We start from the raw sequence: 57671 nt of genomic DNA on the forward strand, positions 1-57671 counted from the left end.
CCACCATACAAACGGATATTTTGAAGGAGGCGTCTCACTCTCCCACGGGAACCTGATTGTAATCGTTGAAATCAGCTTCCCATCCCGCTCCAGCACAATCGCTGAATGATGTTCAATATTTTCTGATACCATTTGGATATCAGCTCTCGTGGATGGCCAATCAATATCCAGCTGCCGAATGGGCTGAAATGCGCTGTTAACCAGTTTCAACAGCTCCGATGCATCTTCAACAGTTGCCAGTCGAAAAATGTCCTCACTCATTTTTGTCACTCCTCTTCATAAAATATATAATTCCTATTTGTTTACTAAGCTTTTATTGTTTATACTATAAAGCATACTCTGATCTTTGACTAATCAAAAAAAGTAAACCTTCACTTCAGTAATTTTAATGATGAAAAACAGGAGGGAGCACATTGGAGTTACGCTCAATCAAAACGTTTCATACGATTGTAAAATTTGGAAGCTTCTATAAAGCTGCAGAAATACTCAACTACTCGCAGCCGACGATATCGATGCGTATGAAGCAATTGGAGCAGGATTTAGGCGTACTGCTGTTTGAAAGAGGAAAAAGCCTGCAGTTGACAAAAGCAGGGAAGCTTTTTTATGAACGAACAGGAGATCTTTTGATGCAATACGAGGCGCTTAAACACAACCTCTCCGACTTAAAGGAAGAAGAGGCAGGCATTATCAACATAGGGGTTTCAGAGCCAACCGCCAGTCTGATATTCCCCGAGATTTTAAAGGATTTCTTAAAGGATTACCCAAAGATAACAGTTAATATCAAGGTTGATGACGCCAATACCTGCAGTCAAAAGCTCTTAGACGGGACGATTGATTTTGCAGTCTGCGGCGAGCCGGAGCTGATTCTTGAAAATTACTACCATCCATTTTTTTATGACACATTAAATGTGATTGTATCTGATCAACATCCGCTCGCTGAGAAGAAGGCTGTCCATTTGTCTGATTTAGCAGAAGAGCGCTTCATATTTACGCCCGCCAATTGCCCCATTCGCTTACAAATTGAACAGCATTTACATAGAGAACTCGGGAATCGCTACAAAAAAATGGAGCTCACAAGCAGCATGTCACATGAATATTACGTACGTGAAAACATCGGAATTTCAATCTTTACCAGCACCGCACATTCTAAACCGTTCAACGGCACTAAAGTCATTCCAATTCTGAACCTGGATATCACCCCGCCCATAGGGCTGTTGACAAATCAAAAAGAAGTTCATTTTGACCGCGCCACGAAGGACTTGATCGCCCGGATAACCAAACGTTTTCAGCAGCGCAGCAAAGAATTGGAAGGAACCTCTGATAAGACCATTACAGGATAACTGAAAAAATAAAAACCACCTCCTGATTCATCAGGAGATGGTTTCACGGTTTAAAGCTCGATCGTCTCACCGACCGACATGACTTTGCCGACTCCGCCCGGCAGGCTGTCAGCGAATGCTTCTGGGTCTTGTTCGATGACCGGGAATGTATTGTAATGCACCGGCACGACCTGTTTTGCGCGCAGCCATTCAGCGGCAAGCTTGGCGTCTTCAGGCCCCATCGTAAAGTTATCGCCAATCGGCAGGAAAGCAAGGTCGATATGATTCAATTCGCCAATGAGTTTCATATCAGAGAAAAGAGCCGTATCGCCCGCGTGGAAAATCGTTTTATCTTCTACAGTCAGCAAAATACCGGCAGGCATGCCTGTGTAAGTGATCGTTTTGTTTTCTTCATCTGTGATGGCTGATCCATGAAAGGCCTGTGTGAGCTTCACTTTTCCAAAATCGAACTTGCGGGAGCCGCCAATATGCATTGGATGAACATTCAAGCCTTTCCAGCCTAAGTACACAGCGAGCTCGTTCGGGGCTATAACCAACGCGTTATTTTGCTTGGCGATTTGTTCAGTATCACCGACATGGTCATTGTGGCCGTGCGTTAGTAAGATGACATCCGCTTTTACATCCTCCGGCTTTATATCCGTTAATGAATTCCCTGTTAAAAACGGATCAAAAATAATATGATGGTCCTTCGTTTCCACTGTGATTACAGAATGTCCGTGATATGTCACTTTCATTTCTTTCACCTCGTCACATGATTTTGATTTTTTTATTTTCCCTTTTTAAAAAGCTGAAAAACTTATGTTGTTTGATTCTTGTTAATGACATTGAGGCCTCCAGTGGCTTCAATGACAGTCCCTGTCACAAGGTCTGAGTTCTCCTCACACAAGAAAGCGATAATCCGGGCGATATCCTCGCCTGTACCGGATCTTCCTATCGGCGTTTTTTCTTTGCCGATTCGCATTCTGGCTTCCTCTATCGATGCTTCTTTCATGTCGCCGACAATGTCTCCCGGGCAAACCATGTTGGCGGTTATGCCGAATTCGGCTTCTTCAATGGCAATTGTCTTCGTCAAAGAAGCCAAGCCCACTTTCGCAGCGCCAAATGCCGATCGGTGAAGCCAGCCGGGCGCGTGAGCCGCACCTTGGAATCCGTACGTAATGATGCGTCCAAATTGCTGTTTTCTCATAATAGGAATAACCGCTTTGAATAAATGAAAGACGGCGCTTAAATTTCCTTCCAGCATGCCATACCATTCATCATCAGTATAATCGGCTAACTTTTTACGTTCAAATATGTATGGTCCCGCGTTGTTAATCAAAAAGTCGATCCTTCCGAAGCGGTTTAAGGCAGCCTCTGCAATACGCAGCAGATCTTCTTTTTTGGTGACATCACCTTTTACAAATTGCAGCCGGTCAAGACAATCGGGACAGGCTTCCTTCAGGCGGCTGACTGCCTCCTCATCCTGTCTGTAATTGACTGTTACTGAATACCCCTTTGCAAGCAACGTTTCAGTCACTTTGCGGCCTAAACCCTTCGAACCGGCAGTAATTAAAGCATGTCGCACATGAATACCTCCCAAAGCAACGTCGCCGCTTTCAATAAAGTGTTTCTTCTTCTACTTTACTATAAAAGGCTTGCAATATCACTTTTTACACTTTGGCATACAAAAAAAGCTGCCTGTACAGACAGCTTATTCTGCAGGAGATGAAGACTCCTGATCGGGCATATCGACATAACCGCTTTGATACGCTTCTGAAATGAGCCTTGTTGTCTCCTGGCTTTCTTGTTCATCATAAATATAGCGTTCCGGTTCTTTTTTCATCATTCTGCCTCCCATCATTATAGAGGTAGGTTGGCTATAATGACGGGATTTTATGAAGGAAATTTTAACAAACTCCTGCTGCCACGCAAGCTTTCGCTTTTTCAAGCGCCTGCTTTACCTGTTTGAATCCGGTGCCCCCGGCGCTCATTCTTTTTTCAACTGCGTAGTAAGGGTCTAACACAGTGTAAATATCTTCTTCGAATAGTGTGCTCGCCTGCTGAAACTCGCCAAACGGCATATCGCTTAAATAGATCCCTCTTTCGATGCATGTGTACACAAGTTTCCCGACCACTTCATGCGCTTCTCTGAACGGCATTCCCTTTTTAGCTAAATAATCCGCCAGTTCCGTCGCATTTGAAAAGTCTTGTTTTGTTGCTTGCTTCATGACGTCTTTGTTTACAGTCATTGTTTGGATCATGCCTGTGAAGATTTGCAGGCTGCCCTCCACCGTTTTCACCGTGTCAAACATGCCCTCTTTGTCTTCCTGCAGATCTTTGTTGTAAGCGAGCGGAAGTCCTTTCATGATCGTAAACAGCCCCATCATATCGCCGTATACGCGTCCTGTTTTGCCGCGGATCAGCTCCGCCATATCAGGATTTTTCTTTTGCGGCATCATGCTGCTTCCTGTTGCGTACGTATCGTCAAGCTCGATGAATTTAAACTCCTGCGAGCACCATAAAATGATTTCTTCAGAAAAACGGGAGAGGTGCATCATCAGCATACTGCTGTTGCTTAAAAACTCCAAAATGAAGTCTCTGTCGCTGACGCCGTCCAAGCTGTTTTCATAAATGGCATCAAAGCCGAGCAGTTCCGCTGAATAATCACGGTCAATTGGGAAGGTTGTTCCCGCGAGCGCCCCGCAGCCGAGCGGAGATTTGTTAATCCGCTTCATTGAATCCTGAAAACGCTCCTTGTCGCGCTCAAGCATCCAGAAATACGCAAGCAGATGGTGAGCGAATGAAATCGGCTGGGCGCGCTGCAGATGTGTGTAGCCCGGCAGAATCGTTTCAACGTTCGCTTCCGCCTTTTCAATCAGCGCACTTTGGAATGCCTCAATCAGCTCGATGATGTGGCCGACATGATTCTTCAAGTATAAATGCATGTCAGTCGCCACCTGGTCATTCCGGCTTCTGCCGGTATGCAGCTTGCCGCCAAGAGGACCGATTTCGTCAATGAGCATTTTCTCAATGTTCAAATGAATATCCTCATAATCGACTGAGAATTCCAATGCTCCCTCCTCTGCTTTTTGCAAAAGGGTATTCAGGCCCTCTCGGATTTTCAACTCTTCTTCTGCTGTCAGAATACCGCATTTTTTCAGCATGGCAGCATGCGCGAGAGACCCTGTAATGTCTTCAGCAACTAAATTTTGGTCAAATGATATGGACGCGCCGAACTCGTCGACCCATTTTTCTGGTGTTTTTTGAAATCGGCCTCCCCAAAGCTTCTTCATGCTTTAATCTGCTCCTTCTTTTTCACGATGCTGTTCACTTTTGTCGGAAGTCCCCAAAGCTCGATAAATCCAATTGCTGCATGGTGATCAAATGCATCGTCTTTTGTATATGTTGCAAGTTTTTCATCATATAGAGAGTATTCTGATTTACGTCCTTCTACAATTGCATGGCCTTTAAACAGCTTCACGCGGACAATGCCTGTGACATGCTTTTGCGTTTCTTTTAAGAAAGCGTGCAGCGCATCTTTTAACGGCGAGAACCATAAGCCGTTGTAAATGATCTCTGACATTTTTTGCTCGATGATCGGTTTAAAGTGGGCTACCTCTTTCACCAGTGTCAAATCTTCTAATTCTTTATGCGCTTTGATCAGTGTCATCGCACCAGGGCATTCGTATACTTCCCGGGATTTAATGCCGACGAGGCGGTTTTCCACGTGGTCGATACGTCCGACACCGTGCGCGCCCGCCATTTCATTCAGCTTCAAGATCAGCTCAGAAAGCGAGTAGGAAACACCGTCAATGGAGACAGGCACGCCTTGTTCAAATGCAATTTCAATCACTTCCGGCGTGTCCGGCGTTTTTTCCAGCGGAGCTGTTAAATCGTATGCACCTTCTGGCGGCGCCGTCCATGGATCTTCTAAAATGCCGCACTCATTGGCGCGTCCCCAGAGGTTTTGGTCGATAGAATACGGGCTGTCAAGATTGATCGGAATCGGAATGCCGCGGCTAGCCGCATATTCAATTTCTTCTTCACGTGACCACTGCCATTCGCGAACCGGCGCGATGACTTCAAGATCAGGGTTTAATGATTTAATGGAGACTTCAAAACGAACCTGGTCATTTCCTTTCCCTGTGCATCCGTGGGCAATCGCCTGTGCATCTTCTTTTTCCGCTATTTCAACCAGTTTTTTCGCGATCAGCGGTCGAGATAATGCCGAAACAAGCGGGTATTTTCCTTCATACATCGTGTGGGCCTGCAAAGAAATAAGCGCGTAATCCTGTGCAAATTCTTCTTTTGCATCGATCACGTAGGAGTTTGTCGCGCCGACTTCAAGCGCTTTCTGCTGAACAAATGCCAAATCTTTGCCCTCACCGACATCCAGGCAGCAGGCGATGACATTATATCCTTGCTCCTGAAGCCATTTTATTGCGACGGAAGTATCAAGCCCCCCTGAGTATGCTAATACGACTTTTTTCTGTTCTGACATGATAATAATCCCCTCTCAACCGTGTTTCTATTTTGTATAAAAATAAATTATATTTAATAAAAATACATTTTGTATGTATACACTTTAACAAGTACGTTTCGTTTTTTCAAGCCTTTTATAAAAAAAAACTTCACCTAAATTTCAGGTGAAGTTTCATAGTATTTATTCATTTACTTGTCTTTTCTGATTTCTCTGACCACATGTGCAAGTTCGGGAATAATCAGCTTATTCATTGCCAGCTTTACTGCGCCGCTTGAGCCTGGCGTTGAGAAAACAGCGGTATGCTGAATGACGCCGGCAGTTGCTCTCGACATGATTGCGGCAGAGCCGATATCCTCTGTATAACTCAGCATCCTGAATATTTCTCCAAAGCCGGGCAGTTCTTTCGAAAACAGCGGCGTTATGGCTTCAATTGTGACATCCCGATCTGCTATGCCTGTCCCTCCGTTTAAGAGTACCGCGTCTGTCTGTTCATCCATGCAGCCCGCAAGCACTGACCGTTGCAAAGCATCCTTTTCGTCTTTTACAATTTCATATGCAGCAATATGATGACCGGCTTCTTCTAAAAATGAGATCATCAGCTTGCCGCTTTTATCGGTTTCATCTGTCCTCGTGTCACTGACAGTAATCACTTTGCACCGAACGATATCGGGAGCTTCTTGTTTATGCTCTTGAACGCTCATTGGCCCACCTCTTTTATGTTTTCTGTCTGTCACTAACATGCATCAACAAAAAAGCACATTCAAGAGAATGTGCTTTCATGCGATTTATTTTGCTAAACGAACAACGTCGCGCGCAATCATGACTTCTTCATCAGTCGGAATGATCATGACTTTTACTGGAGAATGCGGATAGCTGATGAAAGCTTCCTCGCCGCGCACGTTATTAAGCGCAGGATCCCAGTATACGCCCATGAATTCTAAACCGCGAAGAACGCGTTCTCTGACTTCCACACTGTTTTCACCGATACCGGCAGTAAAGATGATCGCATCTACACCGCTCATTCTTGCAGCGTAAGAACCGATGTATTTGTGGATTCTGCTTGCGAATACTTCAAGAGCCGTTTCCGCGCGCTCATTTCCTTCTTTCGTTGCTTCGACGATGTCACGAAGATCGCTTGAGAAACCGGAAATGCCGAGCAGTCCGCTTTTTTTGTTTAATGTATTCAATACTTCGTCAGCCGTTTGGCCTGTTTTCTCCATGATGTATGGAATCAGGGCAGGGTCGATGTTTCCAGAACGTGTACCCATTGCTACACCGGCAAGCGGCGTAAAGCCCATGGATGTGTCAATTGATTTTCCGCCTTCAACAGCCGCAATACTTGCTCCGTTTCCAAGGTGGCAGGAAATCAGGCGCAAGTCTTTTAACGGACGGCCGAGAAGCTCTGCCGCACGCTCAGTTACATATTTATGTGAAGTGCCGTGGAAGCCGTATTTACGGATGCCGAATTTTTCATAGTATTCATACGGCAAGCTGTACAGGTAAGACTGCTCAGGCATTGTTTGGTGGAATGCCGTATCAAATACAGCTACAGCAGGAACATTTGGAAGCACTTCTTTGAACGCTTTAATTCCAACGATATTTGCCGGATTGTGAAGCGGTGCCAATTCAGAAATATCTTCGATTTCCTTAATGGTTTCATCCGTTAATAAAACAGAATCGCTGAATTTTTCTCCGCCGTGAACGACACGATGGCCAATTCCGTCAATTTCATTCAAGTCTTTAATAATGCCGAATTCCGTTAACTTATTCAGCAGCATTTTAACAGCTACCGCATGATCCGGAATATCAGTTACTTCTGTATTTTTTTCGCCGTTCACAGAAATTGTGAATACGCTGTCGGCGATACCGATTCGTTCAACTAAACCCTTCGTTAAAACGGTTTCTGAAGGCATTTCGAAAAGCTGAAATTTCAAAGACGAGCTTCCTGCGTTAATTGCAATAATTTTGGACATGATTGACGCTCCTTTATACTCTGTATCAACAACTTCGTTTTTCGTACTTTTTTCCCGGTGAATATCAACATCTTCTCCGAAAAATATCTGACTTTTCCATTTAAACATTGTCATGTCGGCTTTTCAAGTCAACTTGCACATTGATAACGCTTACAATAAGAAGTCGTTATTTTCAGACACATTCCCTATAAGTTTTGTATTGATGAACGCTTACAATTTGCGGTTTTTCCCTCTGTATTTTGTGTTTCAAAGCTGGATTCAATTCGTCAAGTCCGGTCTTCAAAAGCATAAATAAAAGCAGCTTAGGCATCGACCTCATACGGCTGCCTAAGCTGCTTTTAAAACACTTACTTTTCTTTTTTAAACCATTCATCAAATTGAGCCATCATATCAAGCATCGCCTTTTGATTGGAGAAAGACGGAAGATTCGCAAGCAGAATTTGCCCCGGCGCTTTCGTATTCTCTCCTTGTTTCTGAAGCACAAGGATGCTTTTGGCATGAGCTTCGTCTTTAAAAATAGATTTTGGCAGCTGCAACAGTGCGTTGATATGAACCTTATCTTTGAAAAACTGTTTCAGCTTGCCGCTTTGGGAGCTCTCAAACAAATGATTCGGAATCATAAAAAATAAGTAGCCGCCCGGTTTGGTATGCTTGACGCTCTGTTCAATAAACAGATGATGAGCGAAGGAATGGCCTTCGTCAGCTTTGAGCTCAAACGCTTCTGCTCCTTCGTCATTCGGATAATAGCCGACTGGCAGATCACAAATGACCGTGTCAACTGGATCGATAAACAACGGCTCAAGGCTGTCCTGGTGGAAAAGCTCAAGCTCTTTTTTCAGAAGGTTCGCTTGGGCATAGGCAATCTTCAAGAGCACATCATCAATTTCAATGCCAAAGCTGTTTGCCGTTTTTTCAGACAGCTGGTTCAGCACGGTAAACAGAAGGTTTCCAGTTCCCAAGGCTGGATCAAGAATGGTCAGTTCCTTTTTGTCCGCCATAAACTTATTCACCAAATAGCTGATGAAAAGCCCGATCGTATCCGGCGTCATTTGTCTGTTTGGATGGGAGATATCTTTCATTCCTTTAAGGACGGCAAGCTGAAAAGCCTTGCGTACCCACTCATGCTCATACGTGCCGAATTCCGCTTTTTCAAGCAGAGCCTGAAGTTGTTTGGTTTTCTGATCAGCAGGCAGTTTCAGCTGATCCGTTTTTTCAAGAAAATACATTTCTCCTGCTTCGGCCAGCGCCTCTATATATGAAATCTGCAATTCATTCTTTATCATAATCGCGGCTTCGTTTAACAGCTCATACACCGCACCTACATGGTCTTTTTGCATATTGTGTTCCTCCTTGCCATGAAAAAAGCTCCGGCGGCAGCCTGGAGCTTTTTTCCCTGCTTACTTCACTAATGCCTTAGCAGCCTCAATTGGCTTTTCATAGTTCGGGTGGTTTGTTGCTTCGCTTACATATTCAGCGTAAACGACTTTTCCATTCTCATCAAGGACAAATACGGAACGCGCAAGCAGACGAAGTTCTTTAATATACACACCGAACGCTTCGCCAAATGACATATCTCTGTGGTCAGACAGTGTTTCCACTTTGTCAATTCCGTTAGCGCCGCACCAGCGCGCTTGCGCGAATGGAAGGTCTGCACTGATTGTGTAGACGTTGACATCTCCAAGCTTTGCAGCTTCTTCGTTAAAACGGCGTGTTTGTGCATCACAAACACCTGTATCAATTGAAGGGATAACAGAAATAATCGTTACCTTTCCTTTCATGTCAGCTAACGATTTTTCTTCAAGGCTGTTAGTCAGCACTGTGAAATCAGGAGCTTGATCTCCTACCTTCACTTCTTGTCCGACAAGTGTAACCGGACCGCCTTTGAATGTAATTTCAGCCATTATAATTCCTCCCTTTTGTATGTATGTCTCTATCATAGTAAAGTTTCCTGCAAACTGCAAAGTTTATGCCAAAAAAAAGTTAACTGCGGCCAGCGCAGTTAACCTTTTTTAATAATTCATATTGTTCATTTGGTTTTGATTTTGGCCCTGGCCTTGGTTCTTGTTATTTTTCTTGAACATTTGCTGGATGCGTTCGAGTGTTTGAGGGGCTGCGTCTAAAATTTTCTCTATTAAATGGGTATTTTCATCTAAATGAAGCATTCTGATGCCTGTCGATCCGACAATTAAAAACGCGATCGGCGTAATGGACACACCGCCCCCGCTTCCGCCTCCGAAAGGAAGTTTCTGTTCTCTTGTCTCATCATCTTCCGATTTCTTTTCGGCCGGCTTTCCGCCAAACTCGCTTCCGCCTGCGGCGAATCCAAATCCAACTTTAGAAACAGTTAAAATCACACTTCCATCAGGCGTTTCTACTGGATCTCCGATGATGGTGTTAACATCAATCATTTCCTTCAAGTTTTCCATTGCGGTTTTCATTAAACCTTGGATGGGATGGTCTGCCATATACGCTTCCTCCTTAAACTGATGAATCATTCTTTGAAGTCATTCTAGCCGACGGATTCTTCTTTAATACGGATAGCTCCCGTCCGTATTTGACGAATTTGAAAGCTGCAAGCATAGCATGTCCAAAGCGAAAAAAGAATATACACTGAAAATGGGTCTTGGAAACAGGGACTTGAAACGACGGGATCACCTCATAGACAGGTTTATTCACAAAGTCCAGGTGGTCGTAGAGCATTGCTGCGATACCGCCCTTCACACCCCATACAGCACCTGTTAACACACCTGTCACTGCCGCGTCCTGAATTCCGATTACTGTAACCCATTCTAGTTTTGTGATATGTAAATGCGCGAGAAAAGACGCGCTGATTTTCCGTAGTCTGGTGACCTGATGCAAAAGCATTTCGATTTTATTAATGCTTTGCTGCACATCGTTTTGTGTAATTTTTTTCTTTCCGCTGCTTTTTTTCATTTTGGATTCAGTTTTTTGTTTGATATCCACTGTTCCGTCTTCTTTGTTCACCTTAATCGCCGGGATTGTTTTTTTGATCCTTATAAGGCCAAACAGCGCCGTAATCTTCAAGGTCAATTTGTCATTATCATCGGCATGAAGATACTCCAGCGCGACATGGATTTTCATTCTGAGAAGCAGTACGATCCCTATGAGAATAAGAATGGCTGTCAGTACATACACCATATTCTTCACTTCCTCTAGGAGCATTATCGCCAATTCCTAAAAAAATAAACCCGGACGGAAGTCCGGGTTATCGGTTATTTGCGGTATAATTTTTCATGCACCACGGTGGTATCCGCGATGTAATCATGAATCCCTTGTTTTGTAGGTGAAAAAGCAACAACGATATATAAAATCCAAATCTTATCAATATACCGTCCAACCACTTCACGAAAAATCACTTTACTCCATGTCAGCTTGCTATCTTGCTTCACAGAAACCACTTTGAGGCCGAACACCATTTTACCAAGCGTCTGCCTGAAGTATTTAGTCATGAGTGCGAAGTAGGCAAGATACACAATAAGCGTTGTCACACTGTAAGCCGAGAAGGTAAACATGCCGGATGTTTTCGGCAGATCCAATACGGTAAAGAGGGGAGAAACGAGCAAATGGTTTAATCCCCATATCACGAGCCAATCAAGCAGGAAAGCCCAGAAACGAACCCAAAAGCCAGCATAGGCATGTGTCAGCAGCTCCGCTTCTTGCGGGCCTTTGATGTCATTGCGCTCTAACTCTTCATATGTCGCGTCCATTATTGTTCCCTCCTACTTCGCATAGAGATACATCATTCTCGGCGAACCGGATTGCGATAGAATTTCTCTCATATTCAAAAAATCAATTTCACTTTTAAACATTTTGTTCGCGCCCATGGAAAACAGTGAGCCTAATCCGAAGCTTTCCTCATAAGAAATGACAGAGGCGTTTTTCAAATCCTTGTGATCCTTTTTCATGGCCGTAATGGTATCGTCATAAAAACCAAGCTCATCAACGAGGTTCAGTTTTTTCGCCTGCCGTCCGTCATACACGCGGCCGTCCGCAATTTTCTTTACCTCTGCTTTCGACATGCCGCGCCCTTTTGAAATGACATCAACAAAGCCTTCATACGAATTATCAACCATCGATTGCATGATGTTTTTTTCTTCTTTCGTCATCTCACGGGAAGGAGACATAATGTCCTTATGGGCCCCGCTCTTAATCGTTTCAAAAGAAATGCCAAGCTTATCGGCAAGCTTTGAATAATTGACGCTTTCCATAATGACGCCGAGTGACCCGGTCAGGGTTTCCGGTGTCGCAAAAATCTTATCAGCCGCTGTTGAGATGTAATAGCCTCCTGATGCTGCCATCGAACCCATTGACACGTAAATCGGTTTTTTCGTTTCTTTCTTGATTTCTTCCAGCTTCTTATGTATTTCAGCACTTTCATACACTCCGCCACCCGGAGAATTCACCTTCAGAACGATACCTTTGACCGCCTTGTCATCTTTTGCGCGCTCAAGGTTTTTTAAGAACGTTCTGTGGTTATATCCGTCTGCACCAAGCAGACTGCTTGAGTCCCCATTATCCTGAATGGTGCCGCTGACCTCTAATACGGCAATTTTACTTGAGAGACTGCCGTTTTCCAGCGTCTTTTCCTGCGATTCATCCGTCAGTGATGTGAGATCCGTTTGAGCGCCTTTGACGCTTTCAAAGAAACTCATAGAGATGCTGACGATAATAGACACGCCGAAAATCCCCAGAGCAATCACTAATGCAATCCATCTTTTTGCATTCATTTTTTCTCCTCCTTTTTCCTAAACTCTCTCATTATACGATTCAATATGAAAAATGTTTCACTTCATGAGAAAGCTCCGGCTTAACGGGCTGCCGGCAAACGTGGTACACTTATGGCCAAAGGTATTTTATCACAAATACTGGATGGCAGAAAAACTTAAATATGACAGCAAAGGGGAAATGGGATATGACCGATCAACGCCGTAATGTTTATTTTTTTCACAAACAGGATCAGGAAACGAACGAACAAGCCCGCTCGTTAACACAATTAGCGGAAGAGCATGGATTTACCGTTGTGAACCAGCACTCAGACGCCAATATTATCGCTAGCATTGGCGGGGACGGCACATTTTTGCAGGCAGTCAGAAAGACGAATTTTCGTGACGACTGCTTGTACGTCGGCATTACCAAAAAGGGGAAAGCTCATTTATATTGCGACTTTCATAGTGATGAGCGAGAAAAAATGGTCGATGCAATGACGTTTGAACAAATTGAAGTGAGAAAATACCCGCTGATTGAAGTGACAGTGGATCAAGCCAGTCCTTTTCACTGCTTAAACGAGGTATCCATCCGCTCAAGCATCATCAAAACCTTTGTGATGGACGTGCTGATTGACGATCTGCACTTTGAAACGTTTAGAGGTGACGGAATGATTATCTCAACGCCTACAGGGAGCACCGCCTATAACAAGTCTGTTGCAGGAGCTGTTGTTGATCCATTGCTTCCATGCATGCAGGTATCAGAGCTTGCATCCCTTAACAATAATACCTACCGGACACTCGGCTCGCCATTTGTCCTCAGCTCTGACCGAAAGCTGACCCTTCGTGTGGTGCAGGACGGCAACGAACACCCAATCATCGGCTTGGACAATGAAGCACTCAGCACGAGAAATGTGAAAACGATCGAAATCAAACTGTCTAATAAGAAAATCAAAACAGTCAAACTAAAGGACAATTCATTTTGGGAAAAAGTGAAGCGTACTTTTTTATAGAAAATAAAAGGACAGGCTGCTGCCTGTCCTTTTATGATTTCTCATATACAATCTGGCCGTTAATCACGGTTTTTTTAATCTCTAAAAGATGAAGCTGTGCGGGGTCAATGGCAAACGGATCACCACTGAGAACTGTAAAATCCGCGTCATAGCCTTCCGCAATTTTTCCGCGTGACTTCTCTTTATAAATGATACCGGCGCTACCTTCTGTATAAAGCTTTATCGCTTCATATACAGGTAAACATTCACTTTCATTATAGCTTGGCCCGTTTTGCTCATGACTGCTTTTCCGGAGGACCGCGGACTGGATCCCTAGAAGCGGGTCAACAGGCTCAATCGGGGCGTCTGAACCGCCCGCGCATAAAATGCCTTTAGATATGAGGGTTTTCCAGGCAAATGCAGTCTTCATCCGGTCTTTTCCGAGACGGTCAATGACCCACGGAAAGTCGCTTGCAACGAAATGCGGCTGAAGATCAAGTGCGATCGGCATGCGTGCTGCTCTCTCGATTAATTCGTTATCAAGCACTTGAGCATGAATAAGCCGATCATGCCGGCCGTTTTTGGGCGGATGCTTTTCTATTGCGTTCAGCACTTTTTCAAAAGCAAGATCGCCGATTGCATGAACAGCAACCTCCATCCCTTTTTCTCTCGCTTTGCGAATGAGCCGGCCAAGGGTTTCGTCATCGTGAACCTGAACACCATTTGTTGATGGATCATCCTGATATGGTTCTTTCAATAAAGCCGTTCTCCCGCCAAGCGCCCCGTCCGCAAAGATTTTCATCGCACCGAACTCCACATACGGGCCGGACGGTTTCTCCAGCTGCTCCCATCGATCGACCGCTTCATGATGAACGAGCAAATGGCAGCGGAACGGATACTTTCCGCCAGCGGCAGCTTTCTCATAAGCTTTCAACGGCACCGAAACATCACCATAATAGGACAAGTCTTCCGAATGACCGCCCGTCAGGCCTTTTGTCCAGCAATCCTTTATTGCAGCCGTTAATGCCTCATCAACATAGTGCTGGGAGACTGGCGGGACAGCCTTCAGAATCAAATCCTGCGCCTTATCAAACAGGAGTCCGGTCGGCTCGCCATTTGCATCTTTTACGATGACTCCGCCGTCAGGATCAGGAGTATTTCTTGAAATTCCCGCTGCTTGAAGAGCCGCAGAATTGACAGCTATTGCATGCCGGCATATACGCTTGAGCAAGACGGGCCTGTCAGGAAACAGGCGATCAAGATCATGCTTAGTCAAGTAGTCAGGTGTCTCAAACTGATTTTCATTCCAGCCTTCTCCAATGAGCCAATCGTTTTTAGGAAGCTGCCGCTCTCTTTCCTTCGCAGCCTGTAAAATTGAATCTTTCGACGTCAGTGCGGACAGATCGAGCTGAAGCTGTTTCTCACCGTGGCCGATCAAATGTAGATGGCTGTCAACAAAACCGGGGAACATCACTGCTCCGTTCAGGCTGATTTCTTCTGTTTCCGGCGACCCGTACTTTTCCTTCAAACGTTCATAGCTGCCGGTGCCTTTTATAACACCATCCTCAACATAAACTGCCTCAGTCCGATCGCCTTCTTCGAGCATCGTATAAATGAAACCGCCGTGCCATATCGCCTTCATTCACGTTCACTCTCTTTCTTTACGCCTTTTTATTAGCTTTGAGCTGTTCTTCACGTTTTCTTAATTCCACTCGTCTGATTTTTGCAGAAGCCGTTTTCGGCAGGTTTTCCACAAATTCAATTTCTCTAGGATATTTGTATGGAGCGGTAATCGTCTTCACATGGTTTTGCAGCATTTTGACAAGCTCATCACTGCGTTTTTCATGATTTTGCAGGACAACATATGCCTTTACGATGGAGCCTCTGATTTCATCAGGACTTGCGACAACAGCACATTCTTTTACTTCTGGGTGCTTAACAAGCGCGTCTTCCACCTCGAAAGGCCCGATCGTATAGCCGGAGCTGATAATAATATCGTCATTTCGGCTTTCAAACCAGAAGTAACCTTCCTCATCTTTTCTTGCTCTGTCTCCCGTTAGGAAATAATCGCCGCGAATTTGTGTTTTCATTCTTTCCGGATCTTTAAAATACTCTTTAAAGAGCGCAGGCGTACTGAGGTGAACAGCGATATCGCCAACCTCACCAGGTTTGCAGATTTCACCGTCTTCATTTATGATCTCCACCTGATTTCCCGGTGTCGGTTTTCCCATGCTTCCCGGTTTAATAGGCGTATCTTTCAAAACACCAACCAAAAGCGTGCTTTCTGTTTGGCCATATCCGTCCCGTACCTTAATGCCAAAGTGCTTTTGGAAAACATCAATGACTTCACGGTTGAGCGGCTCACCTGCGGAAACAGCGCTGTGCAGGGCAGAAAGATCAAAACGGTCCAAGCCTTCAACCTTCGCCATTAAGCGGTATTCTGTCGGCGTGCAGCAGAAAACATTGATTTTGTAGCGATTTAAAAGCTCTAGATATTTTTCTGCTTTGAATCTGCCGTGGTACACAAAACCGGTTGCTCCGCTGCCAAGCACCGCTAAAAACGGACTCCATACCCACTTTTGCCAGCCAGGGGCAGCAGTTGCCCAGACGATATCCTTTTCAGAAATGTCAAGCCAAGCGCCGGCAGAAGTTTTTAAATGAGCAAATGCCCATCCATGTGTATGTACAACACCTTTCGGCTGACCTGTTGTCCCGGATGTATAAGATAAGAAAGCCATATCATCTCTTGTTGTGTCAGCTGTTTTAAATTGGCTTCCGTCCGCTTCAATTGATAAGAGGTTTTTCCAGCCGGCATCATTTTCACCAATAGACAGTGTAATCAGTTTGTCAGTCGTACTGACATCCCGGAAAGCGCCAATAAATTCTGAGTAGACGATAGCGCCTTTTACCTCTGCATGTTCAATCCGGTATTCAAGATCTTTCGCGCGAAGCATTTCGGAGCACGGAATGACAACCATTCCTGATTTCAGGATAGCCAAATAAACAGCATAGGCTTCAAGCACCCGCGGTACCATTACAATCAGCTTGTCTCCCTTTTTAAATCCAAGATCAGCTAAGGCCGCTCCGATTTTATTTGTTTCTTCCATCAGCTTTTCATACGACCAAGATTCTTGCTTGCCCGACTCGTCCTCCCACAGAAGAGCGGTTTTTTGTCCAGCAGCACTGAACTTTTCCATTTCATTCACTAAATTATATTGCACAGGGGCAATTAAATCTTCACGTTTTAACACGAACAACTCCTCACTTTCTCCACCCATTATACATAAATACAGGCTCTTTCCGTAAGGATATGCCTAAAAGCAACCTCTGTAAACATAGATTTTATAGGCCGCTGGTCCTTTTTTATATGTAAAAAATGAAAAAGAGTGGGGATACCCCCACTCCTAAGCCATTATGTGAAATTGTAAATTAGAATTGTCCTCCGCCCATGTTTTGTTGAGCAAAAGATACAAGACGTTTTGTGATCTCTCCTCCAACAGAACCGTTAGCGCGAGAAGTTGTGTCTGCTCCAAGGTTTACACCGAATTCAGAAGCGATTTCTAATTTCATTTGGTCGATCGCTTGAGCAGCTCCTGGTACTAAAAGGTTGTTGCTGTTACCTGAGTTATTGTTAGCCATGTGTCTCACCTCCTTGTGAGTATAGAATGTGTCAAAACACATGGCTTCATTCAGAAAAACTTTGGTAATTGTATACAGGAGCTGAAAATTGATTTAAAAGAGTTCAGCGAATTTATCGTTAGCTTCTTGTTCGCTATACAGGGTCATTGACTCAATGTTATCTACCGCTTCTTGAATATACGGCTCGAAATCAACAAAGCTTTCAAAGTGTTCAATTTTCTCTTTTTTAGGGCGTGTTTTCGGGCTTGGCGGTGTAAAGATCGTGCAACAGTCTTCAAACGGCTGAATGCTTGTCTCATATGTGCCAATTTCCCGTGATTTTTCGATGATTTCTGTTTTGTCCATGGCGATTAGCGGACGCAAAATCGGTGTTGACGTCACCGCATTAATTGCATACATGCTTTCAAGCGTTTGGCTCGCTACCTGACCGAGGCTTTCTCCCGTAATAACGGCAAGCCCGTTTCTCTTTTCTCTGATTCTGTCGGCGATCTGAAGCATGAGGCGGCGGGTTGCCGTCATTGTGTAATTTTCAGGAATTTGTTTTTGAATGAGCTCTTGCGTTTTTGTAAATGGAACAATATGAAGTGTCATGCTTCCCCCAAAACGGGACAGACATTTCGCCAGATCCATTACCTTTTGCTTTGCGCGCTCGCTTGTGTATGGCGGGCTGAAGAAATGAACAGCTTCTACCGACAATCCCCGTTTCATCGCATAAAAACCGGCAACAGGGCTGTCAAAACCGCCAGAAAGCATCAGCATCGCTTTTCCTGCTGAACCAACTGGCAACCCGCCTGCACCTTTTTCATCACGAATTGTCAAAAATGTTGCTTCTTCCCTGATTTCGATTCTGAGCGGGATGTCTGGGTTGCGAACATCGACCGTCAATCCTTCTGTATTTCGCAAAATATGGCCGCCGATTTCAGCGTTCATTTGGTTTGTATCTAATTCAAATTGCTTATACGCTCTCTTTGTCGCGACTTTAAACGTATCACCTGGTTTATACTGATCTTTGATAGCCTTTAGTGCGGTTGCCTTAATATCATCAAGGCGGCTGTCACACTTAATTGCCAGGCTGAAGCTTTGAATCCCAAACACTTGCTTTAAATGAGGAAAAAGAGCCTCAGGATCCTCTCCATTTAATGTAATCGTCATACGATCCCTGTTGGAAAAGTATTTTAAATTCGGATAGTCTTTCAAAACGAGTCTGATGTTTTGTTTTAAGCGCTCAATAAAGCTTTTTCTGTTTTTGCCTTTGGTCGAAATTTCCCCAAAACGAATTAATATATGATCGTAATTCATGTTCTACCTCATCATTTCCCTTAATTTTTTGATACCAGGACGAAGCGCGTTCATAAACGGTTCTGCCACATCGCTTGTCTGGCTGTAATTTAAACTGATTCTGATGCTGCTTCCGGCAATCTGCTCTCCTTTGCCCATCTCTAAGAGAACTTTACTGGGCTTATGTTCTTTTGCCGAGCAAGCCGATGTTGTGGAGACGAATATATCCTGTTCCTCAAGCATGTGTAAAAGCACTTCCGCTTTAATCCCCGGTACAGAGAAATTAATAATGTGCGGCGCGCTATTCATTTGAGGCGTGTTGATAACGACGCCCTCAATTTCACTCAGCCTTTTCATAAACAATTCCTTTGCGGCAGTCATCGTGTCAAGCCGTGTGTCAAAATCAGCAGAGGCAAGATTAATGGCCTTGGCAAGCGAAACCGCACCAGCAGTATGTTCTGTTCCGGCCCGTATGCCTTTTTGCTGAGAGCCTCCCGTTATGAGCGGAATAAGGCGTGTTCCCTCTTTTACAATAAGTGCGCCTGTCCCCTTTAGGCCGTGAAATTTATGCCCCGAAATTGAACATAGATCAATGCCGGCCTTTTCAATTGCCAAGGGCACTTTATAGATGCCCTGCACATAATCGACGTGGAACAAAATGTTCGGGTGCTTCTTCAGCACTTCCCCTGCCGCTTCAATCGGCTGCACGGAACCGACTTCATTGTTCACATGCATCATGCTGACAAGCACGGTATCGGGACGGATGGCTGCTTTTAGATCTTCAATAGAAACAAATCCGTCTTCATTCACAGAAAGATAAGTGATATCAAACCCGAACAACTCTTTCAGCTGTTCTAACGATTCCGTAACGGATGGATGTTCAATAGAAGTGGCAATGATATGTTTGCCTGTTTTTATCTTTGACAAAGCCGCTCCTTTTAAAGCCGCATTATTGGCTTCTGTGGCGCCTGATGTAAATACAATATCATATTTTTTTAGGCCTAAGGACCTTTTGATTTGATTTTTGGCTGCTTGAAGCAGCTGTTCCGTTTCGGCTCCATATCGGTGCAAAGATGAAGGATTGCCAAAGTATCGGCTGCTTGTCTGTTCATATACGTTCAAGACTTCATCGTAAGGCTTCGTCGTTGAACTATTATCTAAATATATCATCTTTTTTACTCCTTTATGAAAGCGGTACAAGGTATGATATTTATGTTACCATAACAAAATTTAATAGAAAATTACGAAAAACTAGTATTGACTTCTAATTTTTTTACCATATAATAAGATTTGTTCGTTTCGTCATATTATCTGACAATTAATTGACAGAATATTTTAACATAATTATTAGGAGGATTTTTTTCATGAAACACTCACTGCCTGTCAAAGATACCATTATTATTGGTTTCATGCTATTTGCGTTATTCTTTGGAGCAGGAAATATGATTTATCCGCCGGAACTTGGACAAGCAGCCGGACACAACGTCTGGAAGGCCATCGGCGGATTTTTACTGACAGGGGTAGGCCTGCCGCTTCTCGGCATTATCGCCATCGCATTAACCGGTAAGGACGCTAAAGGCCTTGCTGACAAAGCGCACCCTGTTTTCGGCACAATCTTTACTGTCGTGCTTTATTTATCAATCGGACCATTATTCGCCATCCCGAGAACAGGAACTGTTTCATATGAAATTGGCGCTGTTCCGTTTTTGACTGGCGTACCAGAAAGACTTTCTTTATTAATATTTACACTTATCTTTTTCGGCGTTACGTACTATTTAGCGTTAAACCCATCCAAGGTTGTCGATCGAGTCGGAAAAATTCTGACTCCCATCAAATTCACAATTATTTTAATCATTGTTCTCAAAGCCATCTTCACACCGATGGGCGGATTGGGCGCCGTGACAGAAGCATATAAAGGAACACCGGTTTTTAAAGGATTTTTAGAAGGCTATAAAACAATGGACGCACTTGCTTCAATTGTATTTGGCGTTGTCGTTGTAAATGCTGTAAAAAGCAAAGGCGTTACACAGTCTAAAGCTCTTGCTGCAGCCTGCATTAAAGCAGGTGTGATTGCCGCTTTAGGGCTGACTTTCATTTATGTATCCCTTGCTTATTTAGGTGCAACAAGTACAAATGCCATCGGTCCTGTTGGTGAAGGAGCTAAAATTTTATCTGCGTCTTCCCATTATTTATTCGGTTCATTAGGCAACATCGTACTCGGAGCAGCGATTACAGTCGCATGTTTAACAACAAGCATCGGCCTTGTCACATCTTGCGGCCAATATTTTTCAAAACTTATTCCGGCATTATCATATAAAATTGTCGTTACGATTGTCACGTTATTCAGCTTGATCATTGCGAATTTCGGACTCGCGCAAATTATCGCGTTTTCTGTTCCTATTTTATCAGCTATCTATCCACTTGCCATTGTCATTATCGTTCTTTCCTTCATCGATAAGATCTTTAAAGAAAGACGCGAAGTGTACATCGCTTGCTTGATCGGTACAGGACTTTTCAGTATTTTAGACGGTATCAAAGCAGCCGGTTTTTCACTTGGATCTTTAGATGTGTTTCTAAATGCGAATCTTCCTCTTTACAGCCTCGGCATCGGCTGGGTGCTTCCAGGAATCGTCGGAGCGGTTATCGGCTATGTGCTGACCTTATTCATCGGACCATCCAAACAGCTTAATGAAATAAGTTAATGTCACAGAACGCCTGCGTTATTGCGCAGGCGTTTTGTAATGAAAAAAAGAGCCTGCTCATTACACTGCGGGCTCTTTTTCATAGTCGTGATTATCTAAGCGGATATGTCTGCTTTGATTTTTTCAACTGCACCTGGCGCAGCCTTTTCTACAGCGGCAGCTGCAATTTCATAAGAGTCGTCATAATCAAAAGCATAAAAACGTCTTTCCGCTTCTTTCAGCTGTTCAGATAAAATATGATTCTGGCTTCTGAACCGGTTTCCGAACTGAATGATTTTTTCAATGAGGATGACCTGCTCGACAAGTTCCTCTGATTCCCGGCTTGCCCTGTTGACGATTTCTTCTGCTTGTTTCAAATGGGCACCGGCTTCTTCCATATTTAATGGAAGTTCGTTTAGTTGATTGACTGTTTCTTGAATATGATGATGCGCGTTCTCCAACATCTCTTGAATATGGCTCGGAATCCCTGGAATGTTGCTAGTCTTCAGCAGTCTAGCTGTCTCAGAAATTGTTTTTTTCAAATTGCTGAGCGTCTCCCTCGCCTGAAGCTCTTCTTTTCTCAGCGCTTGCAGATTTTCACGATACTCGGCATGCTCTTTTTTCACTTCTTCAATTTGCTTCTCTATTGAAGCAACTTCTTCTACTAAAAGTGAGTAAGCGACATGCTCTGCATCAAGCTTATCTTTAACGGATGATAGCAGCTTTCCAATTTCATCAAGGCGCTTTTCAAAAGCCTGCTGTTTGCCGAGCTCACCGGCTGTCAGCCTGTAGCTTTCCTTCACCAGCTCAGTTTCCGCCTTCGTATGCTCTTTCTCTTCTTTAAGCTTGTCGTAAGCAATAATCAATTCAGGCATTTTGCTTAGTACGGATTGACCGGCTTCAACTTCGCCCTCCAGCTGCTGATAAACAGATTGAATATTTTCGTCAATGAGCTGCAGGATTGCGGACGCTTCATCAATATCCAGTTCAGTCATCAGGACATGTTCCGCTCGTTTCAGCTGGTTTGACAGATTTTCTAATTCCTTATCAAGCTGGATATGCTCAAGCTTGTACCCTTTTTCTTTCATTTCGCCATAGCCATCCTTGAGCTTTGCAATCTGTCCGGGCACCGTCTGTTTACAGTCAGCTAACAGCTTCGGCACATCATCTATGTATGACTGAAGCCGTTCAAGATTGCGGTCCTGCTCAAGCAGTACTTTTCGTGCAGTAATATAGTTTCCGCCTTCTGTTTCTTCTTCAAATTGTTTGATGCCGCTCCAAATTTCGTCCAGATCCTTTTCAAGGCTGTCATAAAGCTCCCCGTAAAGGTGGCTGTAAGCCAGCAGGTTTTTTCGAGATTTCGAATAGCGCTCCCTCACCTGTTCAATCTCTTCACGGCTCTTTTCCTCACTTGTGACAAGATCGCTGATTTCCCGAAGAATCTTTTCAATGCTTGATTCAGCCGCTGTCAGCAGGTCGTCGATATGAACGAGCACTTGATTGGCCTTTTTAAACCGGTATTTGTCTGCATTTTCCTCGGCATCATAAAGGAGCTCTTCAACTTTCGGCATGTGGGCTGTGACAATCTCATCCCATTCTTCACGCCACTTCTCAAAGAACTCTTCTGTCTGACCCGTCATTTTTAAATGTTTTATTTTAGACATTTCTTCCACGATCGACCGATTCAGAATTTCAATCTTCCACGATTCCAGCCGGTCGATTTCGGCGTAGATTTTTTTCCTGAAAAAGTAGCCTGCCGCAAACAGCGCAAGCAGTACAATTAATAATCCAATGACAAACTCCATAATGAGCCCCCTTGCTGTTTACCTTAATCTGTCAGGGTGTTTTATTTATTCAGAAAGATTTCAGGATATGTATTGAGAAAAACTGTCGTTTTCATTGTTATTATGATACCATGTAACAAACATTTTTTGACCAGAAATCAAAAACTTTTTGTGCAAAATCGGCAGGATTTGACTATTTTTTCATGGGGTGACATCAATGCAAAAGCGAGACGGACATATTCACACACCATTTTGCCCTCACGGCTCCAATGACACACTCAGACAATATGCAGAAGAAGCCTTAAAAAAAGGGTTCGAATCGATTACTTTTACCGAACACGCCCCATTGCCGCCCTCTTTTACCGATCCCACGCCGCTGAAAGACAGCGCGATGGCGCAAGCTTCTTTGGAACGCTATATTCATGAAATTTCCGGATTAAAAAAAGAATATCGCGGACAGCTTAGCATACGGACAGGGCTTGAAGTCGATTATATCGCTGAATTTGAAGACGAAATTACATTATTCCTAGACACATACGGGCCATATTTAGATGACAGCATCTTATCCGTTCATTTTTTGCGCACAGACTCTTCCTATCTATGCCTTGATTATGACGAGCATACCTTCAAAGAGCTGATTTCAGCCTGCGGAAGCATTGAAGCGGTATATGAACAATATTACCGGAGTATCTATTCTTCCATTGTAGCATCTCTCGGCGTTTATAAGCCAAAAAGAGTCGGTCACATCACACTCGTCCAAAAATTCATCAAGCTGTTTCCATACAGCATGTCAGAACATATTCGCGGCCTCGTTTCCCTGTGCCTGAATGCCATTGAAGAAAACGGAATGGAGCTCGACTTCAATACTTCCGGCTTAAGAAAAACTTACGCTGGCGGTATTTATATCGAGGATTGGATGCTGAATGAAGCGAAGCAAAAGAAGATCCCGCTTGTGTTTGGGTCAGATGCCCATCAAGCGGGAGATGTCGGATATGCGTATGAGGCGTTTTTGGAACGGTGCTAGTTGGTGAGCGCCACGTCTCCTGTCCGGAAGACGCTTCTGATCCAAATCTTGATTTCTTCAAAATACATTTTATAAAAATACGGCTCGTGCGGCTGCATGTAGAGTACTTCTGAAATATATTGAGGCTGGAGATAGGGCATCATCAAGAGAGATTTTAATTGGAGAATAAAATGAGGCAGCGGCAGCGTTAAATATTCACGCTGTTTTTCTCCTTCCTCAATGATCAGCTGAAAGATATACTTTTCCTTCATTAGATATGTCGACATAATTTCCCTGATTAATGTGGAGTCAATTGTGACTTCCCGGTAGACAAAACGAGTTAATTGACGATGATTATGCTGATAGGATAAAATATCGAAAACCAATTGAAGAAGCTGTTCCTGCGTGCTTTGAGAAGAGATATTGCTTGCCGCTGTTTCAAGCGTTTTGCTGTAGCCCTCGTAAAACTCTGAAACTAAGTGTTCCATCAAGCCTCCTTTGCCTTTAAAATAGTAGGAGATGTGCGCAACATTTACATCAGCTGACTTTGCGATTTCACGGACAGACGTGCCAGAAAATCCTTTTTGGTTAAAAAGCATGACAGCAGATTCAATAATTTTGTCTTTGGTGCTTACTTTCATACGGCTCACTCCTTCCTCTTGATACTATTCAAGCAGAAAGCCGCTGTTCCTGTAAGAACTTATCGACAAATGCCGGCAGAAAAGCCGGAACTTTGTTTTATATTATAGAAAAAGTGAGGGTTTTCCATGTTCCATGTCGAAAAACAATCTGGAGATAAAGAAAAAGACTATCAGCTTCTGCTAAAACAGCTCGAAGCCATGACCGAAGACGAAACAGACCAAATAGCTAACTATGCAAATGCCTCAGCACTGCTGTATCATTCGCTGCCTGAAGTCAACTGGGCGGGTTTCTATTTTGCCAAAGAAGAGGATGGACAGCTTGTGTTAGGTCCGTTCCAAGGCCTCCCGGCATGTGTTCGGATTCCTTTCGGCAGAGGGGTTTGCGGCACAGCGTACGCAAACGGAAAAGTGGAACGTGTTGAGGATGTAAACGCGTTTCCTGGACATATCGCCTGCGATGCAGCGTCCCAATCAGAAATTGTGCTTCCGATTCGTGTAGACGGAAAAATTGTCGGCGTCTTGGACATCGACAGCCCAGTGAAAAACCGTTTCGACGAAATTGATGAAAAATACTTAACTCAATTTGCCGAAACGCTAGAAAAAGCGTTAGCGCAGTAATATAAAAGCCCAAAACTGATATCGTTTTGGGCTTTTTTTATTTTATTGAGTCATGAACCATCAAGCGGTTTTTCCCGCTCCGTTTCGCGCTGTAGAGCGCTTCGTCTGCCTCATGCACAAGCTCTTTCAGCGACTTTTTTGTTTCTGTCGTCCAGCAGGAGATACCGCAGGAAATGGTTACCTCGGGTTTCGTATTTTTTCTGACCGCGTAAACCAGCCGCTCGGTAATCCGTTTCCCCACTGCAACCGGCACATTTGGCAAATAAATCGCCAGCTCCTCTCCTCCCCAGCGGGCACCGACATCATGCTTTCGGATGTTGCTTTTAATCACTGAAGCGACTTGAATTAAAATCTCGTCCCCAGTCTGATGGCCGTACGTATCATTTACATTCTTAAAATTATCAATATCAACAAGAATAAAAACACCCTTTTGGTGGATTTTCATGCTGTATTGAATTTTTTCATCTAAATACGCTCGTGAATACAGTTCAGTCAGCTGATCTGTTTTCACGAGATGCTCAAGGCGGTCGCGAAGCATTGAATTGGTTACAGCCAGTGTCGCGTGATGAATCAGCGCCTGAAACAGCTTGTACATTTCAAATGTAAAAGCGTACAGCTCCTGTTTCAATAAAACCGCAAAGCCTAAAAGCCGGTCGTTTTGAATCATCGGAGCAGCCATCAGCGAGCCGTACCCCACCTTCCCAAAAACAGACTGGCCATTCCCGATGAAAACCCCTTTTTCACCTTCATACAGCTTTTCTTTCAGCTCATTATAAAAATCTGACGGCTTCGCTTCTTTAAAAAATGCTGTGCTGCCTGGAAGCAATGTTAGGTTTTCAAAATGGTCTATATGAAAAAATCCCACTTCTTCTGCCTGAAATGATTCTGCCATTCTCACAGCCAGATCATTCATTGTATCAGTCAATGTCATCCGCTGATTCAGGCGTCGTGATGTCTCATTAATCAATTCCAAATTTGCGATGCTTGCTTTGGATTGTTCGTAGAGCTGGGCATTTTCAAACGCTTTTCCCGCGGCGTTTGCTAACAGCGACATTTCATCAAGGCAGGCATCAGTAAGAAAGCTGTCACCCGTTCCTTCAGCCTTCAACACCCCGTATGTGCCCTGCTGTCCTTTGATCGGAATATAGGCGACAGATTCATTTTTCCGCAAAATGTCTCCGGACAAATACACTTTGAGCGCAAAGGAATCGGATTTTTCCCCTTCCATATACAGCTCTTTTGCAGGAATCCCTAAACATTGGTCTTGATCGTGCGATATAAATAAAGAAAACTCAAAAAGAGAAAATGTGCTTGTCAAGCTTTCTAAAAGCTGCTTCAGCACATCTGTCTGATCAAGCAGTGAATGGAACAGCTCTGTCATTTTGTATATCTTTTTTTGGTAGATCGTTTTGTTATAGAGTCTTTCCTGTTTCATCGACTGGTTTAAAAATGAAGCAACCACGTCCGGAAGCCCTTCAGGAATCTCTTCATCCTGCCTGCATGCAAGATGGAAACGCCTGCCGGAGCCGTCCTCAATCAGGTAACATGAAGCGTTTATTTTCGAAGCGGAAAAACGCGCTTCACCATCTGCCAGTTTTGTCACAAAGTCTGATGATGACGGTGTAAGCGAAACACAAAGGGTTGAAAAATAGGTTTGAATAGCCGAAGTCAGCCATATGAAAGAGTCGGTGAATGTGACTTTTTCAGATTTGGTTAATAAAAAATCGAGCATATGATAATGAAAGGCGGATAATTGATCTTTAGTTTGTTCTACCATGTTTTTATCACCTAAAAGTTTACCACTAATTTTTGTTTATTATATCATAAACGGTGAAGCAATAATGGAGGAATGGTTGACTTCAAAACAAATAAATTATATAATGACCTTTGTGTGAAATATTGCAGCCTTTTTGTTCAGCTTCTATGTTTTCATTTTGTTCCTTATCGATAAGGTGTATCGTGTAACTCTCTGCTGCTGGAGCGAGGATACATGAAAACAAAATGTGCATGGTCGAATAGAGCAGACGGTTTTTATTTTCCACAAAAATAAAACCAAAGGAGGAGTCACATTATGGCTCGCTATACAGGTCCATCTTGGAAACTGTCCCGCCGTCTAGGAATCTCTCTTAGCGGTACAGGAAAAGAATTAGAAAAACGCCCTTACGCTCCAGGTCCACACGGCCCAGGACAACGCAAAAAATTATCAGAATACGGTTTGCAATTGCAAGAAAAGCAAAAGCTTCGTCACATGTACGGTGTAAACGAACGTCAATTCCGCACTTTGTTTGACAAAGCTGGCAAACTAGCTGGTAAACACGGTGAAAACTTCATGATTCTTTTAGATTCTCGTCTTGATAACGTTGTGTACAAGCTAGGTTTAGCACGTACTCGCCGTCAAGCTCGCCAATTGGTTAACCACGGTCACATTCTTGTAGACGGAAGCCGCGTTGACATCCCGTCTTACCTAGTGAAACCTGGTCAAACAATCGGTGTTCGCGAAAAATCAAGAAACCTTTCTATCATCAAAGAATCTGTTGAAGTGAACAACTTCGTTCCTGAATACCTTACTTTCGACGCTGAAAAGCTTGAAGGTACTTTCACTCGTCTTCCTGAGCGTTCTGAACTTGCTCCGGAAATTAACGAAGCGCTTATCGTTGAGTTCTACTCTCGTTAATCGTTTTAAAAACCCCTGCCGCTATGCGGTCGGGGTTTTTTTATCGTCTGTTTCGTCATTCGCCTCTTGCTGGCCAACACTATCTTGCGCCTGCTGCTCCCAATGATCCCGCTGCAGCCGTTCTTTTGCAATCGTACACATGAGATTCACGCTTTAGCGCTCCTTTCATTTAAAAGGTGGTGATTGGTCGTGTTTGCCCTATCTAATATACTCTTTTCCTTTCATTCCTATGCGGTAAACAAAAAGATCCTTTGCCTTCAGTGGCAAAGGATCTTTTTCTTATTTATACGTCACAAGGAAGTATTTTTTCTTCCCGCGGCGCAGAACAGTAAATTGGTTTTCGATGCGGTCTTCACCTGATAGGGTATAATTTATTTCCGTCTGGCGTTCACCGTTAATGTAAACAGCTCCGTTTTGGATGTCTTCACGCGCTTGGCGTTTAGAAGGAGATAATTTAGATTGCACCAACACATCTACAAGTGAAAGCTCTTGGGTGCTGTCAACTTCCATAGAAGGAACATCTTTAAAGCCTACTTTTACGTCTTGAGCAGAAAGCTCTTTAATATTGCCGCTGAACAGCGCTTGGGAGATGTTGATGGCTTGCTCCAGCGCCTCGCGTCCGTGAACAAGTGATGTCACTTCTTCTGCCAGGCGTTTTTGCGCTTCACGTTTTTCTGGCGCCGTTTCTGTTTTTTCAGCGTATGCTTCAATTTCCTCTTTTGAAAGGAACGTGAAGTATTTCAAGTATTTGACAACGTCACGGTCGTCTGTGTTGATCCAGAATTGATAGAATTCATATGGCGATGTTTTTTCTTTATCAAGCCAGATCGCGCCGCCTTCCGTTTTTCCGAACTTCGTGCCGTCTGCTTTTGTGACAAGCGGAATCGTTAGGCCGAACGCTTTTGCTCCTTCTTCTTCTGATTTTCTGATCAGTTCAAGACCCGCTGTGATGTTGCCCCACTGATCGCTTCCGCCGATTTGCAGTTTACAGTTTTTGTCTCTGTAAAGATTTAAGAAATCATAAGATTGAAGAATCATGTAGCTGAATTCCGTGTACGAGATGCCGGATTCAATTCTTGAGCTGACCGTATCTTTTGCCAGCATGTAATTGATGCCGAAATTTTTACCAACGTCACGAAGGAAATCGATCACATTCATTTTGCCGATCCAGTCAAAGTTGTTCGCGATGACAGCTGGGTTTTCTGCTGCTTCAAAATCTAGAAATCTGGACAGCTGGTTTTTGATTTTTTGGGACCATTCGGATACGATGTCAGCAGTGTTTAATGTACGCTCTGCTTTTTTTCCGCTTGGATCACCGATGAGGCCCGTCGCGCCGCCCACAAGCGCAATCGGATGATGCCCTGCAAGCTGAAAACGACGAAGTGTTAAAATAGGCAGCAGGTGTCCGATATGCAAGCTGTCTGCTGTAGGGTCAAAGCCTGAGTACAAGCGGATTTTTTCTTCATTCAGCTGTTTATTCAACCCTTCTTCATCTGTCATTTGCTGAATCAATCCGCGGAAGGATAAGTCTTCAAGTAAGTTAGTCATAAGATAAAGCTCCTTTTTTAATTAAAATAAAAAACGCCCCTTCGTTTACACGAAGGGACGATTGATTATCGCGGTACCACCCTACTAATAAGAGAATGCAAACATTCGTCTTATCACTTTGCCTGATAACGGATCAGGTCCGTTCTTTCACTACTGAAAGCCTGGCCGGCTTTGTTTGCAAAAGCGGTTCATGAGTGTATTCGATATATCCGTCTGTGCTGATTTTCACCGGCCATCAGCTCTCTGGAACGTAAGGATATTCTACTTGTCTCAATCTTTACCTTTTCATATGAAGCTATATCATTTTTAACATAAATAAAATCCTGTGTCAACGCCGCCTTTTAATCCTCCATTGTTGACAGATCTCCAGCCGGCAGATTAAGCTCCCATGCCTTCAGCACGCGCCTCATGATCTTTCCGCTTCGGGTTTTCGGAAGCTTATCTTTAAATTCGATCTCACGCGGAGCCGCATGAGCTGCAAGACCCTGCTTTACAAATAGGCGGATCTCTTCTTTCAGTTTATCAGACGGCTCAAATCCTTCCCTGAGTGCAATAAAAGCTTTAATGATTTCTCCACGCACCGGGTCAGGCTTTCCGATAACGCCTGCTTCTGCAATAGCCGGATGTTCGACAAGCTTGCTTTCCACTTCAAATGGGCCGACGCGCTCACCGGAGGTCATGATGACGTCATCAACTCTGCCTTGGAACCAAAAGTATCCCTCTTCATCCATGTAAGCAGAATCCCCAGACACATACCAGCCGCCCGGCATGAAATACGATTCATACTTTTCAGGGTTATTCCAAATGGTATGCATCATGGAAGGCCAGCCCTTTTTGATGGCGAGATTGCCCATTCGGTACGGCGGAAGCTCGTTGCCTTGATTGTCAACGATCGCTGCCTCCACTCCTGGAATCGGCTTACCCATTGAACCCGGTTTAATATCCATGCAAGGATAGTTGCAGATAAGCTGACTGCCCGTTTCTGTCATCCACCATGTATCATGAATTCGTTTGTTAAAAACTTTATGTCCCCATCTGATGACTTCCGGATTTAGCGGCTCACCGACACTGAGCACATGCCGGAGTGAAGTTAGATCATATTTCGCAGCCATTTCATCTCCCGCTCCCATCAGCATCCGAAAAGCTGTCGGCGCGCTGTACCAGACATTGACGCCAAGCTGTTCAATCGTTCCATACCAGCTTTCCGGGCTGAAACGTCCGCCGACGATGACATTTGTCGCTCCGTTCAGCCACGGTGCAAAAATGCCGTATACCGTACCTGTCACCCAGCCTGGATCAGCCGTGCACCAATAAATGTCTTCTTCCTTTAAATCAAGGACCCACTTTCCTGTTTGATATTGCTGAATCATCGCTTCATGGACATGCAGCACGCCCTTTGGCGTACCAGTGGAACCTGATGTATAGTGAAGCAGAAAGCCGTCTTTTTTATCCATCCATTCGATATCCAGTCTTGTGCTTTCCTGTTTCGCTGCTTCATCATAATTGATGATATTCGTGCCGCTCTCAGCCTCTCCCCCGACTACGAAGACATGCTGCAAGTGAGGCAGTTTGTCTACCGGTATTCTCTCCAGCAGCTCAGGTGTTGTGACAACAACCTTTGCCTCACTGTTTTCAAGCCGGTCTTTCACCGCTCCCTCCATAAATGCTTCGAACAGCGGCCCGGCGATGGCGCCAATTTTGATTGCGCCAAGCATAATAAAATAAAGCTCGGGTGATCTCGGCATAAAAATAAAAACGCGGTCCCCTTTTTCCACATTTCCATACCGTCTCAGCACATTCCCGGCTCTGTTTGATTCTTCCTTCATTTCTTTAAACGTGTATTTTTCATCCCTTTTTGCGTCTTTATAATAAAGCGCTACTTTGTTTTTTCGAAACGATTCGGCATGGCGGTCAATCGCTTCATACGCCGCATTCAGTTTCCCTGTCTCATGCCAAGAGAAATGTTTCTCCGCCTCGGCCCAATCAAAATGCCGGTACGTTTCTTCATAGTTTTTTAAGTTATGATCCCCCTCTATTGCTGGTAACGCTTTCAAATTCATGCCCAAACATCCCCCTTTGCTGAAGTTGTCACAATTATTATAGTATATATTCATATTCTTCTCAATTTTTAAAATATAAACCATGTTGAAAACGCTTTATAATTTGGTATTCTTAAAGAAGGCATGTATTTTTATAAGAATTGATGGGACGGTGAATTAGTGGAACATCATAAAACATACCATTCAGCAAACATCAAAACAGCAACCGGCTCTATACTGATAGAAGGGCCTGTCTCTCCAGAGGATTTGGCAGGTTATGAGTTTCATAAAGATTTAACCGCATTTCGCCCGCCTCGCGAGCAGCATGAAGCGCTAGTCGACATTGCAGGCCTTCCCGAAGGGCGCATTATTATTGCCAGAGACGGCCGAACCATTGTCGGCTATGTCACGTATTTATATCCTGACCCGCTCGAAAGATGGTCTGAAGGAAATATGGAAGATTTGATTGAGCTCGGAGCCATCGAAGTAGCGCCGGACTATCGGGGATGCGCTGTCGGAAAGACGCTCCTGACCGTCAGCATGATGGATGAACAAATGGAAAACTACATTGTGATGACGACAGAATATTACTGGCATTGGGATTTAAAAGGGATGAACAAAGATGTGTGGGAATACAGAAAGATCATGGAAAAGATGATGAATGCAGGCGGATTGGTCTGGTTTGCAACGGATGAGCCGGAGATCAGCTCCCACCCTGCAAACTGTCTGATGGCCCGCATTGGAAAAAACGTCAGCCAAGAATCAATTGAGCAATTTGACAGGCTCCGTTTTTATCATCGTTATATGTATTAACTGACACTGGCAAAGGGGAAAAAATAATGATTGTTGAGCAAATCATGAAAAGAGATGTCATTACATTAACGAAGACAGATACGCTTGAAACAGCCATATGCAAACTGAAGGAATTCCATATCAGACATCTGCCTGTTGTAGATGAAGAACGACACGTGATCGGCATGATTACAGACAGAGACATGAAACAGGCCAGCCCGAGTATTTTTGAAGAAAACAAACGAAGCCTATTTCTCACACGAAGCGTAGATTCAATTATGAAAAAGGATGTTGTCTGCGCCCACCCGTTAGATTTTGTCGAAGAAATATCAGCCGTGTTCTACGAGCATGGCATCGGCTGCCTTCCAGTGGTGCACCATCAAAAATTAATAGGCATTTTAACAAAAACCGATTTGCTGCGGACGTTTGTCAAATTGACAGGCGCTGACCAGCCGGGATCGCAAATTGAGATAAAAGTAAACGACATCACCAAAAGCCTCGCTGAGATCAGCAGTCTTTGCCAAGACCTTCAAGTGAAAATATTAAGCGTGCTTGTTTATCCGCATGACGATCCCGGTGTAAAAGTGCTTGTCTTCCGTGTAAAAACGATGAATCCGCTGCCGTTTTTGCAGGCATTACAAAGAAATGGACACCACGTCGTATGGCCGTCAGAGCAAAGGGATCTGCTATGAGAGACAGTGTATTTATCTATTCTCCATCCTACCAAACCTATATGTTTCATCAGGAGCATCCCTTTAATCAGCAGCGGGTTCTGTTAACATATGATTTGCTTAAGACGATCAATGCCTTTGATGATGGAGACATTGTCACCCCCAGACTCGCTTCAGAAGAGGAGCTTTCCCTTGTCCACACGGACGATTACATTCAGGCCGTAAAGCTTGCGGGCGCCGGAAAGCTTCCCGCTGAAGAAGGAGAAAGCTACGGGCTCGGCACTGAAGACACACCCGTCTTTGCCGGCATGCACGAAGCGGCATCACTCTTGGTCGGCGGCACTTTAACGGCCGCAGACTGGGTCATGTCAGGACAAGCCCTGCATGCGGCAAACCTTGGTGGAGGGCTTCATCATGGCTTTCGCGGGAGAGCATCAGGATTCTGCATATACAACGACAGCGCTGTGGCGATTCAATATATCCAGAAAAAATATAGCGCCAGAGTGCTTTATATTGATACGGACGCCCACCACGGGGACGGTGTGCAATTTACATTTTACGATAATCCTGACGTATGCACGCTGTCCATTCATGAAACAGGAAGGTATTTATTCCCTGGAACCGGCCAGATCCAAGAAAAAGGCAGCGGAAAAGGATATGGCTATTCCTTTAATATCCCGCTTGACGCTTTTACAGAGGATGATTCTTTTCTTGAGGCTTACCGGACAGCAGCTTCAGAAGTCGCCGCGTATTTCGAGCCTGATGTCATTATCAGCCAAAACGGCGCCGATGCCCATTACTACGACCCGCTGACGCATTTATCAGCAACAATCAATATATACGAAGAAATCCCCCGTCTTGCACACACTTTGGCTCATCAATATTGCGGAGGGAAATGGATTGCAGTCGGAGGGGGCGGATATGATATTTGGCGTGTCGTGCCCCGCGCCTGGGCCAGAATATGGCTTGAAATGAAGGGAATTGATCCGGGACACGAGATCCCGCCGGAATGGATTGCTAAATGGCAAAAACAATGCCCCGTGGCCCTTCCGTCGAGCTGGAGCGATCCGGCTGATTTATATCCTCCGATTCCCCGCAAGCCTGAAATTACAGAAAAAAATGCCCAAACTGTCAGCAAAGCATTATATGCGATACGTTCTGAACAGCAAAGAACAAAGTAAAAAACGACCTTTACGAAGAGGTCGTTTTTGATTTTTTAATCACTATTTCCACACGCCGATTTTCCTTCATGTGTTCATTTGTCTTGTTATCCTTTACTGGCTTTGTATCCGCATAACCGACAGCAATAAAGCGCTTGGAGGGAAGCTTCTCTTTAGACGTGAAGTATTGAATAACCCCACTTGCCCGTGCTGCTGATAGCTCCCAGTTCGACGGGTATCGGTATGTCGAAATGTTTCGGCTGTCTGTATGTCCCTCCACCTGAATGTCATTTGGAATGGTTTGAAGAAGAACGGCAATTTGGTGAAGAAGTGTTTCGGCATTTTTCAGCACCTTTGCCTCACCTGTATCAAACAGCACAGCCTCCTGAAGAACGAGCACGACACCGCGTTCATCCCGTTTGGCTGTCATTTGGGCCTTCAAATGATTGTCTTTTATATATGTATTTACTTTCTTGAGAAGCTGATCCTGCTGATCCTCTTGCTTCTTCGTATCAGATGGGGATGTATTCTTTTTTTCTATGGATGTTTGGTCCGGCTGAAGCCCGTTGCCTTCCTTCTGGATCGAGTCCACTGCAGCTTTGAATTTTTGCAGATCGATTTGGGACATCGAAAAGAGTAAAATAAAGAACACAAGGATCAAGGTGATCAAATCTGTAAAGGTTACCATCCAGCTGAATGAAGATTGACTGTTTTTTCCGCTTCCATTCCTTCTTTCAAAACGTTCTCTTCTAAGCTTCATGTACAGATCCCTTTTTTGTTTTTACTTGTTTTGGCTGCTTCTGCCATTCTTCCCGTGAGCTGAAAACGACCAGCTGGCTTTCAAGGTTGCGCGGGTTTTTTCCGGATTGAACACCGATAATCCCTTCCACCATTACCTGCTTGATGAAAATTTCACTTTCTGTTTTCTCTTCAAGCTTAGCCGCGATCGGGTTGAAGACCATATTTGCCAGTAATGAACCATATAAAGTCGTCAGAAGCGCAATGGCCATATTTGGTCCAAGCATATGCGGGTCATTTAAGTTTTTGAGCATCAGCACAAGCCCGACGAGTGTTCCGATCATTCCCCATGCCGGAGCGAATTCTCCCGCTTTTTCAAAAACTCGCCGCCCTTTTCGGTGCCGTTCCTCCATTGCTGCGATTTCTGAATCCATGACGAGCCGAATCGTTTCTTCATCCCAGCCGTCAATCGCTAAAAGCAGCCCTTTTTTCAAGAATGGATCTTTGATTTCCCGAGCCTGATCATCCAATGATAAAAGCCCGTGTTTTCGCGCGTGATCGGAAAGGGAAACAAAGGTTTTCACAAGATCTTTCACATTGTCTTCCTGGCGGATGAATGCCTGCTTTAACACAGAGGGCGCTTTTTTCAGCTCTCTTGGCGGAAAACTGATAAAAACAGCGGCGCAAAGTCCCCCTGTTACGATGAAGAAAGAGGTCAGATCAAGAAAAGAGCGGAAACCGCTTACTCCCGATCCTGAAATAATCCCGATAACAATAATAATCGTTCCTAACACAAATCCAACAGGTGTAAGATAATCAAAACGTTTCATCATTTCTCCCCATGAAAAAAGCAAGAATTCACCATAAAGGTGAAGCTTGCTCTTTGTTTTTCTTATGACTTGGTTGACTTTCTAAGCTCTATACGGTGCGGCAGTTCGACGATATGCTCTTCAACCGGCTCTTTATTCATGAGCTTCGTCAGCAGTCTCATCGCAACGGCGCCGATATCATATGTCGGCTGAACAACTGTTGAAAGCTGAGGACGAACCATGAGGCTTAATCTTGTATTATCAAAACCGATAATGTCGAGATCCTCCGGAATGGATAAGCCCTGATCCTGAGCGGCATGGATAATGCCGAGTGCCATTTCATCAGTTGCAGAAAGAATGGCTGTCGGTTTTTTATCCAGGCTCATCAGATGCTGCAGTGCTTCGAGTCCGGAATCATATGTGTAATCCCCTTCAGCTACAAATTGTTCATTAAACGGAAGGTTCGCTTCTTCAAGCGCACGTTTGTAGCCTTGGAGTTTTTTCGAACGGTTGATCGGTTCTGCCATTGGTCCGGAAACGAACGCGATGTCTGTATGTCCTTTATCAACCAAAAGCTTCACGGCATCATAAATCGCCTGTTCGTAATCGATAGCGACTGACGGTGTTTCCTCCTGCTCTTCTACAGAAGCGGCAAGTACAATCGGCACTGGAGAACGCTTAAATTCCGCCACATGCTCGTCCGTAATGTTTCCGCCCATAAACACGATGCCGTCCACTTGTTTGCCGAGCATTGTGTTTAACAAGTGCAGCTCTTTCTCCATGTTTTGGTCAGAGTTGCTCAAAATAATATTGTATTTATACATTGTCGCGATATCTTCAATTCCGCGCGCAAGCTCTGAATAGAAAATGCTTGAGATATCGGGAATGATGACACCTACAGTTGTTGTTTTTTTACTTGCCAGCCCTCTTGCCACCGCGTTTGGACGGTAACCGAGACGTTCAATGGCTTCCAAGACTTTTTTCCTCGTTGTCGGTTTTACATTCGGGTTGCCGTTCACGACACGGGAAACGGTTGCCATGCTTACATTAGCTTCTCTCGCTACATCGTAGATCGTAATATTGCTCATCCTAAAACCACTCCTTTTACTGGATACACTTATCCTTATCTATAGCATAAACACTTTATGTAGAGAAATGTCATAATGTCCGAATTTATGTCGTTTATGATTTGTAAGCGTAAGTCAGTAGTGTACATTATTTTTCATTATTCATCAAATTTAATTACTTCTCATGAAATTATACACGTTTTTATAGATGATGAAAACGTATACTTGGTTTTTATAACTAAATAAACGAGAAAGCATAAAAAAAGGCCGCAGGCGCGGCCTTTTGGATTGTTCAATTAAGCGTTGACTTTCACCATTGGCTTCAGTTCATTCAGCCATTTTTCGAATTCAGGAATCGCCATTTGCTGAGCAGAGTCAGAAAGTGCGACTGACGGATCAGGGTGAACCTCAGCCATTACGCCATCAGCACCGATCGCTAAAGCGGCTTTAGCTGTCGGAAGCAAGAGGTCACGGCGGCCTGTTGAATGCGTAACATCAACAAAGACTGGCAAATGCGTTTCTTGTTTCAAAATCGGCACAGCTGAAATATCCAGCGTGTTTCTCGTTGCTGTTTCATATGTTCTGATTCCGCGCTCACAAAGGATAATTTGGTCATTTCCTTGTGACATGATGTATTCAGCAGCATTGATGAATTCAGAGATCGTTGCAGCAAGACCGCGCTTCAGAAGCACTGGCTTTTTCACGGCGCCGGCCGCTTTCAGCAATTCGAAGTTTTGCATGTTGCGCGCTCCGATTTGAATGACATCAATGTAGTCCAGCGCTTCTTCGATATGAGCCGGAGTTACGATTTCACTGATAACCGCCAGATCAAATTCATCCGCTACACGTTTTAAAATTTGAAGGCCTTCAACACCAAGCCCTTGGAAATCGTATGGGCTCGTACGAGGCTTAAAGGCTCCACCGCGCAAAATTTTAATCCCTTGTTTTTTCGCAGCTGCAGCGACTTCAGCTACCTGCTCATAGCTCTCTACCGCACATGGGCCGACAATGAATCTTTGCTGGCCGTCTCCGATTTTTTCGCCTTTGATATCAACAATTGTATCTTCAGGTTTTTTCTTGCGGGAGACAAGCAGCGCTTTGCTGTGATCTTCTTCCTGAAGCTCTAAACCGGCTTTGAATATCTCTTTAAAAATGTGCTGGATGGTTGAATTTTCGAACGGCCCGTCATTGTTTTCAATGATATTGTTTAACATTGTGCGTTCTCTGACAGGGTCAAATCGGTTGACACCCTGTGCTTCCTTCGCTTTACCGATCTCTTTTACAACATTGCCGCGTTCGTTGATTAATTTTAAAATTTGTAGGTTTAATTCGTCTGCTTTCTGCCTTAAAAGCTCTAACTCTGTGTTGCTCATTTTTTTCATCCTTTCCCTGCACATTCATTTTTTATTTTGTAGTTATCATGCATCTTACTATAAGTAATTCCAAATGGAAATACTGAAATACAAAAAATTTTATAAAAACTCTACTTTATTACCCAAACGCTTTTAAGTGATAAAGTAATCTATGAAGCTATCCTACATGATGTGAGGGCAATGTTCAAGGGTTTTTTACAAAAAAAAGCGCCAGATGATATCTGGACGCTTTTTTCTATGACAAATGCTGCTCAATAGCGGCTTCTGTAATTTGTGAATGTGAGGTATGCCATTTCACTTCACCGTTCTGGATGATGAATATCTGAGGGCTTTCATGCTTGACCCCATATGTTTCTGCAATGAAATTGGACAGCGGCCGGGCTTCTTGTACTTGAAGATAGTAAGCCGGCACATCCTCATGCTGATTTGCAAAGGCATCAAACTCATGAAATGCTGCCTGGCTGATCGGGCATGTGGTGCTGTGTTTCAAGAAGACGAAAACGCCTTCCTGTTCTGCAATCCGTTTAAATTCTTCCTCAGATTGAATAAGCTGTTTAGCCATGACTCAAGCTCTTCCTTCCCTGCTCAGCGATTCAACTGCTCAGCCTGTTTTTGTGCATCTTTCAGTTCGTCTTTTACATCTTCTTTCGTCTGGAGGACTTGATCTTTTGTTTCATCAGCTGCCTGCATCGCTTCTTCCCTCATATCTTGCATTGCAGTCGATGAATCCGTTTTGTCAGATTTGGAACGGTCTCTCAAATCCTTTACCTTGTTCATGATCTGTCCAGACTGATCCGCTACAAGCTGTGTGATGTTGGAAGTTTTGTCTTTTGCGATGCTGACATATTGCGTGCCTTTTTCCTTCGCATCTGCCGTCATTTTATCAGTTTTGTCCCGTAAGGCAACAGCCTGGCTGCCGAGATCGTCGCGAAGTTCTTTGCCTGATTTAGGCGCTAGAAAAAGAGCTGTAGTGGCACCGATGATTCCCCCGATTAAAGTTCCGATTAAAAAATCTTTACTATTAATTCCATCTTTGCTCATCATTATTCCTCCTCTTAGTATTTTTTTCTCTTACAGGGCTGATTTTTTCTTTTGCTTCCATTTCTCCCAAATTTCCATTGCTGCTTGACTCCAAGTGACAACTTGATTGATCTTATCTTGATTCTCTCTAACTGATGCCGATACAGACCCTGCCGCTTGTTTCATGGATGTATTGAACTGCTGTACAGAAGCTCCCACTCCTTGAACAGCATGAACGACCGTGTTCAGCTTTTCTGATTTTTCCTGAATATCTTCAGCCAGGCGGTTGGTCTTATGTAAAAGCTCGGCTGTTTCAGTTGTGATGCCCTTCATTTGTCCCTCCAGCCCTTCAAGAGTGGATGCGACGTTTTTTAGTGTCAGCTGCAGTGACTTCAATGTTTTAGACAAGTAGATCACTAATACGAGAAATGCAACTGCGATGAGTGCAACGCTCAAATAAAGAATAATAATCATCTCAAACCTCCTTGCTGCAGGATATACTGCTGTTTACCCGTTTTCTTCAATCATAAACATGTGTACTGGGCTGTATACATACTATTCTCCGTTATGTAAGAAAATCCTTTAATAAGCTTTTCCATCAGATAAATAAAAAGCAGTGAGATCACTGCTTTTTATTATGCCATGACGTTTTCGTAGGCTCTCATATATTTTTGGATATCTCCTGCTCCCATGAAGATGAGAACGGCTTTATCATGAGCTTTTAAAACAGATGTGTCATCTTCTTCAATCAGCTTGGCATTATGAATTTTTCCCTGGAGATCGCCGATCGTCAGCTTTCCGGCATTCTCACGGGCTGAGCCGAAAATATCGCATAAATACACACAGTCAGCGCCGCTCAGGCTTTCTGCAAATTCGTCAAGGAACTGCTGCGTCCGTGTAAATGTATGAGGCTGGAATACTGCGACAATTTCCCGATCAGGATACTTCTGTCTAGCCGCCTCGATTGTCACTTTTATTTCTGTCGGATGATGGGCATAGTCATCAATCAGCACTTGATCCCCAAGCTGCTTCTCATTGAATCTGCGTTTGACGCCCCCAAAGGATTTGAGAGCATGCTTAATGATGCTGGAATCAATTTCTTCATAATGGCATAACGCAATGACCGCCAATGAGTTTAATACATTGTGGTGGCCGTACGCAGGAATATAAAACGTATCATAGAACGTATTGCGGACAAAGACATCAAAAGTTGTCCCTTCCGTGCTTTTTACGATGTTTCTGGCTTGAAAATCATTTTCTTCCCCCGTGCCGTAATACACAACCGGGACGTTCGCATGGATTTTCGGCAGATGCTCATCGTCTCCGCAGGCAATAATGCCTTTGTTGACTTGAAGAGCCATCTCTTGGAAAGCGTCAAATACATCGTCAATGCTTGAGAAGTAATCAGGGTGATCAAAATCAATATTCGTCATAATCGCATAATCTGGCTGATAGCTTAAGAAATGGCGGCGGTATTCGCACGCTTCAAACACAAAGTATTCGCTGTTTTCATTTCCCTGGCCTGTTCCGTCTCCGATTAAGAAAGACGTCGGTTTTGCGTTTTGGATCACGTGAGCCAGCAGACCCGTAGTCGACGTTTTGCCGTGTGCGCCCGTAACGGCAACACTCGTGAATTTTTTCATGTAGTCGCCTAAAAACTTATGATAACGTATCACCGGAATTCCCTCAGACATCGCTTTTTCTATTTCAGGATGCGTGTCTGGGAATGCGTTTCCGGCGATGACTGTCATGCCGGGTTTAATATTTTCCGCGCTAAAAGGAAGAATCGTAATATTTCTTTTTTCAAGCGCTGTTTGCGTAAAAATAAATTTTTCGATATCCGATCCTTGGACAGTATATCCATTATCATGAAGTATTTGGGCAAGCGGACTCATACCGGTCCCTTTTATTCCAACAAAATGATAAACAGTCATAATTGTACCTCCAACAAACGTCTATCTGTTCCCCAGTATATGACGCTCATTTCAATTTGCGACCGCGGCGGCTGAAAAGCCTCCCTTAGCGGCGTATTTTATATGTTTTGTTATGTTTAGTATCAGGTTATTTCTTTCCGATTAAACCCAGATATCAAGATTTGTCTATGCACAGCTGCTGTAAAGCGGCATAGCTGTTAAATGCTCTAAACACTATCATACCATGTTTGGTGTGAAAATGAACCCATATTATTCGTTTATTAAATCACTTGCTGTGATCAGCACCTCCCGAGGCTTGCTTCCTTTTGCCTCAGAGATCATGCCTTCCGCTTCCATCATGTCGATCAGCCTTGCCGCACGATTGTAACCGATTCTGAATCTTCTTTGCAGGCTTGAAGTGCTCGCACTGTTTTGCTCTACAACAAACTCACACGCTTCGTAAAACAGTTCGTCCTCTTCTTTCAGGGCTGATCCTTGTCTTACGAGCTCTTCTTGTTCAAATAAATAGGTCGGCGGCATTTGGCTTCTGACGTGGGAAACGACGCGGTCGATTTCCCGGTCTGACACAAAGTTACCTTGCAGACGAACCGGTTTTCCCGATCCGTTTTCCAAAAAGAGCATATCCCCTTTTCCGAGAAGCTTTTCTGCACCGGCTATGTCGATAATTGTTCGGGAATCAACCTGGCTTGAAACAGAAAAGGCGATTCTCGTTGGGATATTCGCCTTTATCAGACCTGTAATGACATCGACTGACGGACGCTGAGTGGCGACGAGAAGATGGATACCGCACGCTCTGGCTTTTTGGGCGATCCGCGCAATGCTTTCTTCCACATCGTTTGGAGCCACCATCATCAAATCTGCAAGCTCATCAATAATGACAACTAAATATGGCAGCTTTTCACCCATTTGGTGTTCAGCGGTTAATTGATTAAAGCGGTCAATGTCGCGGACACCTGAATGGGCAAAAAGCTCATAGCGGCGCTCCATTTCCTCAACGACCCATTTCAAAGCAGCTGTAGCCGCTTTAGCATCAGTAATGACCGGGCTGACGAGGTGAGGAATTTTATTGTAAGGGGCCAGCTCTACCATTTTCGGATCAATCAGCAGCACCTTTACCTCACTCGGGTCAGCTTTATAAAGCAGGCTGACTAATATTGTATTGATGCATACGCTTTTTCCGGAGCCTGTAGCGCCGGCAATCAAGCCATGCGGCATTTTCTTCAAGTCGATAACAACAGGATTTCCTGAAATATCTAATCCCAGCGCAGCTGTGAGCGGTGACTTGCTTGTCCTGAAAGCTGAGCTGCGAATCATTTGGCGCAAATCAACCACCTTGCTCGTGCGGTTCGGCACTTCAATTCCGATCGTGTTTTTCCCCGGAATCGGCGCTTCAATCCGAATATCTCTCGCTGAGAGACTGAGTTTAATATCATCGGACAAGTTGGTGATTTTATTCACCTTTACACCTGGTTCAGGATGCACTTCAAATCTCGTGACAGACGGACCCTGGGTTACATGGACCACATTGGCGCGGACATTGAAGTTTTTCAAGGTCAAATCAAGAAGCTGACGCTGTTCTTCGATCCACGCAGTATCATCTTGAACCTGCGCTGGCGGGACATCAAGCAGTGCAACATTCGGAAATACATAGCTGCCGCGGCGCTCCTCTGCTTTTTGCTGTTTATGCGTATCTCTTTTCAGCATCATCACATTAAAAGGAACGGATGGCCCTTTTTGAGAAGATGCGCTTTGTTCAGTCCTTTTCTCCTGTACATCAGGCCTTTTTTTCGGCTCTTCTGAAGCTTCGCGAGGTTTGTCTGCGCGAATTCCCTGCCGATTTTCAAGAGTTGCAGAAAACGATTTGGAACCCTGCTCCATGTGTTCAGTTTTCTCAAGCTCTGTATGGCTGTCTGGCTGAACATCTATCTTCGTTTCCTGAGCCTCTCCCAGGGTGTCATAATGATTATTTATTATGCTTTCTGATGGCTCTTCTGATTCTTTTGCCACAGTTTCTGCTTGAGCCAGAGCCTCTGATGAATACTCATGATCAGTCAATAAAGGCTCTTCCTGACGAATGTCCATTTGTTCTTCTTGAACGAACGGGGACTCAGCACCTTCTGCCGCGTTTTCATGATGATTGTATACTGGGCTGTCTGACGGCTCTTTTGCTTTTTCATCCTCAGATACTGCCGCTGTCTGAGATTCAGGAGCTGTTTGCTCTTCATCAAGTTCAGCGGAGAAAACAGGCTCTTCAAATTTCTCTGACTGCTGCTCCCTTTGTTCTTCCTTAGCCGTTGCAGGCTCTTCGCGGCCTACTTCACTGTCTGAAAGCCCTTCAGCCGCCGTATCTGTGAGCATCTCAGGCGGTGTTTGCTCTTCGGCATGTTCAGCTGGGAAGGAAGGCTCCTCTTTTTCCGGCTGTTGAACGCCTGACTCAAATGGCACTTTGTTACCTGACGGCTCGGCTGGCCGTTTCGCCAGCGCCTCATCATGCTCCGTATCCTTTCTGTTTAAAACGCCAGAAGGCTGTTTTTCAAATTGGGTATCCGGGAAGAAAGGACTTTCTTTTTTGGAATGCGCCTGTGTGTCTGAAGCAGGATAGCCGCGTTCACGTTCGATCTCTTCTGACAGCAGTGTTACCTTCTCTTTTACCGATTTATCCGGTTCGTTCAATGTTTCAGAAGGCTTTTTCGGCACATCCTTTTTAACAGATGGTTTTTGATTGAATCCATAGACAGGCGAAGGGATATTTGTCGGTTTAAACGGTTTCTTCGCCGGCTCTGCTGCTTGATATGTATGCTGCTCTTCTTCATTTCTGGGACGCTTTCTGTAAGGTGCAGCACTTGGACGAGGCGCGGATTTCGGTTCGTCCGATGGTGTGCGGCGCCTTCTCAGGTCATGATTTTTGTATCCGTCAGGCACGACTGGAAAACGGAATTTGCCTTTTGGATATTCATAATATATTTTAGGATCTTCCAATCTTTTTAATTGTCCTTCAGGATGATGTACCTCTTGTTGCTGCGGAATTTGAGCGGGTTTTGTCTCCCGTTCAGCATCCTCTTCGCTTTCGCCTAAAAACAAATCAAAAAATTTATGAAGCCAACTCATAATTTATCTCTAACTCCCTTATAGTTTTCTGGGACGGTTTTTAGTATACCACTGCTGGTCGGCCCAGAAAAGATTAAGCTATCAGCAGAAACAAAGCCGCTAAACAAGGGCTTAGCGGCTTTTCACATGATTCGTTTTTTTTGGCGGATTTATGGGAGTCTAAAACTGAAATGCGTCTCCCGCCTCATAGTCTCCTTCTAACACAAGGATTCCTTTTTCAGCAGGGGCATCCGGCAAATCAAGCTCTTTCGCTGAGCAGATCATCCCGCTTGACGGAACGCCGCGAAGCTCTGCATCCTTAATGACAAGTCCGCTAGGCATCACAGCACCGACTTTGGCAACGACAACTTTTTGGCCTTTGTCAACGTTAGGCGCGCCGCAGACGATCTGAAGCGTTTCTTCTCCTACGTTGACTTTACATACGCTTAATTTATCCGCATTCGGATGTTTTTCTTTTGATTCTACATACCCCACAACAAACTTCGGAGATAAATCAACGACTAATGTTTCTTCAACGCCGTTTCTGTTTAAAATCTCATTCACATCTTGCACGAATGTTTCTGAGAGCGCAACAGGGCCGTTTTCATCAATGGTCAAGTAAGAAGACGCGTTGAAAATGTTGAAGCCCGTTGTTTCTTTTGTTTCGTTATTAAAAATTTTGACGACGTCGCCGTGTTTTTCGTAGCCTAATTGTTCGCGTGTCACATCTTGAAGAGAGATCAGGAGCGTGTCTCCCACACCTTCTTTATTATAAAAAGCGTTCATAAGTAAAAATCCTTTCTAATCCTTTTTCGGACGGCTTTTCGCCAGGATAAACACCGGTTCCAGCTTTCCTTCATTGTACAAAAATGATAGGGCGGTAATCGGGACGGTGCCGCCTGCAAAGAAGCTCATCGACATTTGTCCTAGAATATCATACCCCGATTCATTCCGGATGTCAGCAAGAATCAAAACGTCCTGATGAGGAACAGAGATCGCCAGCTCCCCTTCTGCATGCTGCTTATATTCATTTAAGATCGCTTCGTTCAAAATCCGGCTTGCGTCGTATCCGTCGTTTGCCCTGAAGAAATAAAAGTAATTGCCGGCAACCGTATCCTCTTTGACAACCGTCGGCAGGGAACGGAGATTAAATGCGGCCGTCTCTCTGATCCGCTCTTTTGTCCAGTTTTCTTTCTCAAGCATGCGCTGGTCAATTAAACGGTAGGTTTTCCCGAGATCAAGCGCGTAATAAATTCTTGTCTCTGCGGTATGATCGTCATAAATGAGCGGGATATCTTCACTGGACTTGTCCGGGAAGGAAGTCGAGCGGATGACCGGATAAATGCGAGTTTCTTTCCCGGTCATTTCCTGAGCCTTCCCTTCCATTGCCGTCATCGCTTCGGAGACATAGTACACGATCTCATCAATGGCTTCGTCTTTTTTCAGTTCCCATTTTGCAATAATCGGCGGCAAATCGAGTGTAATCCCTTTTTTAGTCGTTTGATCCTCAACACGGAGGGTGTCTTTTTCTCTGTCAAACAGAAAGGAGCGATTCTCGTGCTGAAGGCGCTGCTTCAGTATATCTGACAGCTTCCTTGAGGTCATTTTCAAACCGATGTCCTCCTTTACGCTTTAGCGAGAGAGTCTGTTAAAAACTGTTCAATTTCTTCTTTTGTTTTGCGGTCTTTGCTCACAAAACGATTTACTTCTTTTCCTTCATTAAACACCACAAAGCTTGGGATTCCGTAAATTTCCCACTCTGCACATGTATCAATGAATTTGTCACGGTCTACGTAGTAGTAGGTGAATTCAGGGAAATTCGCTTCCAATTCAGGCAGGAAAGGCTCTACAAAACGGCAATCCGGGCACCAATCGGCTGAAAACATAAATACAGACCAATCATCCTTTACCGCTTTTTCCAGCTCTTGAGTTGATTCAATTTTTTTCATTTCATATCCCTCCAGTTGTTTATGTTCTTACATGTTTTTTATCGATACTCGTCCATTTGGATCATACCAAACTGCTTGAGGCAAAACCACTTATATGCAACGAATGAATATGTAAGATTGGCTTTCCCATTATCATTATCATATTTTATTTGCATTATCAAGCTCGTTTCGTTTAACATCGTGTACATGAGGGTAAAATTTACAGATGGACATACATAAGGAGGGATTTTTATATGGAGTTTATCGTCTATTTAGCAGGAGAAATCCACAGCAATTGGCGCGAGGAAATTAAAGAGAAAACAAAATCACTGAAGCTCCCGATTACGTTTGTTGGCCCGATGGAGAATCATGACCGCTCAGACAATATTGGTGAAGAAATTATGGGCGTACAGCCAAATGCCGTTTTAAAGGATGACAAAGCCTCTGACATCAACAACTTCAGAACCGCCGTCCTGATGAATAAAGCAGACTTTGTGATCGCCCTGTTTGGCGAAAAGTACAAACAGTGGAACACGGCAATGGATGCATCATATGCGATCGCAAAAGGAAAACCCCTGATTATCATCCGGCCGGAATCGCTCCACCATCCTTTAAAAGAGCTTTCCAATAAAGCGAATATTACGGTTGAAACCGTTAACCAAGCCATTAAGGCCCTTTCCTATCTATTTGAAACAGAATAAGAAAAAAGCTTGTCGATCCGGGCTTACTGCTCGTTCAACAAGCTTTTATGAAACCTACATATTTTCTTTAATCGCATCCACCGTCTGCTTATCGCAGGCTGTTACAAGTTTGATGAGCATTTCTTTAGCAGCAGCATAATCATCAATATGAATGATAGAAGCGTTTGTATGAATATAGCGGGAACATATTCCGATAACCGCTGACGGCACACCGCTGTTCGAAATATGAACCTTGCCTGCGTCTGTTCCCCCGCCGGATACAAAATATTGATATGGAATATCATGCGTTTCAGCCATATCAAGAACGAATTCCCTCATTCCGCGATGCATGACTGTCGTTCTGTCAAGAATGCGCAGCAAAAAGCCTTTTCCAAGCTGGCCGAATTCATTTTTGTCTCCGCTCATATCGTTTGCCGGGCTGGCGTCAAGGGCGAAAAACAAGTCCGGTTTAATCATATGAGAAGCCGTCTGCGCGCCCCTTAGCCCTACTTCTTCCTGAACCGTTGCACCCGCATAGAGTGTATTCGGAAGCTCTTTACCGTGTAATTCCTTCAGAAGTTCAATGCTTAAGCCGCATCCATATCTGTTATCCCATGCTTTTGATAAAATTTTCTTTTCATTCGCCATCGTCGTAAACGGACAAACAGGCACGATCTGCTGTCCCGGTCTAATGCCGATTTTGATGGCGTCTTCCTTATCATCCGCTCCAATGTCGATCATCATGTTTTTGATATCCATCGGTCGGTTTCGCTGCGCATCTGTCAATAAATGCGGCGGTATGCTTGAAATCACACCCGGAACCGGCCCGTTATCTGTTTGAATTTCAACCCGCTGCGCAAGCAAAACTTGGCTCCACCAGCCTCCGAGCGTCTGGAATCTGAGCAGCCCGTTGTCTGTAATGGATGTCACCATGAAGCCGACTTCGTCCATGTGCCCGGCTACCATAATTCTCGGTGCGTCCTCTGCGCCTCGTCTGACTCCGAAAACACTTCCCAGTCTGTCCTGAACGATGTCATCGGCATATTTGGCTAGCTCCTGCTTCATAAAAGCACGAACCTGATGCTCATTGCCCGGCGCGCCGGGAAGCTGCGTCAGTGTTTGGAAAAGCGCTTTCGTTTCTTGATTCATGTTTTCCCCTCATTTCTATGTAGTCCTTTTATTTTATTAGAAACAATGAAGTTTTCCAAGCACCCTGACCCAATCTGCTCGATCAGCCGCGTATTGCTTAACAGGATTTGGCTGTTTCTGTATAATGAAAAGTACGATCAACCAGGAGGTGCTTTATTTTGAAATTGCGTCATCTTCTTTTAGGAGCAGGACTTGGAATTTGTACGGCTGTCGTTGTGAGACAATATGTGATGAAGCCTTATATTTCTTCAGAAAAAGCGCTTCGAATTGTAAAATCTGCTTTTAAGCAGCGGGGCCCGATTGACGGATCATGGATTTACACCCAGCCGGAGCCTTACAATATTAACGGAGAAACGGTACAGGTATACAAAACCGGCATTACACGATCAGCTTTCGGAGAATTAGAACAGTATGAAGTCATGGTGGATGCGAAAACGGGAGAAATTGTTGATGTCATTGATACAATCGCCTCTTAACACCGGACAAGCAAAAAATAGAAGCCGCTGCCAACGCAGCGGCTCTTTTTTATTATATCGCGCGAATCGGTTTGTATACCGGATACCACATCGCATCCTGCACTGCCTGTATAATGTCTTCAGGCTCTTCCGTAGCAACGCCTTCCTTCATCGCGGTTTTTGCAACTTCAACAGCAACGGTTGCCGAAACAGTGCGCAAATCTTCAACTTTTGGAAGCATCGGAGCGCCAGGCACCCCGACATTGACCATACCTGCGATTGCCCGGGCACATGCTTCAAACATGCCGTCGGTAATTAATTTTGATTTGGTAACAATCGTTCCAAGACCGAGACCAGGGAAGACAAGCGCGTTGTTTGCCTGCCCGATATGATACGTAACTCCGTTATATTCCACTGGTGGGAACGGGCTTCCTGTCGTGATCAGCGCACGGCCTTCTGTCCATTCGATTAAATCCTCCGGTTTTGCTTCAGAAAGAGTTGTCGGATTTGACATTGGCAAAATCGCCGGCCGTTTCACATGTGACGCCATTTCTTTTACAATTTCTTCAGTAAAAGCGCCGGAAACAGTAGATGTGCCGATCAGGATCGTCGGTTTCGCCTGCCGGACCACTTCAAGAAGATCAATGCCTCCGCCGTCTCCGTTCCGCTGATAATCCTTCACTTCATCAGCCGAACGAGCATATGGCTTCTGGAAATCAAGAAGCTGATCCATATCATCTGTTAACAGCCCGTTTCTGTCTATGCACCAGAAGCGCTTGTATGATTCTTCTTCACTCAGTCCCTCGCGCACCAATGCTTCCCGCAGCTGTTCGGCAATTCCGATTCCTGCTGTTCCCGCTCCGAATATAACAACTCTGTGATCCCTCAGCGGAACTTTAGACGCTTTTGCACAGGATAAGACTGCGGCCAAAGAAACAGCGCCAGTTCCTTGGATATCATCATTAAAGGTACACACTTTATCTTTATAGCGTTTCAAAATGCTTCGCGCGTTTTTCGCCCCGAAATCCTCCCAATGCAGCAATGCATTCGGAAATGTTTCTCTCGCCAGCGCCACGTAGTCGTCAATAAATTGGTCATAGCGTTCCCCGCGTACTCTGGAATGCTGGTTGCCGACATAAAGCGGGTCGTTCAAGAGGCTCTCCTGATTTGTCCCCGCATCTAAAACAACAGCCAGCACTCTGCTCGGATCAATGCCCGCAGCAGCCGTATAAACCGCCAGCTTGCCGATTGAAATCGCGATTCCTCCGACGCCCCAGTCACCGATTCCTAAAATTCCTTCCGCATCAGTTGCAACAATTAAATCGATCGTATCGCTTTGATCTTTATACTGTTTAAATGCTTCTTTCATACCGTCCGGGTCATCGATTGACAGATAGAGCCCTCGTGGTTTTCTGTATTCATGGCTGTATCTCTGGATTGCCGTTCCGACTGTCGGTGTGTAGACAATCGGGAGCATTTCCCCTAAATGGTCATTTAACAGGCGGTAAAACAGCGTTTCATTCCGATCGTGCAGCGCCGTTAAATAGACATTTTTGCTCAAATCGTCAGGCTGTGCGGAATATTGCTCATACGCTCTTTTCGCCTGATCATCAATTGTTAATACCTTGGGCGGCAGAAAGCCTTTTAAACCAAGTTCTTTTCTTTCTTCCTCAGTAAAAGCAACACCTTTGTTCAAAAAAGGAACAGAGAGCACTTCAAGGCCTCTTAATGTTGTTTGAATGTCTCCTTCGTTTGTTACTCTGAATTGTTTCACCCTGCCTCTTCCTTTCTGAGCATAATTAGTACTAGGTTTGCATTATTAGCCGGAAAACATGCAGGGTAAACATAAAAATATGCTATCGCTTCATTCGCTTAACTGACTTTTTGATGCTTCCGTCCTCCTCCCATTGAAGAGCGCGATACTCGGCATCATGGTAAAAAATAAACCAAGCGTCTTTTTCTGCTGCGAACGCCTGCCATTTCTGCTTTTGCGGGATAGAGGTCATCGGATAATCATCGTAAGCCAGCACCCATAGCGGATTGCGGTGGGCATGTGTCGGCATCAGATCTGCCATATGTACGGCAGTTTCACCCGCATCTTCGCATATCAGGACACTGTGTCCGTCGCTATGGCCTCCGGTGTGATGCATTGTAATACCCTCTGTGATCGTTAAGGTGTCTTCAAAGGTTTTGACTTGGCCAGCTACAGCCTCCCAATTTTCTTTCCAATACGTATTTTTCGACCTGATATTCGGATGGCGCATTTCGTCCCATTCAACAGCTGATGTATAAATCACTGCATTCGGAAAGACAGAGACGAGCCGTTCACCTTCATATTCCGTTAAACCGCATGCATGATCAAAATGAAGGTGTGTCATTGCGATCACATCTATATCGGCAACCGTTAATCCGAGTGCAGCTAATGAGGGTTTCACATTCGACTCTTGTGTCACGCCATAGTTTCGTTTTTGTTTATCAGTCAGCTTGCCGTACCCAATTCCGGCGTCAACGATGATATTGAGCCCATCCTTTTGAATCAAAATAGGGTCTGTTCTTAGTTCAATCTGGTTTTTTTCATTGACTGGATATTTTTTAGACCAAAGCGGCTTTGGCACAACGCCGAACATGGCGCCTCCGTCCATATGCGTCACGCCTCCGTCAAGCCAGGTCAACGTGATGTTTCCAATTTTCATTGTTTCCATTTTCATCCCCCCTGTCATCATGGTAGCAAACGGCCCATAAAAAAAACAGACTCCTGTCAGAGTCTGTCTTTACGTTCTCCATTCAACCTCAGCCCGATAGATCGGCTGGCCGAGTGCAGAGAATTTTTCTTCATATTCTGTCATAATATTGCCTTCCAGATTGCTGTTATGCAAATCGAGACTGACGTATGTCAGCAGGAGGCCGTACTCAGAGAAGCTCTTCAAAGAGTACTCAAATAAACCTCGGTTGTCCGTTTTAAAATGAATCGATCCGCCTTTGCCCATTACTTCTTCATATTTTTTGAGGAAGTGGGAATATGTCAGGCGGCGTTTTTCATGCCGTTTCTTCGGCCAAGGATCAGAAAAGTTCAAGTAGACCCGTTTCACTTCCCCCGGCTCAAACACATCCGTCAGCGTGTCCGCATCTATATTCAGAAGCTTTACATTCTGCGCTTCGCTGTCTTTTACTTTTTGGACGGCTGTCACGATGACGCTTTTAAATAACTCAATACCAATATAATTGATGTCGGGATTTTGTTTGGCCATACCAGAAATAAATTGGCCTTTTCCTGTACCAACCTCGATATGGATCGGATTGTCGTTACCAAACACTGTGTTCCATTTCCCTTTATAATCAGCAGGATTGCTGATGGCAATATCTGCGTTTTCAGCCAAAAAGTCATCAGCCCAAGGCTTGTGGCGCATTCTCATATGATTGACACCTCTATCTATTATTTCGACTAACAACATACCATGAATTAAAAAGACCCGCAAGCTCGTTTTTCCAGTGTATCTCTCTTAAGGCCGAGCGCATAAAAAAAGAGGGTCCCGTCTGCTGGAACACTCCTTTCCCATGTATAAAAACGCTCTGTTTTGAACAATTTAACCCGTATGATACTGAAGGGATGTGTACCGTTATGGGTTTACATTATGAGCATCAAGTTCATTTATTGAAGGATATATTGACTGACCATCAATTGGACTGCTGCGGAACAGTCGCAGAGTACGAGCAGCTTGAGCGTGTGATTAAATCACTGATGGCAAACACCGAGCTTGATTCAAATTTCAAAAACGTGCTTGAAGATGTTTACCGCTACAGCCAATCAGGAATATCGTCCAAATCCATCGACTCACACATACAAGAGCATCAGAACAGCCTGTCTCAATGGGTAGAGCAAATGGATTCGTATTCCTGATTAATCAACAATTCGTTTCATGAGGATATGCAGCTCTTCCATTGCATCATGAAATTCCTTATCATTGCCTTTTGCTTTATGCCAGGCAATGAAAGTAATTGTTTCAGATAACACATACCAAGCCATTCGCAACCGAAGGCTTTCTGTCAGCTCTATGCCGTACATGCTCAGCCAGCTCTCCCAAGCTGGCTTTTCGACGTAGTGGTACAGCAAAGGCCCGAGGTCCATCGCCGGATCAGCGATCATGGCGCCGTCCCAGTCAATTAAATACAGCTGGTTGTCTTCAGACAATAGCCAGTTATTATGATTGACATCACAATGGCAAACGACTTTCTCACCGAAATGCACTTCATGCAGGTGTTCTTCCAAATACTTGATCCCTTCTTGAATCAGCGGCGAAGATTGCTGCACAGCAAATACAGCCTGCTTCAGCTGAGACAAAAGAGCCCCCGGGTTCAGCGGTTCTTTTCCAAGTCTCTTCAGCATGTCCAGCAAGGCTTTTGATGTGTGTATTTTACGAAGCAATTCAGCAACGGGCCGTCCGCTCATGTCTTTAGGCTTCAGCTCTCTGCCGGTCATCCAGTGCTGGGCCGTAATGACGTCCCCATTTTCCATCCGTTTTGTCCAAACCAGCTTCGGAACAATGCCTTCGGCGGATAAAACAGCTAAAAAAGGTGAGCTATTACGTTTTAAAAAAAGCTGCTGCCCGTTATGTTTCGCATAATATGCATCTCCTGTAGCTCCTCCGGCGGGGAAGATCTCCCAATCGCTACCTAGTAATTGTCCCAACCAGTTCATATCAATGTTCAACCCATCATTTCTTAAAATATTTTAGAATTAAGGCTAATCGTTTCTAGTCTATCCAGCGAATGCCTTTTTCGTACGAATCGTATAAAAATAAAAAAGACAGCTATTGAGAGTCTCATATGCTAATCAATAGCCGTCCTTTAAATTTTAGCGCTATAGCACAAACTTCGTCAAGCAAAACTCTTAAGATCTGATGCTAAATATAAGATAACCGTTCCGATGCCGTTTACTGCAACCGTTTTCTTGATTTCTGTTGGGTCTTCCTGAAATCCTGATGGATCACATAAAAGCCGATAAGGTATGTCGTTTGGCAGCCTCCACTCGACGGAGTCTGGACTCGCGTGATGGATAACAATGATATCTTTCCATTCGTCAACCTCGTCAAGATCATAAAGCCTGTATGCGATAAGGTGTTCTTTTAGCGTCAAGCATTCAAGATGGCGCTGGATGTCTGCAGCGGACCTAAGACGGAATGCAGGATGCGCTTTTCTCAGCGAGATCAGCCTGCGGATATAGTGAACATCTTCTTTGAATGTTTCACGGCGATCCCAGTCGAGCTGGTTGATGCTGTCACTGGATTGATAGCTGTTTTCCACTCCCTGCTTCGTCCGGAAAAATTCCTGGCCGCTGTGAATAAACGGCACCCCTTGGGCAAGCAAAATAATCGCGGCTGCAAGCCTTTGCCTGCTTCGCTTTCGGCTGTCATTTTCTTGAGGAAGCGCAAAGCTCATTTTATCCCAAAAGGTGTGATTGTCGTGTGATTCGACATAATTGATGGACTGGCTTGGTTCCGGAACAATCGGTGCTAATGCCTTCCATCCGGAAGACCCGGCAATTCCATGCATCACAGCTTGTGCTGATTCACTGCTGCCGAGCGCAAACCCTGCTGCCTTAAGGTGAAAGGTGTTCCCTTTTACAGCGTCACGAAACATATCATTAAAAAAACCGATGCCCGGCATTCTTGGCGCGTTCGCCAAAGCAGCTTTCTGTTCATGCGGCAGCGGTGTAGCCAGATCCCACCCTTCTCCAAAAAGCAGGATTCCGGGCTTTGCCTTAGTTGCTTTCTCTTTCATATAAAGCACGGTGTCAATATCTAAAATGCCGAGGAGATCAAATCGGAAGCCGTCAACATTGTATTCTTCAAGCCAATAGACCACGCAATCCGCAATGAATTTTCTCGCCATCCTTCTTTCTGATGCAATATCATTGCCAACGCCGGTGCCGTTTGATGGCATCCCACATTCGTCGTGCCGGAAAAAGTAACCGGGCACTGTCTTTTCAAAGGGGGAATTCTCCCTCTTATACACATGGTTAAAAACAACATCCAGAATGACTCGCAGACCGTGCTGATGCAGGGTATTGATCATTTGTTTCAGCTCTGTTTTTCTCGTTTGAGGATCATGAGGATTTGAGGCATAGCTTCCCTCCGGGGCAAAGAAATGAAGCGGGTTATATCCCCAATTGTATGCATCAAGCGGCTTCTCTTCATCAACTCCGGCAAAATCATTCACCGGCAGAAGCTCCACATGTGTAACACCAAGCTCTTTTACATACGCTAATCCCGAAGAACTGCCATTTGCGGTTTGTGTATCAGTTTCCGTCAGCGCTAAGTATTTTCCCTTGTTTATCATGCCGCTGTTTTCATGGATGGAGAAGTCGCGAAGGTGCGTCTCATAGATGACGGCATCCACAGGGTGTGAGAATGGTTTAAGAGGAGCAGTCCATTTCATTTGATCCGGGCGCAAGACGACGCCCTTCTCTCCATTTACAGTCACAGCCTTGGCATACGGGTCAACGGTTTCCATCCATTCTGAATTGTTGCAGATGCAAAACAAATACTCATATCCGTGAAGGTCACCTGTGACCGTAACGGCATAGACGCCTTTTTCCAACCGAGTCATTTGGAATGTGCGCCCGCTTTTATTGGGGTATGAAAGCTTGACAGCAGCTGAGGTTGCAGCAGGCGCCCATACTTTAAATACGGTATGATCCGCGGTATAAACGGCGCCCAGCTCTCCGTCATAATAAAATTCGTCATCAAACGCAGCCGTCCGGATGACCGCGCCAATTTGGAGATCCGTTTTGTGGCCGCTGGATGCTCTGACGCAATGGATTTTTCCAAATGTCACAGGATGGTCGGATACGCAGATGTACTTGTATTTTGCTTCAAGGGAGTATTCCTCCCTGACAGCCAGAGGAAAAACTGTTGTTTCTGTCTCAAGCCGAAACGGCGGTGTCATGATTTCCTTTTGTTCAGCAGGAATCAGAACAGTAATGATATTCATGTCATCGACATACGCTTCGAAGCTGCGGCGGATGCTGACCATCGGAAGCTCTCTCCTTCAAACACGTTTATGTTTTGATCCTTAGGGGTGAAGGACTAGAAGCCAGACGAAACGGGGTAGTGCCCATGATTTCTCCGTCAGCATGGAACGGGATTTTGTCCTTCGTGTAAAATGTAATGTCCTTCGCTTTAAACATCGTAACGCCATCCATCTTTGTATGTTTTCCAAATGCCATGAGACATAAAAGCCAATATTTTTTCAAAAACGGCTGGTTTTCAACGATTACGATATCAAATGTCTTCTCGCGCGGATTTGCTAGGGGCGCCGCCTTCATGCCTCCCCCGTAAAACGGATGGTTGGATACAACGGCAAACCAGACATCATGAAATTCGCGCGTCTCGTCTTCCGTCGTACAAGCTAACGTAAACGGCTTAAAGGTTGCCGAAGCGTGCAAATGAGAAAGCGGATACACCAGAAATCGAAGGCGGAGAAAAAGAAAAACCCGTCTCAACGGAAATTCCATCGCCTTTTTATTGACATATGCGTCAAACCCGATCCCGATATGATTCATAAAATAAAGAATCTGTGATTTATCCTGAAGGAAATTGACGCTCCCTAAATGAAAGGTTCTTGTTAACGGGCGCTTTACCTTCTTGATTTCCTGTATCAGATCGATTTTTTTAATTGAGAATCCTCGCGAAAAATCATTATATGCGCCCGCCGGCACAAAGCTCAGCTCAATATCGTCAACATCTTTCAGCCCGTTGACAACTTCATGCATGGTTCCGTCTCCGCCAATGACGATCAGGCGCTTCAGCTTATATTCCTGTATCGTTGAAATCTGTCTGGCGAGCACCTCGGCGTGTCCCGGATGTTCAGTTAAAAATGAACGGTGCTCAACCTTTCGTTTGATCAATTCTTTTTGAATGGACTTCCAAACACGCAGGCCGTTTCGATGTCCTGCTGTCGGATTAATAATAAAAAACCAATGGCTCATCTTTCTCACCTGCTTATGTTATGAGAAAACCGCTCAAATCGTTCTCTTTTACTCCAGCCACTCCTGTCTGCGATAGGAGTCAGACATGCAGTAAGACAATAGAGCCTTTGCAGCCTTTACCTGATGATGTTTGATCGGAGCAGTATTTTTCTTCTGCCGCTCAATCCATTCTTCCGCGCTCCGCTTATCCGCTATTTCTAAGCCGTATGGCGGCTCCGGGTAATCGATGTACGACGTTCTGCTCAGAAGCAATTTTCGAACCGGAATCTCAGCCTGTTTTTCCTTTACGATCTTTGACACAACCGAGTCCGTACGAAACAGGCTAAGCCCTGGATTTAACACTGATGCAGTCTGAGAGGCTGTTTTCTTGTCCCAAAAACGATTTTTAGACCCTATGTAGACACTGTCTTCCTCAGCCTCTAAAAAAGAAACGCAATAAATTTCCAGAGGAGAAATAATCACAATGCTTAATTCAACCGCCGCCTGCTGAATTTTCAGCACAGGCTTATACATAATAAAATAAGAATCAGGCAGCTGCTGGGTCAGATAACGCAAAATGCGGTCCTGCTTCACTTGGTTTGAGAGTTGAGATATTTCTGAAAGAGTAGAGCTTGCCCATTTGAGCTGAAAATCATATAAATGCCTTTTATAAAAAGAAGCAAGCGCCACCCTGCTCTTCGGGAGCCTTACATGAATATCTTCTTCGTCCTCAAACCGTTGGTGTCTCTCTTCTTGTATATCGGCTTTTATCTCTTCTTTTCTTCTTTTCAATGAAAATTTTTTTCGTTTCTGCACCGGTTCCGGTTCTTCAGCACTGGCTTGCCTTTCTTCATGCTGGCGCTCCGCTGCTTCTACTAGTGAAAGCCAGCGCTCTTTTTTCAAACGTACAAACTGGTTGATATAATGGTACGGATCAAGCTCATATCTCGATATATAATCATGAATTTTGATGATTTGTGCCATGTTTGTTTCTCCACTCCGCAATGAATTAAGATAATTGAAATTTGAATATTTCCTCGTATTTTGGTGATTGGTTCAAGTGTATTTGAAAGAGCGAAAATCGTTCAGCCATCATCGAAACCTCGCCGCTTTCAAACGGAACATGAGCTGGAAATCCATCTTCGCCTGTCCATTTTCTTGCCAGCGTCATATGAGGATGATACGGTCTTTTTTCCACTTGAAAGCCGGCCTGAAGTACAGCCTGTTTCGTATGTTCCCGCAGTCTATCAAGCGTTTTGTTTTTCTTTGGCTCCAGATGTAAAACGCGCGGCTTTCTGCGGTCGCCGAATACATCTATCTTGCCAAACTTAATTGAAAATGGATCAATTTCTGAAGCAATCTCTGCTAGCGAACCTTCAAGCTTCTTTATTTGTGTCTCATCCGCCGCTCCGAGAAAAATTAACGTGATATGATAGTCAAGCGGGT

General features: G+C 44.4%; 60 protein-coding genes and 1 other annotated feature (2 of these 61 cut by a window edge). Of the genes, 12 read left to right on the forward strand and 48 right to left on the reverse strand.

The genetic code is table 11. The features are described from left to right. Positions 1 to 261 carry the 5' end (the start) of an N-acetyltransferase SnaA gene (snaA, locus tag MKX38_RS14820; RefSeq protein ID WP_339187587.1) on the reverse strand. It extends 276 nt beyond the left edge of the window, so the window shows 261 of its 537 coding nt (coding positions 1-261); it begins with the start codon at positions 259 to 261; its stop codon lies off the left edge, out of view. Between the two features lie 152 nt (positions 262 to 413). Here snaA and ytlI point away from each other — a divergent pair, with 152 nt between their 5' ends. Then, complete coding sequence (gene ytlI, locus MKX38_RS14825) at positions 414 to 1340, forward strand: LysR family transcriptional regulator YtlI (protein WP_041851091.1); 927 nt, start codon at positions 414 to 416, stop codon at positions 1338 to 1340. A 50-nt stretch (positions 1341 to 1390) separates the two neighbouring features. On the opposite strand, the gene MKX38_RS14830 is transcribed toward ytlI, so the two are convergent. The 14 genes from MKX38_RS14830 to sppA form a co-directional block, all read right to left on the reverse strand. Continuing rightward, complete coding sequence (locus tag MKX38_RS14830; RefSeq protein ID WP_069322815.1) at positions 1391 to 2074, reverse strand: metal-dependent hydrolase; 684 nt, start codon at positions 2072 to 2074, stop codon at positions 1391 to 1393. Positions 2075 to 2136: 62 nt separating this feature from the next. After that, on the reverse strand, positions 2137 to 2904 hold the full coding sequence (locus tag MKX38_RS14835; protein ID WP_004398521.1) for an SDR family oxidoreductase: 768 nt from the start codon (positions 2902 to 2904) through the stop codon (positions 2137 to 2139). Positions 2905 to 3030: 126 nt separating this feature from the next. After that, a complete protein-coding gene (locus MKX38_RS14840) occupies positions 3031 to 3165 on the reverse strand; it encodes a hypothetical protein (protein ID WP_004399018.1) in 135 nt (44 codons plus the stop codon). A 61-nt stretch (positions 3166 to 3226) separates the two neighbouring features. Next, complete coding sequence (gene argH, locus MKX38_RS14845) at positions 3227 to 4612, reverse strand: argininosuccinate lyase (RefSeq protein ID WP_017695740.1); 1386 nt, start codon at positions 4610 to 4612, stop codon at positions 3227 to 3229. Then, positions 4609 to 5820, reverse strand: coding sequence for an argininosuccinate synthase (locus tag MKX38_RS14850; protein ID WP_015251460.1), 1212 nt, complete (start codon positions 5818 to 5820; stop codon positions 4609 to 4611). The genes argH and MKX38_RS14850 overlap by 4 nt, the downstream gene beginning before the upstream one ends. Positions 5821 to 5990: 170 nt before the next feature. Continuing rightward, entirely contained in the window at positions 5991 to 6503 is a 513-nt protein-coding gene (locus tag MKX38_RS14855) for a molybdenum cofactor biosynthesis protein B (protein WP_004398479.1), read from the reverse strand. Between the two features lie 84 nt (positions 6504 to 6587). After that, entirely contained in the window at positions 6588 to 7775 is a 1188-nt protein-coding gene (locus MKX38_RS14860) for an acetate kinase (RefSeq protein ID WP_003223511.1), read from the reverse strand. A gap of 172 nt (positions 7776 to 7947) precedes the next feature. Then, positions 7948 to 8151 carry a hypothetical protein gene (locus MKX38_RS14865; RefSeq protein WP_123372909.1) on the reverse strand — a complete coding sequence of 68 codons (204 nt, stop codon included), beginning with the start codon at positions 8149 to 8151 and terminating at the stop codon, positions 7948 to 7950. Continuing rightward, positions 8123 to 9112: an N-6 DNA methylase gene (locus MKX38_RS14870; RefSeq protein ID WP_003229346.1), complete on the reverse strand. Its 990-nt coding sequence runs from the start codon at positions 9110 to 9112 to the stop codon at positions 8123 to 8125. The genes MKX38_RS14865 and MKX38_RS14870 overlap by 29 nt, the downstream gene beginning before the upstream one ends. 60 nt (positions 9113 to 9172) lie before the next feature. Then, on the reverse strand, positions 9173 to 9676 hold the full coding sequence (gene tpx / locus MKX38_RS14875) for a thiol peroxidase (protein WP_003223506.1): 504 nt from the start codon (positions 9674 to 9676) through the stop codon (positions 9173 to 9175). A gap of 108 nt (positions 9677 to 9784) precedes the next feature. Then, positions 9785 to 10240 carry a GerW family sporulation protein gene (gene ytfJ / locus MKX38_RS14880; protein ID WP_003223504.1) on the reverse strand — a complete coding sequence of 152 codons (456 nt, stop codon included), beginning with the start codon at positions 10238 to 10240 and terminating at the stop codon, positions 9785 to 9787. Between the two features lie 13 nt (positions 10241 to 10253). Then, positions 10254 to 10934 (reverse strand): DUF2953 domain-containing protein, encoded by a 681-nt coding sequence (locus tag MKX38_RS14885; RefSeq protein ID WP_004399127.1) that lies wholly within the window; start codon positions 10932 to 10934, stop codon positions 10254 to 10256. A 74-nt stretch (positions 10935 to 11008) separates the two neighbouring features. Continuing rightward, positions 11009 to 11503, reverse strand: a complete 495-nt coding sequence (locus MKX38_RS14890; protein WP_339187591.1) for an RDD family protein — start codon at positions 11501 to 11503, stop codon at positions 11009 to 11011. 12 nt (positions 11504 to 11515) lie between these two features. Beyond that, a complete protein-coding gene (gene sppA, locus MKX38_RS14895; RefSeq protein WP_069322816.1) occupies positions 11516 to 12523 on the reverse strand; it encodes a signal peptide peptidase SppA in 1008 nt (335 codons plus the stop codon). 185 nt (positions 12524 to 12708) lie between these two features. Here sppA and MKX38_RS14900 point away from each other — a divergent pair, with 185 nt between their 5' ends. Further along, positions 12709 to 13512: an NAD kinase gene (locus MKX38_RS14900; protein ID WP_004399091.1), complete on the forward strand. Its 804-nt coding sequence runs from the start codon at positions 12709 to 12711 to the stop codon at positions 13510 to 13512. 31 nt (positions 13513 to 13543) lie between these two features. On the opposite strand, the gene MKX38_RS14905 is transcribed toward MKX38_RS14900, so the two are convergent. The 5 genes from MKX38_RS14905 to MKX38_RS14925 all read right to left on the reverse strand — a co-directional run bounded on the left by MKX38_RS14905 (position 13544) and on the right by MKX38_RS14925 (position 19578). Continuing rightward, positions 13544 to 15133 carry an amidohydrolase gene (locus MKX38_RS14905; protein WP_087962084.1) on the reverse strand — a complete coding sequence of 530 codons (1590 nt, stop codon included), beginning with the start codon at positions 15131 to 15133 and terminating at the stop codon, positions 13544 to 13546. 19 nt (positions 15134 to 15152) lie between these two features. After that, positions 15153 to 16742 (reverse strand): acyl--CoA ligase, encoded by a 1590-nt coding sequence (locus MKX38_RS14910; protein ID WP_021480313.1) that lies wholly within the window; start codon positions 16740 to 16742, stop codon positions 15153 to 15155. A gap of 178 nt (positions 16743 to 16920) precedes the next feature. Next, positions 16921 to 17130, reverse strand: coding sequence for an alpha type acid-soluble spore protein SspA (gene sspA / locus MKX38_RS14915; RefSeq protein ID WP_003223491.1), 210 nt, complete (start codon positions 17128 to 17130; stop codon positions 16921 to 16923). Between the two features lie 93 nt (positions 17131 to 17223). Then, positions 17224 to 18429: a tRNA uracil 4-sulfurtransferase ThiI gene (gene thiI, locus MKX38_RS14920; protein ID WP_088326737.1), complete on the reverse strand. Its 1206-nt coding sequence runs from the start codon at positions 18427 to 18429 to the stop codon at positions 17224 to 17226. A 3-nt stretch (positions 18430 to 18432) separates the two neighbouring features. Further along, positions 18433 to 19578 (reverse strand): cysteine desulfurase family protein, encoded by a 1146-nt coding sequence (locus MKX38_RS14925; RefSeq protein WP_014480560.1) that lies wholly within the window; start codon positions 19576 to 19578, stop codon positions 18433 to 18435. 194 nt (positions 19579 to 19772) lie between these two features. Here MKX38_RS14925 and brnQ point away from each other — a divergent pair, with 194 nt between their 5' ends. Beyond that, positions 19773 to 21110 carry a branched-chain amino acid transport system II carrier protein gene (gene brnQ / locus MKX38_RS14930; protein WP_003229322.1) on the forward strand — a complete coding sequence of 446 codons (1338 nt, stop codon included), beginning with the start codon at positions 19773 to 19775 and terminating at the stop codon, positions 21108 to 21110. Between the two features lie 95 nt (positions 21111 to 21205). Here brnQ and ezrA read toward each other — a convergent pair whose 3' ends face one another. Beyond that, positions 21206 to 22894 (reverse strand): septation ring formation regulator EzrA, encoded by a 1689-nt coding sequence (gene ezrA, locus MKX38_RS14935; RefSeq protein WP_014480561.1) that lies wholly within the window; start codon positions 22892 to 22894, stop codon positions 21206 to 21208. Positions 22895 to 23090: 196 nt separating this feature from the next. Here ezrA and hisJ point away from each other — a divergent pair, with 196 nt between their 5' ends. Beyond that, a complete protein-coding gene (gene hisJ / locus MKX38_RS14940) occupies positions 23091 to 23897 on the forward strand; it encodes a histidinol-phosphatase HisJ (protein WP_003229318.1) in 807 nt (268 codons plus the stop codon). On the opposite strand, the gene refZ is transcribed toward hisJ, so the two are convergent. Continuing rightward, positions 23894 to 24517, reverse strand: a complete 624-nt coding sequence (refZ, locus tag MKX38_RS14945; RefSeq protein ID WP_014477663.1) for a transcriptional regulator RefZ — start codon at positions 24515 to 24517, stop codon at positions 23894 to 23896. The genes hisJ and refZ overlap by 4 nt on opposite strands. Before the next feature lie 126 nt (positions 24518 to 24643). On the opposite strand from refZ, the gene MKX38_RS14950 reads away from it, so the two are divergent. Next, positions 24644 to 25135 carry a GAF domain-containing protein gene (locus tag MKX38_RS14950; protein ID WP_014477664.1) on the forward strand — a complete coding sequence of 164 codons (492 nt, stop codon included), beginning with the start codon at positions 24644 to 24646 and terminating at the stop codon, positions 25133 to 25135. Positions 25136 to 25172: 37 nt separating this feature from the next. Here MKX38_RS14950 and MKX38_RS14955 read toward each other — a convergent pair whose 3' ends face one another. Next, positions 25173 to 26912 carry a diguanylate cyclase gene (locus tag MKX38_RS14955; RefSeq protein ID WP_339187597.1) on the reverse strand — a complete coding sequence of 580 codons (1740 nt, stop codon included), beginning with the start codon at positions 26910 to 26912 and terminating at the stop codon, positions 25173 to 25175. A 294-nt stretch (positions 26913 to 27206) separates the two neighbouring features. Here MKX38_RS14955 and rpsD point away from each other — a divergent pair, with 294 nt between their 5' ends. Beyond that, a complete protein-coding gene (gene rpsD / locus MKX38_RS14960; protein WP_003229304.1) occupies positions 27207 to 27809 on the forward strand; it encodes a 30S ribosomal protein S4 in 603 nt (200 codons plus the stop codon). A 21-nt stretch (positions 27810 to 27830) separates the two neighbouring features. Here rpsD and MKX38_RS14965 read toward each other — a convergent pair whose 3' ends face one another. From MKX38_RS14965 to acsA, 3 genes are all read right to left on the reverse strand, one after another. Beyond that, a complete protein-coding gene (locus MKX38_RS14965; protein ID WP_032722349.1) occupies positions 27831 to 27959 on the reverse strand; it encodes a hypothetical protein in 129 nt (42 codons plus the stop codon). Positions 27960 to 28088: 129 nt separating this feature from the next. Next, a complete protein-coding gene (gene tyrS, locus MKX38_RS14970) occupies positions 28089 to 29357 on the reverse strand; it encodes a tyrosine--tRNA ligase (protein WP_003229300.1) in 1269 nt (422 codons plus the stop codon). Between the two features lie 50 nt (positions 29358 to 29407). After that, positions 29408 to 29644, reverse strand: a binding site (T-box leader). 54 nt (positions 29645 to 29698) lie between these two features. Beyond that, the gene (acsA, locus tag MKX38_RS14975) at positions 29699 to 31417 is read right to left on the reverse strand and encodes an acetate--CoA ligase (RefSeq protein WP_004399030.1); all 1719 of its coding nucleotides are present in this window, start codon (positions 31415 to 31417) and stop codon (positions 29699 to 29701) included. Positions 31418 to 31576: 159 nt separating this feature from the next. On the opposite strand from acsA, the gene acuA reads away from it, so the two are divergent. The 3 genes from acuA to MKX38_RS14990 are packed head-to-tail and all read left to right on the forward strand — an operon-like array spanning position 31577 to position 34040. Beyond that, complete coding sequence (gene acuA / locus MKX38_RS14980; protein WP_029726417.1) at positions 31577 to 32209, forward strand: acetoin utilization protein acetyltransferase AcuA; 633 nt, start codon at positions 31577 to 31579, stop codon at positions 32207 to 32209. Between the two features lie 26 nt (positions 32210 to 32235). Beyond that, positions 32236 to 32880: an acetoin utilization AcuB family protein gene (locus MKX38_RS14985; RefSeq protein WP_003229294.1), complete on the forward strand. Its 645-nt coding sequence runs from the start codon at positions 32236 to 32238 to the stop codon at positions 32878 to 32880. Next, complete coding sequence (locus MKX38_RS14990) at positions 32877 to 34040, forward strand: acetoin utilization protein AcuC (RefSeq protein ID WP_015251447.1); 1164 nt, start codon at positions 32877 to 32879, stop codon at positions 34038 to 34040. Before MKX38_RS14985 ends, MKX38_RS14990 begins: the two co-directional genes overlap by 4 nt. A 10-nt stretch (positions 34041 to 34050) precedes the next feature. Here the strand turns inward: MKX38_RS14990 and motS are convergent, their stop codons facing one another. The 13 genes from motS to MKX38_RS15055 all read right to left on the reverse strand — a co-directional run bounded on the left by motS (position 34051) and on the right by MKX38_RS15055 (position 46151). Beyond that, positions 34051 to 34779: a flagellar motor protein MotS gene (gene motS / locus MKX38_RS14995; RefSeq protein ID WP_339187600.1), complete on the reverse strand. Its 729-nt coding sequence runs from the start codon at positions 34777 to 34779 to the stop codon at positions 34051 to 34053. Beyond that, the gene (gene motP, locus MKX38_RS15000) at positions 34769 to 35587 is read right to left on the reverse strand and encodes a flagellar motor protein MotP (RefSeq protein ID WP_014477672.1); all 819 of its coding nucleotides are present in this window, start codon (positions 35585 to 35587) and stop codon (positions 34769 to 34771) included. The genes motS and motP overlap by 11 nt, the downstream gene beginning before the upstream one ends. A gap of 62 nt (positions 35588 to 35649) precedes the next feature. Then, positions 35650 to 36654: a catabolite control protein A gene (gene ccpA / locus MKX38_RS15005; RefSeq protein ID WP_003229285.1), complete on the reverse strand. Its 1005-nt coding sequence runs from the start codon at positions 36652 to 36654 to the stop codon at positions 35650 to 35652. 275 nt (positions 36655 to 36929) lie between these two features. Further along, positions 36930 to 38006 (reverse strand): bifunctional 3-deoxy-7-phosphoheptulonate synthase/chorismate mutase, encoded by a 1077-nt coding sequence (locus tag MKX38_RS15010; RefSeq protein WP_003223454.1) that lies wholly within the window; start codon positions 38004 to 38006, stop codon positions 36930 to 36932. 235 nt (positions 38007 to 38241) lie between these two features. Then, on the reverse strand, positions 38242 to 38568 hold the full coding sequence (gene ytxJ, locus MKX38_RS15015) for a bacillithiol system redox-active protein YtxJ (RefSeq protein WP_003229280.1): 327 nt from the start codon (positions 38566 to 38568) through the stop codon (positions 38242 to 38244). Between the two features lie 23 nt (positions 38569 to 38591). Then, entirely contained in the window at positions 38592 to 39047 is a 456-nt protein-coding gene (locus MKX38_RS15020) for a YtxH domain-containing protein (RefSeq protein ID WP_004398549.1), read from the reverse strand. Between the two features lie 30 nt (positions 39048 to 39077). Beyond that, complete coding sequence (locus MKX38_RS15025; RefSeq protein ID WP_003229276.1) at positions 39078 to 39500, reverse strand: DUF948 domain-containing protein; 423 nt, start codon at positions 39498 to 39500, stop codon at positions 39078 to 39080. Between the two features lie 161 nt (positions 39501 to 39661). After that, entirely contained in the window at positions 39662 to 40960 is a 1299-nt protein-coding gene (murC, locus tag MKX38_RS15030; RefSeq protein WP_003229274.1) for a UDP-N-acetylmuramate--L-alanine ligase, read from the reverse strand. A gap of 249 nt (positions 40961 to 41209) precedes the next feature. Continuing rightward, the gene (sftA, locus tag MKX38_RS15035) at positions 41210 to 44068 is read right to left on the reverse strand and encodes a DNA translocase SftA (RefSeq protein ID WP_305090979.1); all 2859 of its coding nucleotides are present in this window, start codon (positions 44066 to 44068) and stop codon (positions 41210 to 41212) included. 159 nt (positions 44069 to 44227) lie between these two features. After that, entirely contained in the window at positions 44228 to 44833 is a 606-nt protein-coding gene (gene ytpR / locus MKX38_RS15040) for a YtpR family tRNA-binding protein (protein ID WP_076458270.1), read from the reverse strand. 15 nt (positions 44834 to 44848) lie between these two features. Next, the gene (locus tag MKX38_RS15045) at positions 44849 to 45658 is read right to left on the reverse strand and encodes a DUF1444 domain-containing protein (protein ID WP_009967991.1); all 810 of its coding nucleotides are present in this window, start codon (positions 45656 to 45658) and stop codon (positions 44849 to 44851) included. Between the two features lie 14 nt (positions 45659 to 45672). Beyond that, complete coding sequence (locus tag MKX38_RS15050) at positions 45673 to 45996, reverse strand: thioredoxin family protein (protein WP_003229265.1); 324 nt, start codon at positions 45994 to 45996, stop codon at positions 45673 to 45675. A gap of 38 nt (positions 45997 to 46034) precedes the next feature. Continuing rightward, positions 46035 to 46151, reverse strand: a complete 117-nt coding sequence (locus tag MKX38_RS15055) for a hypothetical protein (protein ID WP_004399150.1) — start codon at positions 46149 to 46151, stop codon at positions 46035 to 46037. Between the two features lie 78 nt (positions 46152 to 46229). Here MKX38_RS15055 and MKX38_RS15060 point away from each other — a divergent pair, with 78 nt between their 5' ends. Then, the gene (locus MKX38_RS15060; RefSeq protein ID WP_003229263.1) at positions 46230 to 46676 is read left to right on the forward strand and encodes a YtoQ family protein; all 447 of its coding nucleotides are present in this window, start codon (positions 46230 to 46232) and stop codon (positions 46674 to 46676) included. A gap of 54 nt (positions 46677 to 46730) precedes the next feature. On the opposite strand, the gene MKX38_RS15065 is transcribed toward MKX38_RS15060, so the two are convergent. Further along, positions 46731 to 47804 (reverse strand): M42 family metallopeptidase, encoded by a 1074-nt coding sequence (locus tag MKX38_RS15065; RefSeq protein ID WP_015251442.1) that lies wholly within the window; start codon positions 47802 to 47804, stop codon positions 46731 to 46733. Between the two features lie 158 nt (positions 47805 to 47962). Between MKX38_RS15065 and MKX38_RS15070 the strand changes: the two genes are divergently transcribed. Then, the gene (locus MKX38_RS15070) at positions 47963 to 48280 is read left to right on the forward strand and encodes a PepSY domain-containing protein (protein ID WP_003229259.1); all 318 of its coding nucleotides are present in this window, start codon (positions 47963 to 47965) and stop codon (positions 48278 to 48280) included. 52 nt (positions 48281 to 48332) lie between these two features. Here MKX38_RS15070 and MKX38_RS15075 read toward each other — a convergent pair whose 3' ends face one another. The 3 genes from MKX38_RS15075 to trmB all read right to left on the reverse strand — a co-directional run bounded on the left by MKX38_RS15075 (position 48333) and on the right by trmB (position 51672). Then, on the reverse strand, positions 48333 to 50033 hold the full coding sequence (locus tag MKX38_RS15075; RefSeq protein ID WP_003229258.1) for an NAD-dependent malic enzyme: 1701 nt from the start codon (positions 50031 to 50033) through the stop codon (positions 48333 to 48335). Between the two features lie 82 nt (positions 50034 to 50115). Then, positions 50116 to 50961, reverse strand: coding sequence for an MBL fold metallo-hydrolase (locus tag MKX38_RS15080; RefSeq protein ID WP_038427838.1), 846 nt, complete (start codon positions 50959 to 50961; stop codon positions 50116 to 50118). A gap of 69 nt (positions 50962 to 51030) precedes the next feature. Then, positions 51031 to 51672, reverse strand: a complete 642-nt coding sequence (trmB, locus tag MKX38_RS15085) for a tRNA (guanosine(46)-N7)-methyltransferase TrmB (protein WP_004398646.1) — start codon at positions 51670 to 51672, stop codon at positions 51031 to 51033. 206 nt (positions 51673 to 51878) lie between these two features. Between trmB and MKX38_RS15090 the strand changes: the two genes are divergently transcribed. Continuing rightward, positions 51879 to 52157, forward strand: a complete 279-nt coding sequence (locus MKX38_RS15090; RefSeq protein ID WP_003237926.1) for a YtzH-like family protein — start codon at positions 51879 to 51881, stop codon at positions 52155 to 52157. On the opposite strand, the gene MKX38_RS15095 is transcribed toward MKX38_RS15090, so the two are convergent. From MKX38_RS15095 to thpR, 5 genes are all read right to left on the reverse strand, one after another. Beyond that, positions 52158 to 52955: a phosphotransferase family protein gene (locus MKX38_RS15095; RefSeq protein ID WP_009967993.1), complete on the reverse strand. Its 798-nt coding sequence runs from the start codon at positions 52953 to 52955 to the stop codon at positions 52158 to 52160. It lies immediately after the preceding gene. A gap of 179 nt (positions 52956 to 53134) precedes the next feature. Next, positions 53135 to 55291 (reverse strand): type I pullulanase, encoded by a 2157-nt coding sequence (gene pulA, locus MKX38_RS15100; protein ID WP_339187604.1) that lies wholly within the window; start codon positions 55289 to 55291, stop codon positions 53135 to 53137. 25 nt (positions 55292 to 55316) lie between these two features. Beyond that, positions 55317 to 56246, reverse strand: coding sequence for a diacylglycerol kinase family lipid kinase (locus MKX38_RS15105; RefSeq protein WP_003229243.1), 930 nt, complete (start codon positions 56244 to 56246; stop codon positions 55317 to 55319). A 48-nt stretch (positions 56247 to 56294) separates the two neighbouring features. After that, entirely contained in the window at positions 56295 to 57209 is a 915-nt protein-coding gene (locus MKX38_RS15110; RefSeq protein WP_339187606.1) for a hypothetical protein, read from the reverse strand. 25 nt (positions 57210 to 57234) lie between these two features. Further along, positions 57235 to 57671, reverse strand: partial view of an RNA 2',3'-cyclic phosphodiesterase gene (thpR, locus tag MKX38_RS15115; RefSeq protein WP_003229239.1) — the 3' portion only. It continues 115 nt past the right edge of the window; 437 of the gene's 552 nt are visible here — the last part of the coding sequence; the start codon falls outside the window, past its right edge; the stop codon is at positions 57235 to 57237.

Origin of the sequence: Bacillus sp. FSL M8-0025 (assembly GCF_037975475.1) — a bacterium.
Lineage (GTDB): Bacteria > Bacillota > Bacilli > Bacillales > Bacillaceae > Bacillus > Bacillus subtilis.

Bases quoted from the DNA above. Each gene is read 5' to 3' on its own strand.
- MKX38_RS14830 (WP_069322815.1), bottom strand. From the start codon at position 2,074: ATGAAAGTGACATATCACGGACATTCTGTAATCACAGTGGAAACGAAG.
- MKX38_RS14840 (WP_004399018.1), bottom strand. From the start codon at position 3,165: ATGATGAAAAAAGAACCGGAACGCTATATTTATGATGAACAAGAAAGC.
- argH (WP_017695740.1), bottom strand. From the start codon at position 4,612: ATGAAGAAGCTTTGGGGAGGCCGATTTCAAAAAACACCAGAAAAATGG.
- MKX38_RS14850 (WP_015251460.1), bottom strand. From the start codon at position 5,820: ATGTCAGAACAGAAAAAAGTCGTATTAGCATACTCAGGGGGGCTTGAT.
- MKX38_RS14855 (WP_004398479.1), bottom strand. From the start codon at position 6,503: ATGAGCGTTCAAGAGCATAAACAAGAAGCTCCCGATATCGTTCGGTGC.
- MKX38_RS14860 (WP_003223511.1), bottom strand. From the start codon at position 7,775: ATGTCCAAAATTATTGCAATTAACGCAGGAAGCTCGTCTTTGAAATTT.
- MKX38_RS14870 (WP_003229346.1), bottom strand. From the start codon at position 9,112: ATGCAAAAAGACCATGTAGGTGCGGTGTATGAGCTGTTAAACGAAGCC.
- tpx (WP_003223506.1), bottom strand. From the start codon at position 9,676: ATGGCTGAAATTACATTCAAAGGCGGTCCGGTTACACTTGTCGGACAA.
- ytfJ (WP_003223504.1), bottom strand. From the start codon at position 10,240: ATGGCAGACCATCCCATCCAAGGTTTAATGAAAACCGCAATGGAAAAC.
- MKX38_RS14885 (WP_004399127.1), bottom strand. From the start codon at position 10,934: ATGGTGTATGTACTGACAGCCATTCTTATTCTCATAGGGATCGTACTG.
- MKX38_RS14890 (WP_339187591.1), bottom strand. From the start codon at position 11,503: ATGGACGCGACATATGAAGAGTTAGAGCGCAATGACATCAAAGGCCCG.
- sppA (WP_069322816.1), bottom strand. From the start codon at position 12,523: ATGAATGCAAAAAGATGGATTGCATTAGTGATTGCTCTGGGGATTTTC.
- MKX38_RS14900 (WP_004399091.1), top strand. From the start codon at position 12,709: ATGACCGATCAACGCCGTAATGTTTATTTTTTTCACAAACAGGATCAG.
- MKX38_RS14905 (WP_087962084.1), bottom strand. From the start codon at position 15,133: ATGAAGGCGATATGGCACGGCGGTTTCATTTATACGATGCTCGAAGAA.
- sspA (WP_003223491.1), bottom strand. From the start codon at position 17,130: ATGGCTAACAATAACTCAGGTAACAGCAACAACCTTTTAGTACCAGGA.
- thiI (WP_088326737.1), bottom strand. From the start codon at position 18,429: ATGAATTACGATCATATATTAATTCGTTTTGGGGAAATTTCGACCAAA.
- MKX38_RS14925 (WP_014480560.1), bottom strand. From the start codon at position 19,578: ATGATATATTTAGATAATAGTTCAACGACGAAGCCTTACGATGAAGTC.
- brnQ (WP_003229322.1), top strand. From the start codon at position 19,773: ATGAAACACTCACTGCCTGTCAAAGATACCATTATTATTGGTTTCATG.
- ezrA (WP_014480561.1), bottom strand. From the start codon at position 22,894: ATGGAGTTTGTCATTGGATTATTAATTGTACTGCTTGCGCTGTTTGCG.
- hisJ (WP_003229318.1), top strand. From the start codon at position 23,091: ATGCAAAAGCGAGACGGACATATTCACACACCATTTTGCCCTCACGGC.
- refZ (WP_014477663.1), bottom strand. From the start codon at position 24,517: ATGAAAGTAAGCACCAAAGACAAAATTATTGAATCTGCTGTCATGCTT.
- MKX38_RS14950 (WP_014477664.1), top strand. From the start codon at position 24,644: ATGTTCCATGTCGAAAAACAATCTGGAGATAAAGAAAAAGACTATCAG.
- MKX38_RS14955 (WP_339187597.1), bottom strand. From the start codon at position 26,912: ATGGTAGAACAAACTAAAGATCAATTATCCGCCTTTCATTATCATATG.
- rpsD (WP_003229304.1), top strand. From the start codon at position 27,207: ATGGCTCGCTATACAGGTCCATCTTGGAAACTGTCCCGCCGTCTAGGA.
- tyrS (WP_003229300.1), bottom strand. From the start codon at position 29,357: ATGACTAACTTACTTGAAGACTTATCCTTCCGCGGATTGATTCAGCAA.
- acsA (WP_004399030.1), bottom strand. From the start codon at position 31,417: ATGAATTTGAAAGCGTTACCAGCAATAGAGGGGGATCATAACTTAAAA.
- MKX38_RS14985 (WP_003229294.1), top strand. From the start codon at position 32,236: ATGATTGTTGAGCAAATCATGAAAAGAGATGTCATTACATTAACGAAG.
- MKX38_RS14990 (WP_015251447.1), top strand. From the start codon at position 32,877: ATGAGAGACAGTGTATTTATCTATTCTCCATCCTACCAAACCTATATG.
- motS (WP_339187600.1), bottom strand. From the start codon at position 34,779: ATGAAGCTTAGAAGAGAACGTTTTGAAAGAAGGAATGGAAGCGGAAAA.
- motP (WP_014477672.1), bottom strand. From the start codon at position 35,587: ATGAAACGTTTTGATTATCTTACACCTGTTGGATTTGTGTTAGGAACG.
- ccpA (WP_003229285.1), bottom strand. From the start codon at position 36,654: ATGAGCAATATTACGATCTACGATGTAGCGAGAGAAGCTAATGTAAGC.
- MKX38_RS15010 (WP_003223454.1), bottom strand. From the start codon at position 38,006: ATGAGCAACACAGAGTTAGAGCTTTTAAGGCAGAAAGCAGACGAATTA.
- ytxJ (WP_003229280.1), bottom strand. From the start codon at position 38,568: ATGGCTAAACAGCTTATTCAATCTGAGGAAGAATTTAAACGGATTGCA.
- MKX38_RS15020 (WP_004398549.1), bottom strand. From the start codon at position 39,047: ATGAGCAAAGATGGAATTAATAGTAAAGATTTTTTAATCGGAACTTTA.
- MKX38_RS15025 (WP_003229276.1), bottom strand. From the start codon at position 39,500: ATGATTATTATTCTTTATTTGAGCGTTGCACTCATCGCAGTTGCATTT.
- murC (WP_003229274.1), bottom strand. From the start codon at position 40,960: ATGACTGTTTATCATTTTGTTGGAATAAAAGGGACCGGTATGAGTCCG.
- sftA (WP_305090979.1), bottom strand. From the start codon at position 44,068: ATGAGTTGGCTTCATAAATTTTTTGATTTGTTTTTAGGCGAAAGCGAA.
- ytpR (WP_076458270.1), bottom strand. From the start codon at position 44,833: ATGAACGCTTTTTATAATAAAGAAGGTGTGGGAGACACGCTCCTGATC.
- MKX38_RS15050 (WP_003229265.1), bottom strand. From the start codon at position 45,996: ATGAAAAAAATTGAATCAACTCAAGAGCTGGAAAAAGCGGTAAAGGAT.
- MKX38_RS15055 (WP_004399150.1), bottom strand. From the start codon at position 46,151: ATGCAAATAAAATATGATAATGATAATGGGAAAGCCAATCTTACATAT.
- MKX38_RS15060 (WP_003229263.1), top strand. From the start codon at position 46,230: ATGGAGTTTATCGTCTATTTAGCAGGAGAAATCCACAGCAATTGGCGC.
- MKX38_RS15065 (WP_015251442.1), bottom strand. From the start codon at position 47,804: ATGAATCAAGAAACGAAAGCGCTTTTCCAAACACTGACGCAGCTTCCC.
- MKX38_RS15080 (WP_038427838.1), bottom strand. From the start codon at position 50,961: ATGGAAACAATGAAAATTGGAAACATCACGTTGACCTGGCTTGACGGA.
- trmB (WP_004398646.1), bottom strand. From the start codon at position 51,672: ATGAGAATGCGCCACAAGCCTTGGGCTGATGACTTTTTGGCTGAAAAC.
- MKX38_RS15090 (WP_003237926.1), top strand. From the start codon at position 51,879: ATGGGTTTACATTATGAGCATCAAGTTCATTTATTGAAGGATATATTG.
- MKX38_RS15095 (WP_009967993.1), bottom strand. From the start codon at position 52,955: ATGAACTGGTTGGGACAATTACTAGGTAGCGATTGGGAGATCTTCCCC.
- pulA (WP_339187604.1), bottom strand. From the start codon at position 55,291: ATGGTCAGCATCCGCCGCAGCTTCGAAGCGTATGTCGATGACATGAAT.
- MKX38_RS15105 (WP_003229243.1), bottom strand. From the start codon at position 56,246: ATGAGCCATTGGTTTTTTATTATTAATCCGACAGCAGGACATCGAAAC.
- MKX38_RS15110 (WP_339187606.1), bottom strand. From the start codon at position 57,209: ATGGCACAAATCATCAAAATTCATGATTATATATCGAGATATGAGCTT.